The 57,015-nt window shown below is 74.7% G+C and carries 49 protein-coding genes, 2 tRNA genes, 1 other RNA gene and 2 pseudogenes (1 of these 54 only partly in view); 20 read left to right on the top strand and 34 right to left on the bottom strand.

Annotated elements, in window-relative coordinates:
* Together GV155_RS17800 and ffs are read right to left on the bottom strand one after the other, a co-directional pair.
* Positions 1-1,405, bottom strand: a 1,405-nt coding sequence (locus tag GV155_RS17800) for a DNA polymerase III subunit gamma and tau (protein WP_201300229.1), incomplete at its 3' end; no start/stop codon positions are given.
* A 69-nt stretch (positions 1,406-1,474) separates the two neighbouring features.
* Positions 1,475-1,567, bottom strand: an RNA gene (ffs, locus tag GV155_RS17805) — signal recognition particle sRNA small type.
* Positions 1,568-1,661: 94 nt separating this feature from the next.
* Between ffs and GV155_RS17810 the strand changes: the two genes are divergently transcribed.
* The 3 genes from GV155_RS17810 to GV155_RS17825 all read left to right on the top strand — a co-directional run bounded on the left by GV155_RS17810 (position 1,662) and on the right by GV155_RS17825 (position 3,497).
* Positions 1,662-1,746: transfer RNA gene (locus tag GV155_RS17810), tRNA-Ser, on the top strand.
* 956 nt (positions 1,747-2,702) lie between these two features.
* On the top strand, positions 2,703-2,999 hold the full coding sequence (locus GV155_RS17820) for a type II toxin-antitoxin system VapB family antitoxin (RefSeq protein WP_160010143.1): 297 nt from the start codon (positions 2,703-2,705) through the stop codon (positions 2,997-2,999).
* A gap of 3 nt (positions 3,000-3,002) precedes the next feature.
* On the top strand, positions 3,003-3,497 hold the full coding sequence (locus GV155_RS17825) for a LytR C-terminal domain-containing protein (protein ID WP_160010145.1): 495 nt from the start codon (positions 3,003-3,005) through the stop codon (positions 3,495-3,497).
* A 24-nt stretch (positions 3,498-3,521) separates the two neighbouring features.
* Here the strand turns inward: GV155_RS17825 and GV155_RS17830 are convergent, their stop codons facing one another.
* From GV155_RS17830 to GV155_RS17845, 4 genes are read right to left on the bottom strand one after another with little or no spacing between them, the layout of a single operon-like run.
* Positions 3,522-5,036: a potassium/proton antiporter gene (locus GV155_RS17830; RefSeq protein WP_160010147.1), complete on the bottom strand. Its 1,515-nt coding sequence runs from the start codon at positions 5,034-5,036 to the stop codon at positions 3,522-3,524.
* A gap of 50 nt (positions 5,037-5,086) precedes the next feature.
* Positions 5,087-6,481 carry a vWA domain-containing protein gene (locus GV155_RS17835; RefSeq protein WP_160010148.1) on the bottom strand — a complete coding sequence of 465 codons (1,395 nt, stop codon included), beginning with the start codon at positions 6,479-6,481 and terminating at the stop codon, positions 5,087-5,089.
* A gap of 4 nt (positions 6,482-6,485) precedes the next feature.
* Positions 6,486-7,382 carry an AAA family ATPase gene (locus GV155_RS17840; RefSeq protein ID WP_160010150.1) on the bottom strand — a complete coding sequence of 299 codons (897 nt, stop codon included), beginning with the start codon at positions 7,380-7,382 and terminating at the stop codon, positions 6,486-6,488.
* A gap of 23 nt (positions 7,383-7,405) precedes the next feature.
* On the bottom strand, positions 7,406-7,957 hold the full coding sequence (locus tag GV155_RS17845; protein WP_160010152.1) for a MarR family winged helix-turn-helix transcriptional regulator: 552 nt from the start codon (positions 7,955-7,957) through the stop codon (positions 7,406-7,408).
* A gap of 114 nt (positions 7,958-8,071) precedes the next feature.
* On the opposite strand from GV155_RS17845, the gene GV155_RS17850 reads away from it, so the two are divergent.
* On the top strand, positions 8,072-8,905 hold the full coding sequence (locus GV155_RS17850) for an alpha/beta fold hydrolase (protein WP_160010154.1): 834 nt from the start codon (positions 8,072-8,074) through the stop codon (positions 8,903-8,905).
* Positions 8,906-9,879: 974 nt separating this feature from the next.
* Here GV155_RS17850 and GV155_RS17855 read toward each other — a convergent pair.
* Together GV155_RS17855 and GV155_RS17860 are read right to left on the bottom strand one after the other, a co-directional pair.
* Positions 9,880-9,967: transfer RNA gene (locus GV155_RS17855), tRNA-Ser, on the bottom strand.
* Positions 9,968-10,005: 38 nt separating this feature from the next.
* Positions 10,006-11,067 (bottom strand): aldose epimerase family protein, encoded by a 1,062-nt coding sequence (locus GV155_RS17860; protein ID WP_160010156.1) that lies wholly within the window; start codon positions 11,065-11,067, stop codon positions 10,006-10,008.
* 124 nt (positions 11,068-11,191) lie between these two features.
* Here GV155_RS17860 and GV155_RS17865 point away from each other — a divergent pair, with 124 nt between their 5' ends.
* The 7 genes from GV155_RS17865 to GV155_RS17895 all read left to right on the top strand — a co-directional run bounded on the left by GV155_RS17865 (position 11,192) and on the right by GV155_RS17895 (position 18,077).
* Positions 11,192-12,094, top strand: a complete 903-nt coding sequence (locus tag GV155_RS17865; protein WP_160010158.1) for a hypothetical protein — start codon at positions 11,192-11,194, stop codon at positions 12,092-12,094.
* A 65-nt stretch (positions 12,095-12,159) separates the two neighbouring features.
* Positions 12,160-13,548, top strand: a complete 1,389-nt coding sequence (locus tag GV155_RS17870; RefSeq protein ID WP_160010160.1) for a sensor histidine kinase — start codon at positions 12,160-12,162, stop codon at positions 13,546-13,548.
* A complete protein-coding gene (locus GV155_RS17875; RefSeq protein ID WP_160010162.1) occupies positions 13,545-14,186 on the top strand; it encodes a response regulator in 642 nt (213 codons plus the stop codon). The genes GV155_RS17870 and GV155_RS17875 overlap by 4 nt, the downstream gene beginning before the upstream one ends.
* 81 nt (positions 14,187-14,267) lie before the next feature.
* On the top strand, positions 14,268-14,738 hold the full coding sequence (locus GV155_RS17880; RefSeq protein WP_160010164.1) for an RDD family protein: 471 nt from the start codon (positions 14,268-14,270) through the stop codon (positions 14,736-14,738).
* 61 nt (positions 14,739-14,799) lie between these two features.
* On the top strand, positions 14,800-15,324 hold the full coding sequence (locus tag GV155_RS17885) for a SigE family RNA polymerase sigma factor (protein ID WP_160010166.1): 525 nt from the start codon (positions 14,800-14,802) through the stop codon (positions 15,322-15,324).
* On the top strand, positions 15,318-16,652 hold the full coding sequence (locus tag GV155_RS17890) for a hypothetical protein (protein ID WP_160010168.1): 1,335 nt from the start codon (positions 15,318-15,320) through the stop codon (positions 16,650-16,652). Before GV155_RS17885 ends, GV155_RS17890 begins: the two co-directional genes overlap by 7 nt.
* 141 nt (positions 16,653-16,793) lie before the next feature.
* Complete coding sequence (locus GV155_RS17895; protein ID WP_201300230.1) at positions 16,794-18,077, top strand: D-arabinono-1,4-lactone oxidase; 1,284 nt, start codon at positions 16,794-16,796, stop codon at positions 18,075-18,077.
* Positions 18,078-18,175: 98 nt separating this feature from the next.
* On the opposite strand, the gene GV155_RS17900 is transcribed toward GV155_RS17895, so the two are convergent.
* From GV155_RS17900 to GV155_RS17925, 6 genes and pseudogenes are all read right to left on the bottom strand, one after another.
* Positions 18,176-19,396: an MFS transporter gene (locus GV155_RS17900; RefSeq protein ID WP_160010170.1), complete on the bottom strand. Its 1,221-nt coding sequence runs from the start codon at positions 19,394-19,396 to the stop codon at positions 18,176-18,178.
* A gap of 67 nt (positions 19,397-19,463) precedes the next feature.
* Positions 19,464-20,084, bottom strand: coding sequence for a LutC/YkgG family protein (locus GV155_RS17905; protein ID WP_160010172.1), 621 nt, complete (start codon positions 20,082-20,084; stop codon positions 19,464-19,466).
* A 27-nt stretch (positions 20,085-20,111) separates the two neighbouring features.
* Positions 20,112-21,605, bottom strand: coding sequence for a lactate utilization protein B (locus tag GV155_RS17910; protein WP_160011591.1), 1,494 nt, complete (start codon positions 21,603-21,605; stop codon positions 20,112-20,114).
* Positions 21,606-21,727: 122 nt separating this feature from the next.
* Positions 21,728-22,456: pseudogene (locus GV155_RS17915) on the bottom strand ((Fe-S)-binding protein); the annotation flags it as partial.
* Between the two features lie 128 nt (positions 22,457-22,584).
* Positions 22,585-23,019 carry a nucleoside deaminase gene (locus tag GV155_RS17920; RefSeq protein WP_160011593.1) on the bottom strand — a complete coding sequence of 145 codons (435 nt, stop codon included), beginning with the start codon at positions 23,017-23,019 and terminating at the stop codon, positions 22,585-22,587.
* Between the two features lie 42 nt (positions 23,020-23,061).
* The gene (locus GV155_RS17925; protein WP_160010176.1) at positions 23,062-23,565 is read right to left on the bottom strand and encodes a tRNA adenosine deaminase-associated protein; all 504 of its coding nucleotides are present in this window, start codon (positions 23,563-23,565) and stop codon (positions 23,062-23,064) included.
* A gap of 132 nt (positions 23,566-23,697) precedes the next feature.
* Here GV155_RS17925 and upp point away from each other — a divergent pair, with 132 nt between their 5' ends.
* A complete protein-coding gene (gene upp / locus GV155_RS17930) occupies positions 23,698-24,339 on the top strand; it encodes a uracil phosphoribosyltransferase (RefSeq protein WP_160010178.1) in 642 nt (213 codons plus the stop codon).
* Between the two features lie 53 nt (positions 24,340-24,392).
* On the opposite strand, the gene thpR is transcribed toward upp, so the two are convergent.
* A complete protein-coding gene (gene thpR / locus GV155_RS17935; RefSeq protein WP_160010180.1) occupies positions 24,393-24,968 on the bottom strand; it encodes an RNA 2',3'-cyclic phosphodiesterase in 576 nt (191 codons plus the stop codon).
* A complete protein-coding gene (locus tag GV155_RS17940; protein WP_160010182.1) occupies positions 24,965-25,684 on the bottom strand; it encodes a VIT1/CCC1 transporter family protein in 720 nt (239 codons plus the stop codon). The genes thpR and GV155_RS17940 overlap by 4 nt, the downstream gene beginning before the upstream one ends.
* Positions 25,685-25,827: 143 nt before the next feature.
* Here GV155_RS17940 and glgX point away from each other — a divergent pair, with 143 nt between their 5' ends.
* From glgX to GV155_RS17960, 4 genes are read left to right on the top strand one after another with little or no spacing between them, the layout of a single operon-like run.
* Positions 25,828-28,077, top strand: a complete 2,250-nt coding sequence (glgX, locus tag GV155_RS17945; RefSeq protein ID WP_160010184.1) for a glycogen debranching protein GlgX — start codon at positions 25,828-25,830, stop codon at positions 28,075-28,077.
* Between the two features lies 1 nt (position 28,078).
* Positions 28,079-30,547 (top strand): malto-oligosyltrehalose synthase, encoded by a 2,469-nt coding sequence (gene treY / locus GV155_RS17950; RefSeq protein WP_160010186.1) that lies wholly within the window; start codon positions 28,079-28,081, stop codon positions 30,545-30,547.
* Positions 30,547-32,364, top strand: a complete 1,818-nt coding sequence (treZ, locus tag GV155_RS17955) for a malto-oligosyltrehalose trehalohydrolase (RefSeq protein WP_160010188.1) — start codon at positions 30,547-30,549, stop codon at positions 32,362-32,364. Before treY ends, treZ begins: the two co-directional genes overlap by 1 nt.
* A 32-nt stretch (positions 32,365-32,396) precedes the next feature.
* Entirely contained in the window at positions 32,397-33,500 is a 1,104-nt protein-coding gene (locus GV155_RS17960; RefSeq protein ID WP_201300231.1) for a hypothetical protein, read from the top strand.
* 1 nt (position 33,501) lies between these two features.
* Here GV155_RS17960 and GV155_RS17965 read toward each other — a convergent pair whose 3' ends face one another.
* Together GV155_RS17965 and GV155_RS17970 are read right to left on the bottom strand one after the other, a co-directional pair.
* On the bottom strand, positions 33,502-34,188 hold the full coding sequence (locus tag GV155_RS17965; protein WP_236554409.1) for an NAD-dependent deacylase: 687 nt from the start codon (positions 34,186-34,188) through the stop codon (positions 33,502-33,504).
* A 36-nt stretch (positions 34,189-34,224) separates the two neighbouring features.
* Entirely contained in the window at positions 34,225-34,848 is a 624-nt protein-coding gene (locus tag GV155_RS17970; RefSeq protein ID WP_160010190.1) for a DUF4333 domain-containing protein, read from the bottom strand.
* A gap of 157 nt (positions 34,849-35,005) precedes the next feature.
* On the opposite strand from GV155_RS17970, the gene GV155_RS17975 reads away from it, so the two are divergent.
* On the top strand, positions 35,006-35,335 hold the full coding sequence (locus GV155_RS17975) for an antibiotic biosynthesis monooxygenase family protein (RefSeq protein WP_160010192.1): 330 nt from the start codon (positions 35,006-35,008) through the stop codon (positions 35,333-35,335).
* Between the two features lie 27 nt (positions 35,336-35,362).
* Here GV155_RS17975 and GV155_RS17980 read toward each other — a convergent pair whose 3' ends face one another.
* Positions 35,363-35,902, bottom strand: a complete 540-nt coding sequence (locus GV155_RS17980) for a hypothetical protein (protein WP_160010194.1) — start codon at positions 35,900-35,902, stop codon at positions 35,363-35,365.
* Between the two features lie 40 nt (positions 35,903-35,942).
* Positions 35,943-36,641 (bottom strand): NUDIX hydrolase, encoded by a 699-nt coding sequence (locus GV155_RS17985; protein ID WP_160010196.1) that lies wholly within the window; start codon positions 36,639-36,641, stop codon positions 35,943-35,945.
* 91 nt (positions 36,642-36,732) lie between these two features.
* On the opposite strand from GV155_RS17985, the gene GV155_RS17990 reads away from it, so the two are divergent.
* Together GV155_RS17990 and GV155_RS17995 are read left to right on the top strand one after the other, a co-directional pair.
* A complete protein-coding gene (locus GV155_RS17990) occupies positions 36,733-37,740 on the top strand; it encodes an SPFH domain-containing protein (protein ID WP_160010198.1) in 1,008 nt (335 codons plus the stop codon).
* Positions 37,737-38,615 (top strand): NAD(+)/NADH kinase, encoded by an 879-nt coding sequence (locus tag GV155_RS17995; RefSeq protein ID WP_160010200.1) that lies wholly within the window; start codon positions 37,737-37,739, stop codon positions 38,613-38,615. Before GV155_RS17990 ends, GV155_RS17995 begins: the two co-directional genes overlap by 4 nt.
* A gap of 20 nt (positions 38,616-38,635) precedes the next feature.
* On the opposite strand, the gene GV155_RS21055 is transcribed toward GV155_RS17995, so the two are convergent.
* The 6 genes and pseudogenes from GV155_RS21055 to GV155_RS18020 form a co-directional block, all read right to left on the bottom strand.
* Entirely contained in the window at positions 38,636-38,914 is a 279-nt protein-coding gene (locus GV155_RS21055) for an HPr family phosphocarrier protein (RefSeq protein WP_328820826.1), read from the bottom strand.
* Between the two features lie 57 nt (positions 38,915-38,971).
* Positions 38,972-39,364 (bottom strand): annotated as a pseudogene (gene dhaM / locus GV155_RS21060) (dihydroxyacetone kinase phosphoryl donor subunit DhaM); the annotation flags it as partial.
* A gap of 10 nt (positions 39,365-39,374) precedes the next feature.
* Positions 39,375-40,013 (bottom strand): dihydroxyacetone kinase subunit DhaL, encoded by a 639-nt coding sequence (gene dhaL / locus GV155_RS18005; RefSeq protein ID WP_160010202.1) that lies wholly within the window; start codon positions 40,011-40,013, stop codon positions 39,375-39,377.
* A 3-nt stretch (positions 40,014-40,016) separates the two neighbouring features.
* Positions 40,017-41,015, bottom strand: coding sequence for a dihydroxyacetone kinase subunit DhaK (gene dhaK, locus GV155_RS18010; protein ID WP_160011601.1), 999 nt, complete (start codon positions 41,013-41,015; stop codon positions 40,017-40,019).
* Positions 41,016-41,141: 126 nt separating this feature from the next.
* On the bottom strand, positions 41,142-42,515 hold the full coding sequence (locus tag GV155_RS18015) for an NAD(P)/FAD-dependent oxidoreductase (protein WP_201300233.1): 1,374 nt from the start codon (positions 42,513-42,515) through the stop codon (positions 41,142-41,144).
* Between the two features lie 4 nt (positions 42,516-42,519).
* The gene (locus tag GV155_RS18020) at positions 42,520-43,437 is read right to left on the bottom strand and encodes a 1,4-dihydroxy-2-naphthoyl-CoA synthase (RefSeq protein ID WP_160010204.1); all 918 of its coding nucleotides are present in this window, start codon (positions 43,435-43,437) and stop codon (positions 42,520-42,522) included.
* A gap of 60 nt (positions 43,438-43,497) precedes the next feature.
* On the opposite strand from GV155_RS18020, the gene GV155_RS18025 reads away from it, so the two are divergent.
* The gene (locus GV155_RS18025; RefSeq protein ID WP_160010206.1) at positions 43,498-43,941 is read left to right on the top strand and encodes a nitroreductase family deazaflavin-dependent oxidoreductase; all 444 of its coding nucleotides are present in this window, start codon (positions 43,498-43,500) and stop codon (positions 43,939-43,941) included.
* Between the two features lie 120 nt (positions 43,942-44,061).
* On the opposite strand, the gene GV155_RS18030 is transcribed toward GV155_RS18025, so the two are convergent.
* The 8 genes from GV155_RS18030 to GV155_RS18065 form a co-directional block, all read right to left on the bottom strand.
* Positions 44,062-44,670: an amino acid-binding protein gene (locus tag GV155_RS18030; protein ID WP_201300234.1), complete on the bottom strand. Its 609-nt coding sequence runs from the start codon at positions 44,668-44,670 to the stop codon at positions 44,062-44,064.
* Positions 44,671-44,725: 55 nt separating this feature from the next.
* On the bottom strand, positions 44,726-46,651 hold the full coding sequence (recD, locus tag GV155_RS18035) for an exodeoxyribonuclease V subunit alpha (protein WP_160010208.1): 1,926 nt from the start codon (positions 46,649-46,651) through the stop codon (positions 44,726-44,728).
* On the bottom strand, positions 46,648-50,070 hold the full coding sequence (locus tag GV155_RS18040; RefSeq protein WP_236554410.1) for a UvrD-helicase domain-containing protein: 3,423 nt from the start codon (positions 50,068-50,070) through the stop codon (positions 46,648-46,650). The genes recD and GV155_RS18040 overlap by 4 nt, the downstream gene beginning before the upstream one ends.
* Positions 50,067-53,534, bottom strand: a complete 3,468-nt coding sequence (gene recC / locus GV155_RS18045; protein WP_160010210.1) for an exodeoxyribonuclease V subunit gamma — start codon at positions 53,532-53,534, stop codon at positions 50,067-50,069. Before recC ends, GV155_RS18040 begins: the two co-directional genes overlap by 4 nt.
* A 168-nt stretch (positions 53,535-53,702) precedes the next feature.
* Positions 53,703-54,137 carry a hypothetical protein gene (locus tag GV155_RS18050; protein WP_160010212.1) on the bottom strand — a complete coding sequence of 145 codons (435 nt, stop codon included), beginning with the start codon at positions 54,135-54,137 and terminating at the stop codon, positions 53,703-53,705.
* Positions 54,137-55,348, bottom strand: a complete 1,212-nt coding sequence (locus tag GV155_RS18055) for a fatty acid desaturase family protein (protein ID WP_160010214.1) — start codon at positions 55,346-55,348, stop codon at positions 54,137-54,139. Before GV155_RS18055 ends, GV155_RS18050 begins: the two co-directional genes overlap by 1 nt.
* A gap of 52 nt (positions 55,349-55,400) precedes the next feature.
* Positions 55,401-56,483 (bottom strand): ferredoxin reductase, encoded by a 1,083-nt coding sequence (locus GV155_RS18060; protein ID WP_201300235.1) that lies wholly within the window; start codon positions 56,481-56,483, stop codon positions 55,401-55,403.
* 141 nt (positions 56,484-56,624) lie between these two features.
* Positions 56,625-57,015 carry the 3' portion of a PGPGW domain-containing protein gene (locus GV155_RS18065; protein ID WP_160010218.1) on the bottom strand. It continues 131 nt past the right edge of the window, so the window shows 391 of its 522 coding nt (coding positions 132-522); the start codon falls outside the window, past its right edge — the gene reads right to left on this strand; the stop codon is at positions 56,625-56,627.

The following is a 57,015-nucleotide window of genomic DNA, read 5'->3' on the forward strand; positions in this document are numbered from 1 at the left end:
GTCTCGGACGAGCCCACCGCGGGGCCGACGGGGGCTCGGAGGGTCGGACCGGGGCGGGGCTCTGCCCGACCCGAGGTGGTACCGGCGGCACCACCGTGGCAACCGGCTCCGCGGTCGAGCCCTGGTCGTGGGCACGGGCCGGAGCGGGCCGGTCCTGGGCGGGCAGGCGCAGCGGCGGGTCCGCGGTGATCCGGGCGGCGACGGCCCCGGTGGGCGCGGCCGCGCTGGGCGTGCCGCTGATGGCGTTGCGGCGCTCCAGCCGGTCGAGCCGCGCCAGCACGCCCTGGGTGGTGTGGTCGGCACCGGGGAGCAGGATCCGGGCGCAGATCAGCTCGAGCAGCAGCCGGGGCGCCGTGGCGCCGCGCATCTCGGTCAGCCCGGAGGCCACCAGGTCGGCGGCGCGGGTCAGGTCGGCGGTGCCGAAGCGGGCGGTCTGCGCGACCAGCCGCTCACCCTGGTCCTCGGAGACGTCGATCAGGCCGGTGGCCGGCGCGTCGGGCACCGCGGCCACGATCACCAGGTCGCGCAGCCGGCGCAGCAGGTCCTCGGTGAAGCGGCGCGGGTCCTGCCCGGTCTCGATGACCTTGTCGACCACGCCGAAGACCGCGCGGCCGTCGCCGGCGGCGAAGGCGTCGACGACCTCGTCGAGCAGCGTGTCGGGGGTGTAGCCCAGCAGGCCGGTGGCCAGCTCGTAGGTGATCCCGGCGGCACCGGACCCGCCGAGCAGCTGGTCGAGGACCGAGAGGGTGTCGCGGGCCGACCCGGCGCCGGCGCGCACCACCATCGGGACGGCGGCGGGCTCGATGGCCACGCCCTCCTTCGCGCAGAGCTCACCGAGGTAGGACGACAGCAGCCGCGGCGGGATCAGCCGGAACGGGTAGTGGTGGGTGCGGGAGCGGATGGTCGGGATGACCTTGTCGGGCTCGGTGGTGGCGAAGATGAACCGCAGGTGCGGCGGGGGCTCCTCGACCAGCTTCAGCAGCGCGTTGAAGCCCTGGGTGGTCACCATGTGGGCCTCGTCGATGACGTAGACCTTGTAGCGGCTGCGGACCGGCGCGAAGAACGCCTTCTCGCGCAGGTCCCGGGCGTCGTCGACGCCGCCGTGCGAGGCCGCGTCGATCTCGATGACGTCGATCGACCCGGGCCCGCCGCGGGCCAGGTCACGACAGCTCTGGCACTCCCCGCAGGGGTCGGCGACCGGGGCCAGCTCGCAGTTCAGCGCCCGGGCCAGGATCCGCGCCGAGGTGGTCTTGCCGCAGCCGCGTGGGCCGGAGAAGAGGTAGGCGTGGTTGACCCTGTTGCTGGCGAGCGCCGCGCGCAGGGGCTCGGTCACGTGGTCCTGCCCGATGACCTCGGCGAAGGTCTCGGGCCGGTAGCGCCGGTACAGCGCGAGGGGTGACTCCACGCCGCCGACACTAGCCACCGGCGCCGACAGCCCACCAGGCCGCCCGAGTCCGTACCGGCCCTGGAGACGAAGAGGCCCCCCGCGCACCCGGCAGAGCCCACTTGCCCTTGCTGCCTTCCGGCCCTGGGGGATTTGGGTGAGGTGCCGCCACGCGGGGGGTTGTCCGCAGTCTAGGCGAGCCCCCCGCGCAGGCGGCAACCCGGCCCGTACCGGCCCGAGTCGACCTCGCGCCGGGGCGACCGGTAGCCTCCTGCGCGGAGGATTCGCCTAGTGGCCTATGGCGCTCGCTTGGAAAGCGGGTTGGGTTAACGCCCTCAGGGGTTCGAATCCCCTATCCTCCGCCGCCGCGAGATGCGGACGCACCGGCCCCGACCCTCACCGGCGGGGCCGATGCTCGTCCGGGACCGCGCGCCCTCCGCCCCGCCGGGTCCGACGCGGGTGCGGGGCAGGCCGGCGCGGGGCCGCCGCCGAGGGGCCCGCCGACGAGGCGCCACTCCCCCACGGAGCGGCGCCCCGTCACGGGCTGCTGCCGCGCGGCACCTCCCCCCGGGTCCGCGCGACCGCTCCCCCGATCCCACCGCCGTCGGAGCGTCCACGCCAGCGCCGACAGGGTTCCCGGACGATCCCGGACACCCGGACGGCGTCGGCGGGGCGCACTACGATCCGGACCGTGACGATCCCGACCACCGGCCACGAGCGCGGCACCGGCGGCTGGGACGTCGTCGCCGAGCAGCTGGGGGCGCTGCGTCGCCGCGCGGGTGACCCGTCGTACGCCGAGATCGGGCGCCGCGTCGCCGAGCAGCGCGTCCGCGACGGAGCGGACCCCCACGCCGCGCGGGTCGCCCGGACGACCGTCTACGACGTCTTCCGCACCGGCCGCACCCGCCTCAACCTGCCCCTGGTGCGGGAGATCGCCCGGGCCCTCGGGGGCGGTGACGCCGAGGTCGACGAGTGGGTCGCCCGGTCCAGCGGGGACCTGCCCGCGCCCGTGCCGGCCCCGGGTCCGACGGCGACCACCCCGGCCCCCGATCCGCCGACCGTCCCCGAGCCCGCAGNAGCGTGAGGTCAGCTCGTGGTCGGGATAGGGCTTGCCGTCGCCCACCCGCTTGAAGATCACGCCGTGACTATAACCACGGCCGACCCCCGTGGAAGGGCCCTCCGCCAGGCCGCAACGAGACCGTGACCCGCCCGCAGACCCCCCACCGCTCCGGATGCGGGGTCTGCGGGCGGGTCACGGTCTCGTTGCGGCCTGGCGGAGGGCCCTTCCACGGGGGTCGGCCGTGGTTATAGTCACGGCGTGATCTTCAAGCGGGTGGGCGACGGCAAGCCCTATCCCGACCACGAGCTGACCTCACGCTCGTGGGCCTCGGTGCCTCCACGCCAGGTCCGGCTCGACGAGCTGGTGACGATCAAAGACACCCTGCAGCTGGCCACCCTGCTGGACGAGGACTCCACCTTCTACGGCGACCTCTTCGCCCACGTCGTCGCCTGGCGCGACGAGCTGTACCTCGAGGACGGCCTGCACCGCGCACTGCGCGCCGCGCTGCAGCAGCGACACGTGCTCCACGCCCGCGTCCACCACCTGGAGGCCTGAGAAGTGGGACCCCGCCTGCGCACCGCCCTGACCCTGCTCGTCCTGCTCGGGGTGGTGCTGGGCGCCGCGGCGTGGGGCTGGAGCCGCCTGACCTCGCCGGTCGGCGACGCCGCCGGCGGACCGTGCACCGAGACCGACCTCGAGCCCGGCGACCGGGTGACCACCGAGCAGGTGGTGGTCACCGTGCTGAACGCGGGGTCCCGCTCCGGCCTGGCCGGCCGGGTCACCGGGGACCTGGTCGACCAGGGCTTCGTCAAGGGCCAGTCGACGAACGCCCCGAGCGGCACCGAGGTCCCCCGGGTCCAGATCTGGACCGACTCCCCCCGCAGCCCCCAGGTACGCCTGGTGCGCGGCTACCTGGGCGAGGTCTCCGTCGTCCGCCGCGACCCGGTCGGCGAGGGCGTCACCGTCGTCGTGGGTGACGACTTCGAGGAGCTCACGGCCGGCCCGGCCAGGGTGACCGTGCGCGAGGACACCACCGCCTGCCTCGCGGGCTGACCTGCCCGGGCGCCCGGCACCGCCTCAGGGCCGCCGGTCGCGCTCGTCCTCCCCGAGCCACTGCGCCAGGCGCCCGCCCTGGCTGACCTGGCGCAGGCGTCGCTCGGTCTGCTCGCGCTGCCGGCGCGGGCAGACGACCAGCAGGTCGTCACCGTGGCGCAGGACCGTGCGCGGGTCGGGCACCAGCGTGTGGCCGTCGCGGACGACCATCGAGATCGACGCCTCCCGGGGCAGCCGCAGCTCGCCGACCTCGACGCCGTGCAGGCGCGACAACGGGCTGATCGTGATCTGCAGCAGGTCGGCCGCGACGCGCTCCAGCGGGGCGGCCTCGACGTCGAGGTCGCGCGGCTCGAGCGGCCGCGTGACCCCGAGCCAGCGGGCCACCAGCGGCAGCGTCGGGCCGGTGAGCAGGGTGTAGGCCACCACCAGGACGAAGACGACGTCGAAGAGGTCCTCGGCGCCCGCCACCCCCTCGGAGAGCGGGATCGTGGCGAGCACGATCGGCACCGCGCCGCGCAGACCCGCCCACGACATGAAGGACACCTCGCGCCACGGCATCGGCTGCACGACCGTCGAGACCAGGACCGAGACCGGCCGGGCGACCACGGTGAGCACCAGGCCCGCGACCAGGGCCATCACCACGGTCGAGGCGGTGATCCGACCCGGGGAGAGCAGCAGCCCGAGCATCACGAAGAGCCCGATCTGGGCGAGCCAGGCCACGCCCTCGGCGAAGGAGCGCGTGGTGCCGCGGTGGGGCAGCTCGGCGTTGCCGAGCACGAGCGCGGCGACGTAGACGGCCGCGAAGCCGCTGCCGTGCAGGGCGGCGGCCGCGCCGTACGCGAGCAGGGTGAAGGTGACGACCGCCAGCGGGTAGAGACCCGAGGACGGCAGCGCGGCACGGCGCAGCGACCAGGCGCCGGCGAAGCCGACCGCCAGGCCCACGACCAGGCCGAGCGCGAGCTCGCCGAGCACGATCGCCACGATCGCGGGGACGCCGTGGTCGGCCACCGCCCCCGTCGAGACCAGGGTGACCAGGACGACCGTCGGGGCGTCGTTCAGCCCCGACTCCGCCTCGAGGCTGCCGACCAGGCGGCGCGGCAGCGGCACGACGCGCAGCACCGAGAAGACCGCGGCGGCATCGGTCGGGGAGGTGACGGCGCCGAGCAGGATCGCCAGCTCCCAGGGCAGCCCGAGCAGGTAGTGGGCGGCCACGGCGACCACCAGGACCGAGACGGTGACGCCGATCGTGGCCAGGGACAGGCCCAGCCGCATCGAGGGCCGTACCTCGTCCCACTTCGTGGTCAGCCCGCCCTCGGCCAGGATCAGCGCGAGCGCGGCGAAGCCGAGCGCATGGGCGAGCTGGGCGTCGTCGAAGCCGATGCCCAGCCCGGACTCGCCCAGCGCGACCCCCATCAGCAGGTAGACCAGCAGGCTGGGCAGGCCGGCGCGCGAGGACAGGCGCACGGCCAGGATGGCCAGCAAAGTGACGGCCGAGCCGACCAGCAGGAAGCTGTCGAGCTGCTCGACGTCGAAGCTCATCTCACCTCGGCGGGGCTGGGGGGCGCGGACCCTGATCCTACCGCCGCTCGTCAGCGGGCGAGGTCGTGCACGAACTCCGTGAGCTGGGCCAGGTTGCGGCACTCCACCATCGGCACGATCGCGCCGTAGGCGGACGCGGCGCTGTCGCCGGTGTCCCAGTGCCGGCGGCGCTCGGGGTTGAGCCAGTGCGCGTGCCGGGCGGTGCCGGCGAGGTCGCGGACCACGTCCAGCGCGAGGTCGCCGTGGTTGGAGCGGGCGTCGCCGAGGACCAGCAGCGAGCTGCGGGAGGTGACGGCGTCGCCGTGCTCGGAGGCGAAGCGGCTCAGCGCCCGGCCGTAGTGCGTCCGGCCCCAGGTGGCGGCCTTGTCGGTGTCGGCGGCGAGCGCGGTCATCGTGTCGGCCAGGTCTCCGCCGGGCGTGAAGTGGTGGGTGACCTCGTGCACGGTGTCGACGAACGTGAACGCCCGGACGTTGGTGAACTGCTCGCGCAGCGCGAAGACCAGCATCAGCGTGAAGCGCGCGAAGGACGCGACCGACCCGCTGACGTCGCAGAGGACGACCAGCTCGGTGCGGTGCGGGCGGCGGGGCTTGTGGTGGGTCACGAGCGGGACGCCACCGGTCGACATCGAGGCGCGGACCGTACGCCGCACGTCGAGCGGCCCGCGCCGCCGGGCGTGCTGCTCCTGGGTCAGTCGCGAGGCCAGGCGGCGCGCGAGCGGGTAGATCTCGCGGCGGAGCTCGTCGAGGTCGGCGCGGCGGGCGGTGGTGAGGTCGAGCCGGTCGAGCGAGGGGCGCACGGCGACGTCCGCCACGTGCTCGGCGCCCTTCTCCTCGGCGATCCGGCGGCGGGCGTCGTCCTCCACGCGGCGGGTGAAGTCACCCACCCGGCCCCCGGCCCGGCGCTCCGCGGCCTCGCCGTCGAGGCCGCCGTCGACCAGGCCCTGCGCGACCCGGCCCACGAGGTCGGCCGGGGACACCCGCTGCAGGGCGGTGTAGGCCGACCACGACGACAGCCCGGGCCCGCGCCCGGGCATCGCGCCGAAACGGCCGAGCGCCTCGGCGGCCAGCGCGGCGAGAGCCTGCTCGTCACCCGAGGTCAGCGCGGCCGAGAGCCGCTCGCGCAGGTCGGCCAGGGCGGCGGCGTTGTCGCGGGAGGTCGGCTCGGAGGACGTCTCGTCCGCGGCGGCACGCCCCTGCTCGGCCACCCCGCCGCCGATCATCCGCGGGAACCACAGGTCGAAGAGCGTGTCGAACGTCGGTCGGTGGCCCAGCCGCTTGACCAGCGTCGCGGCGTACGTCTCCCGCACCGTCTCGCGGTCGTGCCAGCCGACCGCGCCGAGCGCGGCGACGGCGTCGAGGTCCTCGGCCAGCGAGACCGGCAGGCCGGCCCCGCGCAGCGCCTCCAGGAAGGAGAGGTGGCGCTGGAGCAGCCCGGAGCCGGTCACGGCCTCACGCCCGCAGGCGCAGCTCGCGCACGGCCCGGTCGGTGTCGGACGAGTGCTTCAGGACGACGCCGAGGGTGCGGTCGATCGCGGCGTCGTCGAGGTCGCCGATCTCCAGGGCCACCAGGGTCCGCGCCCAGTCGACGGACTCGGCGATGGAGGGCGCCTTCTTCAGCTCCAGCTCCCGCAACCGCCCGACGGCCGCGACCAGCTGTCCCGCGACCTTCTCCTCGAGCTCGGGCACCTGGCTCAGCACGATCTCGCGCTCGCGCTCGGCGTCGGGGTAGTCCAGGTGCAGGTAGAGGCAGCGCCGCTTGACCGCCTCCGACAGCTCGCGGCTGGCGTTCGACGTCAGCACGACGAACGGCCGCCGGGTGGCGGCGACCGTGCCGAGCTCGGGGATGGTGACCGCGAAGTCCGACAGCACCTCGAGCAGCAGCCCCTCCACCTCGACGTCGGTCTTGTCGACCTCGTCGATCAGCAGCACCGTCGGCTCCTCGCGCCGGATCGCGGTCAGCAACGGGCGCGTGAGGAGGAACTCCTCGGTGAAGATGTCGTCGTGGGTCTCCGACCAGGCCTGGTCGTCCTTGCTGGACTGGATGCGGAGCAGCTGCTTCTTGTAGTTCCACTCGTAGAGCGCACGTGCCTCGTCGAGGCCCTCGTAGCACTGCAGCCGCACCAGGTCGGCCCCGGCGGCACGGGCCACGGCCTTGGCCAGCTCGGTCTTGCCCACGCCCGCCGGGCCCTCCACGAGCAGCGGCTTCTCCAGCGCCCCGGCCAGGAAGCCGACGGTGCCGGTGGCGGTGTCGGCGAGGTAGCCGACCTCGCCCAGCCGGGCCACCGCGTCGTCGGGCGAGGCGAACCAGGTCGTCGTCGGGGCCTGGGTCGGCGTGGGGTCCGGCATGCCGACATCCTCGCCCACGGCGTCTAGGACCGCTCCATGGGCACCTCGGGGCTCCCCAGGTCCTGCGGACCGGCCCCCGCCGAGCCCCGCCCGGCCGAGGCCGCGCCGGCCTGGGGAGGAGCGGCCAACGACACCACGAGGGCCTGGAGCCGGACCACGAGGTCGTCCTGCGCGTCGCGCGTCAGGCCGGTCGCCGCGCAGACCTGCGGGATGACGTCGCGGGTCGAGTCCCGCAGCCGTACGCCCTCGTCCGTGGCGCCCACGAGCACCTTCCGCTCGTCGCCCGGCAGGCGCTGGCGTACGACCAGGCCGCGCATCTCAAGCCGCTTGAGCAGCGGGGACATCGTGCTGGACTCCAGGTGGAGACGACGCGCCAGCGCGCCGACCTGCTGCGGGCCGTCCTGCCACAGCACCGACATGACCAGGTACTGGGGGTAGGTCAGCTCCTGCTCCTCGAGCAACGGCCGGTAGACGGCGTCCATCGCACGGGCCGCCGCGTGCAGGGCCAGGCAGAGCCTGTCGTCGACGCCCGGATCCGCTCCCGCGGGATCCAGCCCGCCCGTGGTGGTCTCCATGGGCACCAGCCTAGCGAAGGCGCGGGAATGTTTCGGGTGCGATCATGTTGTGCTCGAAGTAAGAAGCGCCGGTCCTCCAGACCGTCGTACCCCGCCTTCCAAGGAGGAACGTCCATGCCGACCATCACCTCGAAGTCCGGACTGCTGTCCAAGACCGAGCTGCACTACGACGAGACCGGCCAGGGCCGACCCGTCGTCCTGATCCACGGCTGGCCGCTCAACGGCGACTCCTGGGCCAAGCAGGTGCCGGCGTTCGTCGAGGCCGGCTACCGCGTCATCACCTACGACCGTCGCGGGTTCGGCCAGTCCGAGAAGCCGGGCAAGGGCTACGACTACGACCACTTCGCCGACGACCTCGCCGCGCTGCTCGACGAGCTCGACCTCACCGACGTGACCCTCGTGGGCTTCTCGATGGGTGGCGGCGAGATCGCCCGCTACATCAGCCGTCACGGCCAGGAGCGGCTGCGCAGCGTGGTCTTCGCCGCCGCGGTGCCGCCGTACCTGCTCAAGACCGACGACAACGTCGACGGCGCGCTGGGCGACGCCGACGTGGACGGCATGCAGAAGGCCGCCTCGGACGACCGCACCGGCTTCCTCGACGGCTTCACCACGAGCTTCTTCTCCGTGGACGGCGAGATCAAGGTCTCCGAGCAGGACCGCCAGGACGCGCTCGCAATGGCGTCCCAGGCGGAGGACAAGGCGCTGGTCGACTGCATCGCCGCCTTCGCCCGCACCGACTTCCGCGAGGACCTGACCAAGGTGACCGTCCCGACCCTCGTCATCCACGGCGACGGCGACGGCACCGTCCCGTTCGAGGCCTCGGGTCGCCGCACCGCCGCCGCGATCGCGGGCAGCGAGCTGCACGTCGTCGCCGGCGCGCCGCACGGCTTCACCGCCAGCCACGCCGAGGAGTTCAACAGCACCGTGCTGACCTTCCTCGCACGCTGACGCACCGCTGACGACGAACGCCCCGTGGACGTGGTCCACGGGGCGTTCGTCTGTCTTTAGGAATCCCCGACGGAGCGACCGGGTGTGGAACGGGCTGGTCTCCCCCGACGTCGGAGTCGTCATGAACGTGAACCGTGGGCGCCTGTCCCTGGGTCCGCTCGCACTCGCGCTCGCTGTGGTCGGGCGTGGGGACAGATCCGGAGGCGACGCTCCGGCTCGTCCCGTGGACGCCTCCGCGTCGGAAGAGCCTCGATCGGGTCCGAGGGTGTCCGACCCTTCGACACTGACGGGGCCAGGTCGCTGCAGAGGGTGACATCCTGGAGATGACCGGCCGGTCAGGTCGCGGGGATCCAGTCGCAGGCCACCGTCACGGCTCGCGGGACCAGCACGACCGCACAGGACCAGGGGACGGCAGTGGAGAGTGGACCGAAGCAGGTCGGTCTGAACGGTGTCGTGGTGTCGATCCCGTACACGTGGGGTTCCGACGACGCTCGGTGCGACCCACCAGCTCGGGTCGCGAAGGCGGTCTCGGTGTTCTGGGACTGTGTCCCCGGTGATCCGTCACGGTCGTCGTCGGTGGCGTTGTTCGACGGTTCGTGGGCGGGCGCCGGGGCGCGGTCCGGTGACCTGCGGCCTGCTGGACGGGTGGGTGATCACGAGGTGCTGGCGAGCACCGGCGTGAGCGAGCTGAGTGCACCCGGTCGGTGTTCGCAGGGGTTCGGGGTCCCGGACCTGAACGCGTGGTTCCGGGTCTCCGTCTGGTCCGACCAGGGTGGCATGGAGGCGATCGCAAGGATCCGGGAGTCGCTCACCCTGAGTGGTGAGGGGTAGGGACTGCCGGCAACGGCGGCCCGGGCGGGGAAAGACCGGCCCCGGAAAGCCGGAACGCCGGTCCCGGGCTCCCGAGGGAGCCGGGAACCGGCGTTCTCCTGGCACTTCCGTGCCTGCGGCGTCATGCTTTCGCACTCAGCCCCTGGCGGTGGCGGTGGGATTTGAACCCACGGTGGGTTGCCCCACACATCATTTCGAGTGATGCACCTTCGGCCTCTCGGACACGCCACCGCCGGAGAACATACCGGAGCGGGCCCGGACCACCGAAATCAGATCCCCGAGAACTCCCAGGCGATCGAGGTCCGGTACGTCTCCCCCGGTCGCAGCACCGCGGACGGCCAGCCCGGCTCGCCCTCGTGGTTCGGGGTGTCCGGGTGCAGCTGGGGCTCGAGCGCGAGCCCGTCGCCCTGGCGCAGCAGCGCGCCGTCGCGGCCGACGACGCTGCCGTCCAGGAAGTTGCCGGTGTAGACCTGCAGCCCGGGCTGGTCGGCGAGCAGCCGCAACCGGGTCCGCGTACGCGTCGAGACGACCTCGGCGACGACCCGCTCGCCCTCGCCGTCGACGACCAGGTCGTGGTCGAGGCCCTGGCCGGCGGCGACCTGGGGGTGCGGGTCGCGGGCGACGTCGCCGACCCGACGCGGCTCGCGCAGGTCGAAGGGGGTGCCGTCCACGGGGGCGTGCTCGCCGAGCGGCACCCCGGTCGGGTCGACCGGGAGGAACGCCGACGCGGGCACCCGCAGCTCGTGGTCGTCGACGCTGCCCCCACCGTCGAGGTTGACGTAGGCGTGCGTGCTGAGGTTGACCACCGTCGCCCGGTCCGTGGTGGCGGTGAGGGTCAGCCGGACGGTGTCGCCGTCGACCTCCCATCGCGCCTCGACCTGCACCGTGCCGGGGAAGCCCTGGTCGCCGTCGGGGCTGTCGAGGCGGAGCACGGCGTACGTCGGCGCGTCCTCGTCCGGCCCGACCTCGACGAGGTCCCACAGCCGCTGGTCGAAGCCGTCGGGCCCGCCGTGCAGGCTGTTGCCCCGGTCGTGGGCGCCGACCACGTGCACCTCGCCGTCGAGCTCGAACCGGCCCCGGGCGATCCGGTTGGCGTACCGCCCGACGACCGCGCCGACGTAGTCACCGCCCGCGACGTAGGACGCGACGTCGGGGTAGCCGAGGACGACGTCGCGGCGCACGCCGTCACCGCCGGTGACGAGGAGGCGGTGGACGGTGGAGCCGAGGGTCAGCAGGTGCAGCTCCGCGCCGTCACCGGGGCCGCCCCCACCGCCCAGGACGACGCGGTGGACGGGGCGGCCGTCCGGGAGGGAGCCGAAGGTGTCGAGCACCCGAGGACGCTAACAGCGCGCTCGGTGCCGCAGGTACTAGGACCTTCGACCATCTGGGAACTGTGACCGGCGGTGTCGGAGCCTGGTGCCCCGCCCCACCCCCGTCGTTCACAGGAGCCCCTCGATGACCACCACCCCCGCCCCCCGCCGCACCCGGCGGACCGCCTCCGCGGCGGCCGCGATCGCGCTCACCACGCTGTCCCTGCTCGCCCCCGCGTCGCAGGCCGCCGCCCGGAACGGCGGCGGTGAGGGCGAGACCGAGGGCGGCGGCTCGAAGGTGGCGGCGGGCAACTACGCGGTCACCGTGAACGGCCGGACCTACGACCCCGCCCCGGGCAAGGACCTGCGGCTGGACAAGGTCGCGACGACCACCCCGATCACCGTGTCCGGGCGGAACACCTCCTTCACGATCGACCCGACCACGCTGGGCGTCTACGACTACACGCTCACGGGCGCCTCGGCGCCGGACCGGATGGTCACCCGCCCCACGGTCGTCTTCGCCTCCAAGGTGCCCGTCCTGACGGCCGCGCAGCGTCGCTCGCCCTCGCTGACGCGCCTGGAGGTCCGCGACGGCTCCCTGGTCGCCATCCTCGGCGTGGCCGGCGGCAAGCTCAAGGTCCAGGCCAAGGACGCGCCGCAGGGCGGCATCTTCCAGATGGAGCCGGAGTTCGGCTCGGACGTCGAGGTCGTGCACACCCTCGGCCCGGAGCTCTTCTACTTCGTCAACCCCTACACCTCGAAGATCAACTTCGGGGACGGCACCCCGGCGGTCACCACCGGAGACGGCGCGCACCAGATGCTGCTGGGCAAGGACAGCCCGCAGGTGGCCACCAAGCTCGCCCAGACCGCCACCACCACCCGGTGGTCGGTGGCCTCCGGCGGCCGGATGGGCGGGGTGCTGGGCGAGGACGCGGTCGAGCTCTCCCAGGGGGCGACGAGCTGCACGAGCCAGTGCCAGGCGCAGAACCGGATCCGTGGCTCCGTCCCGGTGCCGCCCGACCCGACCGACCCCACCCCCCTGCCCTGATCACAGGCAGCCACCCGCAGCGGGCGCCGGGCGGGCCGGCGGAGGACGAGACCGATACTGGGTCCATGGTCCCCTCCGCCGGTCCGCCCTGGCGGCGTCTCTCCGAGCGCCGCACGGCGCCCCGGACGCCCGACGGGGTCGTCCGCCCGGCGCGGGTCTACGCCGGGGTCGTCGTCGCCACCCTGACCGTGCTGGTCGCGGTCGCGGTGGTCGGCGCCTGGGCGGCCCAGCGCGAGGGCGAGGCCGAGGGCGTGGTCGGCACGGCGCGACGTACCGAGATCCTCGCCGACGCCGTCGTCGAGCCGGCGCTGACAGACGGTGTCCTCACCCAGGAGCCCCGCGCCCTGGAGCGGCTGGACCGCAGCGTGCGCGAGCACGTGATCAGCGACGACGTCGTCCGCGTGAAGCTGTGGTCGGCCGACGGCACCGTCCTGTACTCCGACGAGCCGGCGCTGGTCGGTCGCCGCTTCGGCCTCGACGAGGAGGAGCGCGAGGCCATCGCCGACGGGGCCGACGGTCAGGGCACCGGGGCCGAGGTGAGCGACCTCGACGCCGAGGAGAACGTCTACGAGCGGGGCCGCGGCAAGCTCCTCGAGGTCTACCACCCGGTCCGGACCCCGGGTGGCGAGGTGCTGCTGTTCGAGACCTACGCGCCCTACGCGCTGGTCACCGATCGCGGCGACGAGATCTGGCGCGGGTTCACCGCCATCGTGGTCGGGAGCCTGGTGGCCCTGATGCTGCTCCTGCTGCCGGTCGTCTGGCGGCTCCTCGACCACCTCCGCCGGGGTCGCGACGAGCGCGAGCTGCTGCTCCGCACCGCCCTGGACGCCTCGGACGCCGAGCGGCGCCGGATCGCGGCGACCCTCCACGACGGGCCGGTGCAGGAGCTCGCCGCGACGTCGTTCGTCGTCAGCAGCGCCGCCCGCCGGGCCGAGGCGTCGGGCGACCCCGACCTCGCCGACTCGCTCGCGGGCGCCGCGGACGCCGTCCGGGCCGGGATCGGGGGCCTGCGGTCGCTGCTGGTCGACATCTACCCCGCGAGCCTCACCGGGGTGGGCCTCGGCCCGGCGCTGGCCGACCTCACCGTCGGCCTCGAGGCCCACGGCGTCACGACCAGCCTCGACGTGGACCCGGCGGCCGCCGAGGCCCTCACCGCGGAGCAGTCCCGGCTGGTCTTCCAGGTCGCCCGGGAGACGCTGCGCAACACCACCCGGCACGCCCGCGCCCAGGCCGTGTCGGTCACCCTGGGCGCCGCCGACCCCGACGCCGCGGCAGAGCTGCTCGTGGTCGACGACGGCGTGGGCTTCGACGTGGACGAGACGCTGCACCGTCCGGCCCCCGGTCACTTCGGCGTCCGCACCCTGGTCGACGCCGCCGCGCACCAGGGGGCCGGCCTCGACGTCCAGACCGGGTCCTCCGGCACCACCTGGCGACTGACCGTGCCGTGGTCGTGAGCAGGGCGCACCGGGTCCTCGTCGTCGACGACCACCGCCTCGTCCGTGCGGGCCTGGCCGGGCTGGTCGACGACGACCCGGGGCTCGAGGTCTGCGGTCAGGCCGCGGACGGCGCCGAGGCGGTCGACCTGGTCACCGAGCTGCGGCCCGACGTGGTGCTGATGGACCTCTCGATGCCGGTGATGGACGGCGTCGAGGCCACCCTGGCCGTCCTGGCCCTCCGGCCCCAGACCCGGGTCCTCGTGCTGACCAGCTTCGCCGAGCACGACCGGGTGCGCGAGGCGCTGGCGGCCGGCGCCGTCGGCTACCTGCTCAAGGACTCCGAGCCCGGGGCCCTGCTCGCCGCCGTCCGCGCGGCGGCCGACGGTCAGGTCCCGCTCGACCCGCGCGTCGCCGCGGCGCTGCTGCCCGGTGCGCGCCCCAGGACCCCCGTGGACCACCTCGAGGGGCTCAGCCGCCGCGAGCGCGAGGTGCTGGCCCTGGTCGGCGAGGGCCTGGCCAACAAGCAGATCGCCCGACGCCTCGGGATCACCGAGCGGACGGTCAAGGCGCACGTCGGCAGCATCTTCCGCCGGATCGGCGTCGCCGACCGGACCAGCGCCGCGCTGTGGGCGCGGGACCACCTGCGGCCGGACTGAGCGTCGCGCGACCGCGCCGCCAGGGAGCCCCAGCGGGACGAACGCGCCCACGGGCGCTGCCGGTGCGGTAGAAGGACTCCCATGAGCCAGTACCCGAGCCCCGTCCCCCCGGCCGACTCGACGGGGCCGCGCGCGGACGCCTCGGCCGGGCTGCGCGTCGGGGCGCTCGCCCTGGACACCCTGCTGGTGATGGTGCCGCTCTTCGTGGTCTCGGCGCTGCTGTTCGGGGAGAGCCAGGCCGGGGACGGCGGGGCGAGCCTGTCGCTGAGCGGGCTGCCGTTCCTGCTGACCGTCCTCGTGGCGGCGGTCTACTTCTTCGCCTGCGAGCTCGCCTGGGGACAGACCCTGGGCAAGAGGCTGGTCGGCATCCGCGTGGTCTCCGAGAAGGGTCCGCAGCGCACCGCCGGGCAGGTGCTCGTACGGACGCTGCTGCGCGTGGTCGACGGGTTCGCGTTCTACCTGGTCGCGTTCGTCGCGGTGCTGGCCAGCCCGAAGAACCAGCGGCTCGGCGACATGGCGGCCTCGACGCGGGTGGTCCGGACGAGCCGGTAGGTCGCGCGAGGCAACCGGATGGGCCGCCCACCTCGTTCCTCACGCATGGAGCGAGCAGCAGATGCGTGACGAGGCGGCGTTCGTCGAGTTCGCCGAGGCGGTGCGCGGACGGCTGCGCCGCACGGCGTACCTGATGTGCGGCGACTGGGACCGTGCCTCGGACCACGTCCAGGAGGGCCTGATCCGGGTCTACGTCGCCTGGCCGCGGCTGACGAGGGCCGGGGGCGAGTACGCCTACGCCCGCAAGGCGGTGACCAGCGCGTTCCTCGACAGCGCCCGGCGACGCTCGAGCACCGAGGTGCTCACCGAGCACGACCGTGACGTGCCCTCGGGCCACGACCTCGCGGGGTCCGTGGCCGAGCGGGCGGCGTTGATGTCGGCCCTGGCCGACCTGCCGCCGCGGCAGCGGGCGTGCGTGGTGCTGCGGTTCTTCGAGGACCTGAGCGTCGCCGACACCGCCGCGCTCCTGAGATGCACCGAGGGGACGGTGAAGAGCCAGACGTCCCGTGCGCTGGCCTCGCTCCGGACCATGTTCGACGCCGCGCCGACCGGCGGGCTCACGACCGAAGGAGCGACATCGTGGTGAACGACCTGGCCGACCTGCTGCGCGAGAGCGCGGCGTCCGCGCCCGACGACCGTCTGGACACCGACACCCTCCTGGCCGGCGGCCGCCGCCGCGTCCGACGTCGCCGCCTCGGCGTCGTCGGCGGTACGGCGCTGGCCACCGCCGCGGTCGTGGCCGCGACCTCGCTGCTGGGCGCGGAGTCCCCGCCACCCGACCTGGTCGCTGCGGGCGTGCCCGCGCCGGACGCGCCGACGCTGCGGCTGGCCGACGCCGTCGCGGCGACCGAGGGCGAGGACTACCGGATCCTGGCGTCCCACACGAACGAGAACCTGAACCGGGACAACGGGCAGTACTTCGACGGCGTGACCGACGACGGCCGGCTCCTGTTCCGCGACGGGCCCCGGCTGGGCCAGCGCTTCCCCCGGTTCGCCCTCCAGGACCCCGCCACCGGCGAGAAGGACTGGCTGCCCGACCTCGAGGTGGAGGCCCAGACCAGCGCGGTCGAGCTCGGGACGGACCGGCTCGTGCTGCTCTCCGGTCGCGGCGGGATGGAGACGACGACCCTGGTCGCGCACTCCTTCGACCGCACCGCCCGGGAGTGGACCTCGACGACCTGGCCCGACCTGCCGCGGGTCGACGCCTGGTTCGGGGCGCAGGTCGGCCCCGACGGCCGGCTCTACGTGCCGGTGCCGGCCACCCAGGGCCAGCCCCCGGAGGGCGGCTGGCCGACGTCGCCGGACGGGGACGCCGAGGACGCCGACGCCGAGGGCGACACGTACCGGTTGTGGTCGGTCTCGCTCACCGACCCCGCCGACGTCCGGGACGAGGAGCTGACCGTGGGGTCCCTGGCCTTCACCGACGACACGATGGTGTGGACCGACTCCACGAACGGCGCCGCCGGGCAGGTGCACGTGCGGGACCTGGCGACCGGGAAGGAGTCGGCCTTCGACCCCCGCTCCGGGGAGCGCTGCAACCTGCTGAGCTTCGGCGCGGCCGGCGACAAGGTCGTGATGGGCCAGTACTGCGGCACCTACGACGGCGGCGTGCGCGACGACCGCGTCCAGGTGCTCGACACCGACGGCGACCAGGTGACCACGCTGCAGGGCAGCGGCGTCGAGGGGTCGCTGACCTCGGTGGGCGGCGAGGGCATCGTGACGATCACGTCGTACGAGCGGGGCGGCGCCGGGACCTATGTGTACGACCTCGGGACGAACGAGCTGCTGCGGATCTCCGACGAGGTCTCGTCGTGGGCCACCAGCGGTCCGACGCTGGACGGGCAGTTCCTGTGGAACACCCCCGAGAACGGCAACGCCGGGATGACCCAGCACCTCGGTCAGCTGGTGGACTGAGGCGGGCGCGTCGGCGGGCGCGTCGGCGGGCGGGGACTTGTCGGGCAGGTTCTGAACATGTCGGCCTTTGCAAAGGCCGACATGTTCGGAAGTCCCCGGTCGGCCGGGGACTTCTGCACCCCCCTGGACCACAATCAGGGGGTGACCACCACGACCGGAACGACGCCCGCGGCCGAGGCCGCGCCCCCGACCCACAACTGGGCCGGCAACCTGCGCTACGGCTTCACCCGGCACCTGCGCCCGCGCACCCTGACCGAGCTGCAGGAGCAGGTCGCGGCCGAGCCGCGGCTGCGCGTGATCGGCTCGCGGCACTCCTTCACCGCGATCACCGACGGGGACGTCGCGCTGAGCCTGGCCGGGCTCCCCGACGACGTCGAGGTCGACGTGGACGCGGGCACGGTGACCTGCTCGGGCGGCGCCACCTTCGGCGCGCTCGCGGCCTCCCTCGAGGCCCACGGGCTGGCCCTGGCGAACCTGGCCTCCCTGCCGCACATCTCGGTCGCCGGCGCGGTCGCGACCGGTACGCACGGCTCGGGCGCGGGGCTCGGCAACCTGGCCACGGCTGTTCGCGCGCTCACGTTCGTCACCGCCGACGGCGCGCTGCGTACCGTCACCCGCGGTGAGCCCGACTTCGCCGGTGCGGTCGTGCACCTCGGCGCGCTCGGGGTCGTCCACCGGGTCACCCTGGACGTGGAGCCGGCCTACGAGGTGGCTCAGACCGTGCACCCCGGCCTCGGCTGGGACGTCGCGGAGGAGCGGCTGCGCGAGGCGCTCGGCGCGGCGTACTCCGTCAGCCTCTTCACCGACTGGGGACCCGCCGGCGTCACCGCCTGGGTCAAGCGGCGGGTGGGGACTGACGCCCTGGCCGGCACGACCGGGGACTTCCTCGGCGTCCCGGCCGCCACCACGCCGCAGCACCCCGTGCCGGGCGAGGACCCCGTGGCCTGCACCGAGCAGCTCGGCGCGCCCGGTCCGTGGTCGGAGCGGCTGCCGCACTTCCGGATGGGGTTCACCCCGAGCAGCGGCGAGGAGATCCAGAGCGAGTGGCACGTGCCCGCCGAGCACGGGCCGGCCGCGGTCGCAGCCCTGCGCGGCGTCCACGCCGAGATCGCACCGCTGCTGATGATCAGCGAGATCCGGGCCGTCGCGGCCGACGACCTCTGGCTCAGCCCGATGCAGGGCCGCGACACGGTCTCGCTGCACTTCACCTGGGTCCGCGACCAGGCCGGCGTCGAGGCCGCCGCCCGGGTGGTCGAGCAGGCGCTGTCGGCCTACGACCCCCGCCCGCACTGGGGCAAGCTCTACTCCCACTCCCCCGCGGTGCTGGACTCCTACCCGCAGGCCGACGCGTTCCGCGCGCTGCGCGAGCGGTGGGACCCCGAGCACGTGTTCACCAACGCCTGGACCGCCCGGCTGCTCGACTGACGCCGACCGGGGCCGGGCAGGCCCGGGACGTCATCCGTCCGCACGCCCAGCAGCACCGCACAACGGATGACGTCCCGCGGCCCCGGCCGGACGAGCAGTCAGCCGCGGCGGGTCCGGGTGGCCACGCCCACCAGCAGCAGCGCCAGCGCCACGAGCACCCCCACCGAGGCGGCGGTCGCGTCCCAGCCACCGGCGTGCCAGGCCAGGCCGACCAGGGCGCCGAAGAGGCTCGAGCCGGCGTAGTACATCGCCACGTAGAGCGCCGAGGCGCGCGCGGGCGCGGCGCCGCCGAGCACGGGGGCCCAGCCGCTCGCGACGGCGTGGGCGGCGAAGAAGCCGGCGGTGAACACGATGAGCCCGGCCACGACCAGCACCAACCGGTCGGGCAGCGTCATCGCGAGCCCGGCGCCCATCACGACGACACCGAGGGCGAGCACCCGCGGGCGGCCGTACCGCTGGGCGGCGCGGCCGGCGACCGCCGAGGACACGGTGCCGGCGAGGTAGGCCAGGAAGACCAGCCCGACCACCGCGGCGGGCAGGTCGAACGGCGCGGCCGCCAGCCGGAACGACAGGTAGTTGTAGGTCGCCACGAAGCCGCCCATCAGCACGAACGGCAGCAGCAGCACCGCCACGACCGACGGCTCGCGGAGCAGGGCGCCGACCCCCGGGCGTACGGCGGCCCCGCCGTCGGCGCCCACCTCCGGCGCCGCGTCGGGGGCGGGCCCGGTGTCCTCGGTGAAGCGCCAGACCAGCGCGGTGACGACCGCGGCGACGACGCCCAGCACGGCCAGCGCGGCCCGCCAGCCGCCGAGGTCGGCGGCGGCGGAGGTGACCAGTCGCCCCGAGACACCGCCGAGGGTGTTGCCGGCGACGTAGAGGCCCATCGCACCGGCCAGGCCGCTGGGGTGGACCTCGGCGGCGACGTGCCCCATCGCGACCGCGACCACCCCGGCCAGGGCGGCCCCGGCCAGCCCCCGGGCGGCGACGAGGAGGCCGAACGTGGGCGCCGCGGCCGCGACCATGGTCAGCGCGACGGCCGCCAGGAGCCCCCAGCGGATGGTCCGGACGCGGCCGATCCGCAGCCCGATCGCGGTGGCCGGGATGACCAGCAGCGCCAGCGCGCCGGTCGCGGCGGAGACGGTCAGGCTCGCGCGCGGGGCGTCCACGCCGTACTCGTCCCCGAGCTGCGGGAGGATCGGCTGGGTGGCGTAGAGGATGCCGAAGGCGGCCAGCCCGACCAGCACCATCGCGGCGTTCAGCCGGCGGTACGCAGGCGTCCCGGGCAGGTGCCCGGTCCGGGTGTCGGTCGTGGTCGCCACCGACCCACCTTCGCACCGCGCGCTCCGCCCGCCCCACGCCCGGAGGCGTGAGATGGGTCTCGGCGGCTCAGCCCACCAGCACCACGTGCAGCGTCCGGGGCCCGTGGACGCCCTCGACCCGGTCGAGCTCGATGTCGCTGGTGGCCGAGGGGCCGCTGATCCAGGTCATCGCCCGGGTGGGGTCGAGCCCGGCGACGGCGTCGGGCACGTCGGCGACGACCTGGTCGGTGCGCACGATGCAGACGTGGAGGTCCGGCACCAGGCTGATCGCGCGGCGGCCCTGGTCCGGGCCGTGGTCCAGGACGATGGTGCCGGTCTCGGCGATCCCGACCCGGGCCGCGGTGACCACGGCCTCGATGCCGTCGAGGTCGTAGGACGTCAGCGCGTCGTCGCTCACGGCGCCGGGCACCGCGAGGTCGAGGCCGGAGGGCACCACCGCCCGCGCACCCTCGCCCAGGGGGGCGAGCGCCTCGGCGACGGTGGCGGCGAGGTCCTCGGGCGCGCACCGACGGACGGTCGCCTTGTAGTCCTCGACCCGCTCGACGAACCGCTCCAGCAGGGCGTCACCCTCGAGGTGGGCGCCCGGGGGCGGTGTCGGCGCCGGCGTCGCCCGGTCCTCGGGCGAGACGTCGGCCAGGGCCGCACGGACGCGGCCGAGGATCTCCTCACGTGCCGGGCCTCGTGACACTCGCTGCGCTCGTTCCTCGACCACCGCTCACTCACCGCCCTTCTGCTCGGACTGCTCGGGGCCCTCGGCGCGGCCGCCGTCGGTACGGCGCCACCACGCCCGGAACGACTCGCGCGGCGGGGCCGGCAGGTCGCGTGCCCCCGTCCACGCGGCGCCGGGGCCCGGCAGTCGACCAGCGGTCGCGCGGCCACCGGGCAGCCGCGCCTTGCCCACCCGGGTCAGCACCCGGCCGGCCAGGCCGGAGAGCCGCTCGCCGGCCGCGAGCCGGCGGGCGTCGGTGAAGGCCCAGGCGGTGCCCTTCATGGCCACGGCCTCGGCCTTGGGCACGCGGTCCTCGCGGTGGGCGTCGACGACCTTCGAGCGCAGGTGCACCAGCACCTCGGGGATGTCGATGCGCACCGGGCAGACCTCGAAGCAGGCACCGCAGAGCGACGAGGCGTACGGCAGCGAGTCCACCTGGGGATCACCCTGGCCGCGCATCAGCGGGTTGAGGATCGCACCGATCGGGCCGGGGTAGACCGAGCCGTACGCGTGGCCGCCGGTGCGTTCGTAGACGGGGCAGACGTTGAGGCAGGCCGAGCAGCGGATGCAGCGCAGCGCCTGGCGGCCGACCTCGTCGGCGAGCGCGCGGGTGCGCCCGTTGTCGACGAGCACGACGTGCACCTCCTGCGGACCGTCACCGGGCGTGACGCCGGTCCACATCGAGGTGTACGGGTTCATCCGCTCGCCGGTCGAGGAGCGCGGCAGCAGGCGCAGCAGCGGGTCGAGCTCGGCGAAGGTCGGCACGACCTTCTCGATGCCGACCACGCTGATCAGCACCTCGGGCAGGGTCAGGCACATCCGACCGTTGCCCTCGGACTCGACGACGACCAGCGTCCCGGTCTCGGCGACGGCGAAGTTCGCCCCGGAGACCGCGACCTTGGCGCGCAGGAACTTCTCGCGCAGGTGCTGGCGGGCGGCGCCGGCGAGCACCGCCGGCTCGTCGGTGAGGTCGTCGGGGGCCGGCTTGCCCGCGGCGGACATCTTCGACCGGAAGATCTCGCGGATCTCCGCCCGGTTGCGGTGGATCGCGGGCACGAGGATGTGGCTGGGCAGGTCGTCCCCGAGCTGGACGATCAGCTCGGCGAGGTCGGTCTCCCAGGCGGCGATGCCCTGGGCCTGCAGCGCCTCGTTGAGCTCGATCTCCTGGGTGGCCATCGACTTGACCTTCACGACCTCGTCGACGTCGTGGCTGCGAGCCACCCGGGCGACGACCTCGCAGGCCTCGGCGGCGTCACGCGCCCAGTGCACGGTCGCGCCCTGCGCGGTCAGCGACTCCTCGAGGCGGACCAGGTTCGTCTCGAGGTCGGCCAGCGCGCGGGCCTTGACCGCGGCGCCGGCCAGGCGCAGGTCCTCCCAGTGCTCGACCTCGCCGACGACCTTGGCGCGCTTGGCGCGGATCGTGCCGGTGGCGTGGGCCAGGTTGTGGCGCAGCTGGGTGTCGGCCAGGGCCTGGCGGGCCGCGGTCGGGAACGGCGGCATGCCGACGAAGGTGGCGCTCACGAGGTGGCTCCCTGCTCGAGTCCGTGCTGGATGGCGTCCGTACGCCCCGCCGACTGCTGCGCGGCCAGGTCGGCCGGCTGCTCGGTGGGGACCTGCTCGGCGTCGTCCTCGGTCGCGGCGAGGACCTCGGCGAGGTGCATCACCCGCACCCCGGCCTGCTGGCGCGAGAGCAGGCCGCCGATGTGCATGAGGCAGGAGTTGTCGCCCGCGACCAGCACCTCGGCGCCGGTCTCGCGCACATGGCGGGCCTTGTCGGAACCCATCGCGACCGACGTCTCGGCGTTCTTGACCGCGAAGGTGCCGCCGAAGCCGCAGCACTCGGCCGCCCCGGGCAGCTCGGCCAGCCGGAGGCCGCGCACGTTCTCCAGCAGCTGCCGGGGGCGGTCGCCGACCCCGAGCATCCGCAGGGAGTGGCAGGTCGGGTGGTAGGTCACGCGGTGCGGGAAGTAGGCGCCGACGTCCGTCACGCCGAGCACGTCGACCAGGAACTCGGTGAGCTCGTAGGTCGGGGGCGCGGCGGCCACCGCCCGCTCCATCGCGGGATCACCGGAGCGGCGCGCGACCAGGCCGTGCTGGTGCCGCGCGGAGCCGGCGCAGGACCCCGACGGGGTGACCACCGCGTCGTACCCGGCGAACGCGTCGACGTAGTTGCGCACCACCGGCACGGCCTCGTCGAGGTAGCCGGTGTTGACCATCGGCTGCGCGCAGCAGGTCTGCCCGTCAGGGAACTCGACGTCCACCCCCAGCCGCCGCAGCAGGCGGACCACCGCCTTGCCGGTGTCGGGGAACATCGCGTCGTTCACGCACGTGACCATCAGGGCGACCTTCATGGTGACCACACTCTCATTCGGCGCCAGCGGACGGCGGCACACCGGCGGACGCGGCCCGGCCGCGGGACGTCATCCGTTCCGGGAAGACGTCTCCCCCGTCCGCATGACGTCCCGGCGCACCGACGCCCTCAGCCCCGGCGCCCGCCGAAGAACTCCGCCAGCAGCGCCGACGACTCGGCCGCCAGCACCCCGGCGACCACCTCCGGGCGGTGGTTGAGGCGGCGGTCGCGGACGACGTCCCACAGCGAGCCCACGGCGCCGGCCTTCTCGTCCCAGGCCCCGAGCACCACCCGCTCCACCCGGGCGAGCACCGCGGCGCCGGCGCACATCGTGCACGGCTCGAGCGTCACCACCAGGGTGCAGCCGTCGAGGCGCCACTCGCCGCGGGCCCGGGCGGCGGCGCGCAGGGCGACGACCTCGGCGTGCCCGGTCGGGTCGGCGTCGGCCTCCCGGACGTTGCGTCCGACGCCGACGACCTCGCCGGCGGGGTCGAGGACGACCGCCCCGACCGGCACGTCACCGGAGGCCAGCGCGGCCCGCGCCTCGTCGAGCGCGGCCCGCATCGCGGCGTCCCACACCCGCTCCGCCGGACCGCCCACCGGCGGTCAGGCGAGGTCGGCCGGGGCCAGCCCGACGACGTCGTCGAAGTCGTCGCCGAACCCGATCTCCTCGGCCACCTCGGAGAGGATCTCCTCCGGGTAGAGGTCGAGGTCGGCGATCAGCGCGCCCAGGTCCTCGGCGTCCATGCCGAGGTCGGTCAGCAGGCCCAGGTCGCCCGCGGGCACCTGGTCGTCCTCGTCCTCGGGCTCGGGCAGGCCGAGGAGGTCCAGGACGGAGGCTGCCAGGTCCCAGTCCTCGGCCGCGGTGGCGTCGGAGAGCAGCAGGCGTACCCGCCCCTCGACGACGCGGGCCACCAGGAACCAGTCCTCGTCCACCGCGACGAGCGCGACCGAGTCCTCCCCGGGCAGCCGGCGCATCGCCGCGACCAGGGTGGGCGCGTCCACGAGGTGGTCGAGCGTGAGCTCGTCGACGTCCCACGCGCCGTCGACGTGGAAGGCGATCACCGCGAAGTCGACGGCGTCGAGCTGCTCGAGGGGTTCCTCGACCATGGCAGGCCTCCGTCTGGGTGGGGGACGGCGACCGACGGGGGCGCCGTGACCAGCGTCGCAGGTCGGGACCCGAGGGCCAAGAGGGGCGTACGTCCGCCGCCCCGCAGCGCGGGCGACCACTAGGCTCCGCGCATGCGCACCCAGGTCGTGGACCACCCGCTCGTCGCCCACAAGCTCACCGTGCTGCGCGACGCCGACACCGACTCGCCCACCTTCCGCCGCCTCGCCGACGAGCTGGTGACCCTGCTGGCCTACGAGGCCACCCGGTCGGTGCGCGTCGAGCCGCACGACATCGTCACCCCGGTCTCGCCGACCACCGGCGTACGCCTGGCCACGCCCAAGCCGATCGTGGTGCCGATCCTGCGCGCCGGGCTGGGCATGCTCGACGGGATGATGCGGCTGCTGCCGACCGCCGAGGTCGGCTTCCTCGGGATGGTCCGCAACGAGGAGACCCTCGAGGCCTCGACCTACGCCGAGCGGCTGCCCGACGACCTCTCCGGGCGCCAGTGCTACGTCCTCGACCCGATGCTGGCCACCGGCGGCACCCTCATCGCGGCGATCGAGTTCCTCACCAGCCGCGGCGCCGACGACATCACGGTGATCTGCCTCCTCGCCGCCCCCGAGGGCTGCGCGAAGCTCGAGGCCGCCCTGGGCGACCACCCGGTCCCGGTCACGATCGTCACCGCCGCGATGGACGAGCGGCTCAACGAGCTCGGCTACATCGTCCCCGGCCTCGGCGACGCCGGCGACCGCCTCTACGGCGTCGCGGGGTAGTCCCTGACGAGATCGTCGCCGACGAGCCCGATCCACGACGATCTCGTCAGGGACTATCCACCCAGCGGCAGCTCGGCCAGCACCTCGTGCCGCGGCCGGCCGCGCGGACCCTCACCGAGGTGTGAGGCCACCAGCGTGAGGTGCTCGTACGCCCCGACCGGGCCGCGGTAGCCGTCGAGCAGGCGGACCCAGTCGTCCACCCGGCCGGGCCGGTTGCGGCGGGCCAGGGTGAGGTGCGGGCGGAACCGCGCACCGTCCACCTCCGCGCCCGCCGTCGCGAGCGCCGTCCGGGCCCCGACCGCGAGCCGCTCCAGCGCCTCCGGCCCCTCTCCCTCCAGCGCCGGCCCGGACCACAGCACCTTCGCGCGCACCGGGTCCGGGAAGGCGCCGCCGCCGGTGACCCGGCCCACCATCGGCGCCGACCTCGACGCCGCGGCCGCCAGCCGCTCCTCGACCTCCTCGAGGCGCCAGTCGTCGACGTCGGCGGCGAAGGCCAGCGTCACGTGCCACTGCTCCGGGTCGCTCCAGCGCAGCCCGTCGGCGCGGCCTGCCTCCCACCGCGGGGCGAGGAAGTCGGCGAGGTCCTCGCGCGCCGCGACCGGCGGCACCAGCGCCGCGAAGACCCTCACAGCCGGGTGCCCACGAGCGCGCCGACCAGGTAGGTCACGAGCATCGCCAGGACGCCGCCGGCGACGTTGCGGGCCACCGCCCGCCCGCGCGGGCTGGTGGCGAGCACCGCGCTGACCCAGCCGGTCAGCGCCAGCGCCACGGCCACCGCGCCGACCGTCAGCGGCACGCGCACCGAGGCCGGGGCGAGCAGGATCGTCAGCAGCGGGAGCAGCGCCCCGACGGTGAAGCTCACCATCGACGACACCGCAGCCGCCCCGGGGCTGGTCAGCCCGTCGGGGTCCAGGCCCAGCTCGACCTCGGCGTGCGCGGCCAGCGCGCCGTGCTCGGTGAGCTGCACCGCGACCTCCTGCGCCAGGTCCGGGTCGAGACCACGGGCGACGTAGAGACCGGCCAGCTCGGCCAGCTCCTCCTCGGGCTCCTCGGCCAGCTCGCGACGCTCCTTCTCCAGCAGCGCCCGCTCGGAGTCGCGCTGGGTGGACACCGAGACGTACTCCCCCGCCGCCATGCTCGCCGCCCCGGCCACCAGGCCCGCCACGCCGGCGACCAGCAGGCTGGAGCGCGAGGTGGTCGCCCCGGCCACGCCCACCACCAGGCCCGCGGTCGACACGATCCCGTCGTTGGCGCCCAGCACGCCGGCCCGCACCCAGCTCAACCGCTGCGCCAGGCCCGCCACGTGCGGCTCGCCGGGGTGCGCGGGGAGGTCCGGGGAGGCCATGGGCCGAGGCTAGTGAACCGGCCGCGCAGGACCGGGCACGCGCGCCCAGGAAGCCACCCAGGGGTGGGAGTGGGCCCTCCAGCACTGTGGTTTGATCGATCCAACCGCGGGTCCTCGCGGGTCGCACAGCTGAAGGACGTCACATGGAGACCTGGCCCGGACACGCCTACCCCCTCGGGGCCACCTTCGACGGGAGCGGCACCAACTTCGCCCTGTTCAGCGAGGTCGCGGACCGGGTCGAGCTGTGCCTGTTCACCGACGGCGACGGCGGCGACGGCGACGGCGCCCTGGTCGAGACCCGCGTCGAGCTGACCGAGGTCGACGCCCACGTGTGGCACGCCTACCTGCCCACGATCCAGCCCGGCCAGCGCTACGGCTACCGCGTCCACGGTCCCTGGGACCCCGCGCAGGGGCTGCGCTGCAACCCGAACAAGCTGCTGCTCGACCCGTACGCCAAGGCGACCCACGGCGAGATCGACTGGGACCAGAGCCTGTTCTCCTACACCTTCGGCGACGAGGACTCCCGCAACGACGAGGACTCCGCCGCCCACATGACCCTCGGCGTCGTGATCAACCCGTTCTTCGACTGGGAGGGCGACCGCGCCCCGGGCATCGCCTACAACGACACCGTCGTCTACGAGGGCCACGTCAAGGGCCTCACCCAGCTGCACCCCGAGATCCCCGAGGAGCTCCGCGGGACCTACGCCGGGCTCGCGCACCCCGCGGTCACCGAGCACCTCACCAAGCTCGGCATCACCGCGCTCGAGCTGATGCCGGTGCACCAGTTCGTCCAGGACAGCACCCTGCTCGACCAGGGCCTGCGCAACTACTGGGGCTACAACACCCTGGCCTTCCTGGCCCCGCACGCCGACTACTCGTCCTCGGCGCGCGACGAGCTCGGCCGCGGCCAGCAGGTGCAGGAGTTCAAGGCCATGGTCAAGGCCATGCACGCCGCCGGCATCGAGGTCATCCTCGACGTGGTCTACAACCACACCGCCGAGGGCAACCACATGGGCCCGACGCTGAGCTTCCGCGGCATCGACAACCAGGCCTACTACCGCCTCGTCGAGGACGACGAGAAGTTCTACATGGACTACACCGGGACCGGCAACAGCCTCAACGTGCGCCACCCGCACTCCCTGCAGCTGCTGATGGACTCGCTGCGCTACTGGGTCACCGAGATGCACGTCGACGGCTTCCGCTTCGACCTCGCCTCCACCCTGGCCCGCGAGTTCTACGAGGTCGACCGCCTCGCCACCTTCTTCGAGCTCGTCCAGCAGGACCCGGTCGTGTCCCAGGTCAAGCTGATCGCCGAGCCCTGGGACGTCGGCCCCGGCGGCTACCAGGTCGGCGGGTTCCCCCCGCAGTGGTCGGAGTGGAACGGCGCCTACCGCGACACCGTGCGCGACTTCTGGCGCGGCGAGCCCAGCCTCGGCGAGTTCGCCAGCCGGCTCTCCGGCTCCTCGGACCTCTACGAGCAGTCCGGGCGACGCCCGTTCGCCTCGATCAACTTCGTCACCGCCCACGACGGCTTCACGCTGCGCGACCTCGTGTCCTACAACGAGAAGCACAACGACGCCAACGGCGAGGACAACAACGACGGCGAGAGCCACAACCGTTCGTGGAACCACGGCGTCGAGGGCCCCACCGACGACGAGGACGTGCTGCGCCTGCGGGCCCGCGCCCAGCGCAACTTCATCACCACGCTGATGCTCAGCCAGGGCGTGCCGATGCTGCTGCACGGCGACGAGGCCGGGCGCAGCCAGGGCGGCAACAACAACACCTACGCCCAGGACTCCGAGATCGCCTGGATGCACTGGGACCGTCTCGACAAGCCGCTGGTCGAGTTCACCGCCGCCGTCGCCCGCCTGCGCGCCGAGCACCCGACCTTCCGCCGCAAGCGCTTCTTCACCGGCACGACCGTGCGCACCGACCCGGACGACCCGACCGGCGAGCGCCTCAACGACATCGTCTGGCTCGGCCCCGACGGCGAGCCGATGCCCGACGACGCCTGGGACGGCGACGGCCGCACGCTCGGGATGTACCTCAACGGCCACGGCATCCGCGGCCGCGACGCCCGCGGCCAGGTCATCGAGGACGACCACTTCCTGCTCTACTTCAACGCCCACCACGAGGACGTCGAGCTCACGCTCCCGCCCGAGGAGTACGCGACCCGCTGGCACGCCGTGATCGACACCAACGGCACCGCCGCCGAGCGCGAGCCCCTCGCCGCCGGCGACACCGTCACGGTCTGCTCGCGCAGCGTGCTGGTGCTCCAGGAGTGGGAGCAGCCCGAGGCCGCCCCCGACGACACCGTGGACGCCTCGATCGCGGCGTACGCCTCGACGCAGGCGCCCGAGGCCGCCCAGGACCAGCAGGGACAGGACGCCTGACATGACCACCCGCGTGCCCGCGTCGACCTACCGCGTCCAGGTCAGTGCCGACCAGGACCTGCTCGAGGTCGCCGACCTGCTCGGCTACCTGCACGACCTCGGCGCCGACTGGGTCTACCTGTCCCCGGTCCTGGCCGCCGAGCCCGGCAGCGACCACGGCTACGACGTGGTCGCCCACGACCACGTCGACCCCGCGCGCGGCGGCACCGCCGGCCTGGCCGCGGTCTCCGCCCGGGCGCGCGAGCTGGGCATGGGCGTGCTGGTCGACGTGGTGCCCAACCACGTCGGCGTGGCGACGCCGGTGCAGAACGGCTGGTGGTGGGACCTGCTCACCCACGGGCGCGAGTCGGCGTACGCCCCGGCGTTCGACGTCGACTGGGACGCCGGCGACGGCCGGATCCGGGTCCCGGTCGTCGGCGACGACGACCAGGCCTTCGACGCGGCGCACCCCGCCGACGCACCCGCCCCCGGCACGCCCGGGGCCCGCGTGGGCAACCTCGCCCTGGTCGCCGGCGACCTCGGCCAGCTGACCCTGCGCTACCACGACCACGTGCTCCCGGTCGGGCCCGGCACCGCCCAGCCCGGCGACGACCCCGACGAGGTGCACGCCCGGCAGGCCTACCAGCTGGTGAACTGGCGGGTGGCCGACGCCGGCCTGAACTACCGCCGCTTCTTCGCCGTGAACACCCTCGCCGGGATCCGGGTCGAGCTGCCGGCGGTGCGCGACGAGAGCCACCAGGAGATCCGACGCTGGTTCGACGAGGGCCTCGTCGACGGTCTGCGCGTCGACCACCCCGACGGCCTGCGCGACCCGCGCGGCTACCTCGACGACCTGGCCGGCATCACCGGCGGCGCCTACGTCCTGGTCGAGAAGATCCTCGAGCCCGGCGAGGAGCTGCCCACCGACTGGGCCACCGCCGGCACCACCGGGTACGACGCGATGGCCCACGTCGACCGCGTCCTGGTTGACCCGGCCGGCGAGGTCCCCCTGACCGCGCTCGACGCGCGGCTGCGCGGCCGCGACTCCGCCGGCGACGACGGCGCGGCCACCTGGCACGCGCTGGTGCACGGCACCAAGCGCACCGTGGCCGACACGATCCTGCACAGCGAGGTCCGCCGGATCGTGCGCGACCTGCGCCGCGAGCGGCCCGAGGTGCTCGACACCGTCGGCGACGACGCCGCGGTCGACGCGGTGGCCGAGGTGCTCGCCTGCTTCGGGGTCTACCGCTCCTACCTGCGCCCCGAGGACCCCGACGCCGGCCGCGAGCACCTCGACGCGGCCCTGGGCGACGCCCGCGAGCACCGCCCCGACCTGGCGGCCACCCTCGACGTGCTCGCCGGACCGCTCGGCGACCCGGCCCTGGACGCCACCCGCCGGCTGCAGCAGACCAGCGGCATGGTGATGGCCAAGGGCGTCGAGGACTGCGCGTTCTACCGCTGGTCCCCGCTGACCTCGCTGACCGAGGTCGGCGGCGACCCCAGCGTCTTCGCCCTCGACGTCGCCGGCTTCCACGACCACATGGCGCGCCGGCAGGCCGAGCGTCCCGACGCGATGACCGCGGGCTCGACCCACGACACCAAGCGCGGCGAGGACACCCGGGCCCGGATCTCCGTGCTCGCCGAGGTGCCCGAGGAGTGGGAGGCCGCCCTGGCCCGCCTGCTCGACCTGGTCCCGCTGCCCGACCCCGGCTTCGCCAACCTGCTCTGGCAGGCCGTCGTCGGCGCCTGGCCGGCCGCCGCCCCCGACCGGTCCCTGCCCGGCGACCTGCGTGAGCGCCTGCACGGCTACGCCGAGAAGGCAATGCGCGAGGCCGGCGACCGCACCACCTGGACCGCGCCGGACCAGGCGTACGAGGACGCGGTGCACGCCGCCGTCGACGCCGTGCTCGACCGTCCCGAGGTGCGCGAGGTCGTCACCGACCTCGTCGAGCGCCTCGCGGGCCCCGGCTGGAGCAACGCCCTGTCGGCCAAGCTGCTCACCCTGACCGTGCCCGGCGTGCCCGACGTCTACCAGGGCAGCGAGCTGTGGGAGCAGAGCCTGGTCGACCCCGACAACCGGCGCCCGGTCGACTTCGCGATGCGGACCCGGGCCCTGGCCGCGCTGCCCGAGGACTCCGCCCTCGTCGGCTCGCCCGACGACGACGGGATGGCCAAGCTGCGCCTGGTCGCGGCCACGCTGCGCCTGCGCCGCGACCGCCCGGAGCTGTTCACCACCTACGCCCCGGTCGCCGCCACCGGCCCGGCGGCCGACCACGTGGTCGCCCTGGACCGCGGCGGCGTCGTCGCCGTGGCCACCCGGCTCCCGGTCGGCCTGGCCGCCCGCGGCGGCTGGGACGGCACCCGGCTCGACCTGCCCGGGGCCGGTGACGGCGCCCGCTGGCGTGACGTGCTGACCGACCGCGAGGTCGGCGACGACCTGGGCGAGATCCTCGCGACCTACCCGGTCGCCCTGCTGGTCCGGGAGGGCTGATGACGAGCACCACCCCCGCGCACGGCCCGTACGACGTCTGGGCCCCGACCGCGTCGCGGCTGCGGCTCCGGCTCGGTGCCGACGCCGGGGCCCGCACGCTCGACATGGCCCGTGGCGACGACGACTGGTGGTCCCCGGTGGAGGACGTCCCCGCGGACGCGGCGGACGTCGACTACGGCTTCCTGGTCGACGACTCCGACGAGCCCCGGCCGGACCCGCGCTCGCGCCGGCAGCCCGACGGCGTGCACGCGCTGTCCCGCTCCTACGACCCCTCGACCTTCCCTTGGACCGACCAGGCCTGGACCGGGCGGCAGCTCGCCGGCGCGGTCGTCTACGAGCTGCACGTCGGCACCTTCACGCCCGAGGGCACCCTCGACGCGGCCCTGGGCCGCCTGGACCACCTGCGCTCGATCGGCGTCGACCTCGTCGAGCTGCTCCCGGTCAATGCCTTCGACGGCACCCACAACTGGGGCTACGACGGCGTCGGCTGGTTCGCGGTGGACGAGACCTACGGGGGTCCGGAGGCCTACCAGCGCTTCGTCGACGGCTGCCACGCCGCCGGCCTCGGCGTGGTGCAGGACGTCGTCTACAACCACCTCGGCCCCGGCGGCAACTACCTGCCGGTGTTCGGGCCCTACCTCGGCACCGGCGCCAACACCTGGGGCGACACCGTCAACCTCGACGGCGCCGGGTCCGAGGAGGTGCGCCGCTACATCCTGGACAACGTCCGGATGTGGTTCGTCGACCACCACGTCGACGCCCTGCGCCTCGACGCCGTGCACGCCCTGGCGGACTCCTCCGCGGTGCACCTGCTGGAGGAGATGGCCACCGAGGTCGCGGCCCTCTCGGCCCACCTCGGGCGGCCGCTGACGCTGATCGCGGAGTCCGACCTCAACGACACCCGGATGGTCACCCCCCGCGAGGGCGGCGGGCACGGCCTCGACGCCCAGTGGAGCGACGACTACCACCACGCCGTGCACGTCGCGCTGACCGGCGAGACGAGCGGCTACTACGCCGACTTCGCGCCGCTCACGGCGCTGGCGAAGGTCTGCGAGAAGGGCTTCTTCCACGACGGCACGTTCTCCTCCTTCCGCAAGGCCGACCACGGCCGTCCGGTCGACACCGACCACATGCCGACCTGGCGTCTCGTGGTCTGCAGCAGCAACCACGACCAGGTCGGCAACCGCGCCGCGGGCGACCGGATCTCGGAGCGGCTCGACGACGACCAGCTGGTCTGCGCGGCGCTGCTGACCCTGGCCGGACCGTTCACGCCGATGCTGTTCCAGGGCGAGGAGTGGGCGGCGAGCGCGCCGTTCCAGTTCTTCACCAGCCACACCGACCCCGCGCTGGGCAGGGCGACGGCCGAGGGCCGCACCCGGGAGTTCGCCGAGATGGGCTGGGACCCCGCCCTGGTGCCGGACCCGCAGGACCCGGAGACGTTCCGACGCTCGACGCTCGACTGGGACGAGCTCGGGTCCGGGCGGCACGCGGTGGTGCTGGAGGCGTACCGCGCCCTGGCCCGGCTGCGCCGCGAGCGCCCCGAGCTCACCGACCCGTCCTTCGCCTCCGTCGAGGCGACCGCCGACGAGGCCACCGGCGTCTTCACGCTGCGCCGCACCCCGACCGGCGGCCGGGCCGCGCTCGGGAACCCGGCCGGGTCGCTGCTGGTGGTCAACACCAGCGACGCCGAGGCGCTCGTCGAGGTGGGCGCGGTCGGCGCCGGCGGCGTACTCTTCGAAGGCCCTGCCGGTGTCGAGCTGACCGGGACCACGCTGCGGGTGCCCCCGCACGTGGGGGCACTGGTGGACCTGGCCTAGCGGCCGGGAGGGAAACGCGCCGGGAGGCTGACGTGGCGACGATGCTGGTCTTCGGCGCGGTGGTGGCGGGGCGCTTCTTCCTGCCGCTGCTGATCCCGCGCTACCCGCTGCCGGCCATCGTGGCCTGCCTGGTGCTGGACGGCGTCGACCAGACGATCTTCCAGGCCTTCGGCCACGACCCGCCGGGCTACCAGTCCTACGACAAGGCGATGGACGTCTTCTACCTGACCATCGCCTACCTGGCGATGATGCGGAACTGGTCGAACCTCGGCGCCTTCCGCGTCGGGCAGGCGCTGTTCTTCTACCGCCTGGTCGGGGTGGTCGCCTTCGAGCTGACCGGCGCGCGGGTGCTGCTGCTGCTCTTCCCGAACACCTTCGAGTACTTCTTCATCGCCTACGAGGCGCTGCGCTCGCGCTGGTCGCCGATGGCCTTCGTGCTGTCGACCTGGATCGCCGTCGCCGCCGCGATCTGGGTCGTGGTCAAGCTGCCGCAGGAGTACTGGATCCACGTCGCGCAGCTCGACCTGACCGACCTGCTCACCGAGCAGGCCTGGGCGCCGCCGCTGCTGCTGGCCGTCCTGCTCGCCGTCGCCGGCCTCGTCCGGTACGCCCTGCTGCCCCGGCTCGGTCCCCCGACCCGGGAGGGCTGGACGCTGCGTGCCGAGCCGCTGCCGACGGCGATCGACGACCCCGAGGAGCAGGCCGCCTGGCGGGCCACCAGGGGCGCGCTGCGCAGCTGGGTGACGGTGGAGAAGGTGGTGATGATCGGGCTGCTGACCGTGATCTTCGGCCAGATGCTGCCGGGCGTCAGCACCTCCAGCGTCAACGTATTCCTCGGCATCGGCGCCGTGGTCGTGGTCAACACCGCGCTCACCCTGGCCTCCTCGCGCGCCCGCCGCACGATCAGCTCGATGGGCTGGGAGTTCGCGGCCCGGATGGCGACCAACATCGTGCTGGTGGTCGTGGCCGAGTGGCTGCTGCGCATCGACGGCGGTGGGATCGACGGGTCCTCGATGCTGTTCTTCCTGGTCATGGTCAGCCTGCTGAGCATGCTCCACGACCGCTGGCAGCCCGTGCAGGGCTGGCGCCAGGAGCAGGAGGAGCGGCGTACGCCCTCCCCCGCCCCGGCCGGCTGAGCTAGCCGAGCAGGGAGTCGACCCACGCCGGGACGAGCAGTCCGGCGGGGCCCTGGCGGGACTCGTGGAACCACCGGCTGCCCTCGCTCGGCTGCAGGTTCAGCTCGAGGGTGCGCGCGCCGTACGCCCGGGCCTGCTGGACGAACCCGGCCGCCGGGTAGACCGCGCCGGAGGTGCCGACCGAGACGAAGAGGTCGGCGTCGACGAGCGCGTCGACGATCCGGTCCATCTCGTAGGGGACCTCGCCGAACCAGACGACGTCGGGCCGCAGCGCCGGGGCGCCGCAGCCCGGGCAGGGCGGCTGGTCGCCGAGGGTGCCGGCCCAGCGGACGCGGTGCCCGCAGGCGGTGCACCAGGCGGCCAGCAGCTCGCCGTGCATGTGCAGGACCGTGGGCGAGCCGGCGCGCTCGTGCAGGTCGTCGATGTTCTGGGTGACCAGCAGCAGCTCGTCGCCGAGGACCTCCCCGAGCCGGGCCAGGGCGTCGTGCGCCGGGTTGGGGTCGACGGTGGTGAGCGCGGCGCGGCGGGCGTCGTAGAACGCCTGGACCACCGACGGAGCGGCGTCGAAGGCCTCGGGCGTGGCGACGTCCTCGACGCGGTGGCCCTCCCAGAGCCCGTCGGCGTCGCGGAACGTCGGCACCCCGCTCTCGGCGGAGATGCCGGCACCGGTCAGCACGACGACCTTCACGATCGACGATCCTAGGCCGTGCCGGCCCGGGGGGACTCAGGCCTCGGCGTACTCGAACCCGATCCGCAGCCCGTTCACCTCGGTGACCGTGATCGTCAGCGGGGTCTCGGTGCCGTCCCGGGCGACCAGGGTGCACTCGCCGGTGGCGTCCGGCTCGCCCGGGAGCTCGCCGCACTCGACCGACCCGAAGCGGATCGCCTGCGCGCGCAGCTGCCGGCCGATCGTGTCGGCGACGGACGGGCCGTCGATGAAGATCACCGAGTCGTAGTCGACGGCCTCTCCCTCGACCGCGGTGACCGTCGGGCGGATGCCGGTGCGGCTGCCGTCGCCGGTGAAGACGGCCGCGCAGTCCTGGGTCGCGCCGACCTCGGCGACCAGCGGTCCCTCGCAGGTCACCTCGACCTGCTCGGCGCCCTCCCCGCTGATGCTGCCCAGCACGTCCTCCTCCAGCGCCGCCTGGTCGATCTCGGGGGTCGACGAGCCCACCGAGACGCTGCCCGAGCACGCGGCGACGGGGAGCAGGAGGGCCAGCCCGGCCAGCCGGGCCAACCGGGCCGGACGGACGAGGCGGGCCGGACGGACGAGGCGGGCCGGACGGACGAGGCGGGCCGGACGGACGAGGCGGGCGGTCGTCGCGGCGGCGCGCGGGGACGTGGTCACGAGACGCAGAATCGCACGCGGCGGACCCCCGCCCCCCCGAAACGCCGAGATGACGCTCGCGGACAGCCGAGATGACGCTCGCGGCGCCTCGAGATGACGCTTGCGGACAGGTCGGGACGCCGTACGCCGGCTCCCGCGGTCCTGGCAGGCTGGGGTCATGTCCGTCATCAAGATCAACGCCATCACCGTGCCCGCCGGCTCCGGCGACGAGCTCGCTCACCGCTTCGCGGCCCGCGCCGGGGCCGTCGACGGCGCCGACGGGTTCGAGGGCTTCGAGCTGCTCAAGCCCACCGACGACCGCGACCAGTGGCTGGTCCTCACCCGCTGGCGCGACCAGGAGGCGTTCGACGCCTGGGTGGGCTCGCAGAGCTTCGCCGACGGCCACCGCTCGGCCGTCGAGCGCGCGGGCGGCGAGGCCCCCAAGCCCGTCTCGACCCACAGCGAGGTCTGGTCGTACGAGACCGCGGGCGGCTCGACCCCGCGCTGACCGCGCGTCGCGGGCCCTGCGCCCGGCTCAGAGCAGGAGCAGCAGGGCCATCACCACGCCCACGACGACCAGGGCCACCAGGGCGAGCACCGCGCCGGCGATCCCGACCCGCTCGGCCGTGCCCCGCCGCTGGGTGAGCGGCAGCCCGGCGGCGACCTCCTCGACCAGTTTCCGCCCGGCGGCGAGGTCGACGCGGTGCCCTCCGGTGCGCCGGAAGCGGCCGTCGCGCCAGACGTACGTCGCGCTCACCGACGTCCCCGTCTGCCGCCCGCGGCGACTGCTGCGGCTCACGCGGCCGGGACCGCGCCGGGTCTGCTGGTCCACGTCGGTCACGGAGTAGACGTCGTCGGGCGCGAACCGGACCTCGTGGCGCAGCGACCGGTCGGAGGTGCGTCCGGCGCCCCGACCGGACCCCCGCACCTCGGTCGCCCGGGTGAGCGCGGTGAGGTCGCGGTCCAGGTCGAAGCCGTCCTCGCACCGGGCCAGGGTGTAGCCGGCCGCGGGGGCGCGCTCCTCCACCTGCCGGCAGAGCTCGTGCTGGGCGGAGGTCCAGGGCGCGGTGGTCACGGCGTCATCCTCCCCGGCACCGGGTCCCCGCGGGACGGGTTCAGCCGCGCAGCAGCGGCGGGTGCAGCGAGGTCGCCGGGCCCGTCCGGTAGAGCCGCGCCGGACGACCCCCGTCGCGCGCGGTCGTCCGGTCGGTCGCCTCCAGGAACCCCGCCGTCCCGGTGACCTTGCGGTGGAAGTTGCGCGGGTCCAGCGGCCGGTCCCAGACCACCTCGTAGACGCGGCGCAGGTCGCCGACGGTGAACTCACGGCCGCAGAACGCGGCCGCGAGCGGGGTGTACTCGAGCTTGGCCCGGGCCCGCTCGACCCCGTCGCGCAGGACCTGGTGGTGGTCGAAGGCCAGCGCGCCCCGGCCCCCCGCGGTCCGGCCGACGAGGTCGGCGACCGGCTGCCACCGGGCGTCGGCGGCGTCCGTCCCGGCGACCGGGACCGGCAGGTCCGCGGCCAGCGCGATGTAGGCCACCGTGACGGTCCGCATCCGCGGGTCGCGGTCGGGCGCGCCGTACGAACCCAGCTGCTCGAGGTGCACCTGCCCGGAGGTCACGCCGGTCTCCTCCTCCAGCTCGCGCCCGGCGGCGGCCGGCAGGTCCTCGTCGGGGCGCAGGAAGCCACCCGGCAGCGCCCAGCGACCGCGGTACGGCTCCTCGCCGCGGCGGACCGTCAGCACCTGCAACCGGTCCTCGCGCACCGTCAGCACGACCAGGTCGACGGTGACCGCCACGGTCGGGTACTCGCTCATGAGCTGACCCTACCTCCTTCGTGTCATCTTGACGATTAGCGGTCGACCGGCTTATCGTCATCATGACATCAACCGATCGAGAGGAAGACCGATGGCCGACATCGCCCGCTACCCGCTGGTCCGTCACCTGCGGGGGTCCAGCACCAGCCACGTCGAGCAGGTACGCAACGGCCGGACCGTCCGCGCCGGCGTGGGCGCCTCGTTCTGGTTCCGCCCGCTGGGCGCCGTGCTCAACGAGGTCCCGGTCGACGACCGGGAGCTGCCGCTGCTCTTCCACGCCCGCACCAGCGACTTCCAGGACGTCACCGTCCAGGCGACGGTGACCTACCGCGTCACCGACCCGACCACGGCCGCCGGCCGCATCGACTTCTCGATCGGGCCCGACACCGGGCAGTGGCGCAGCACCCCGTTGGACCAGGTCGCGGGGATGCTGACCGAGTCGGCCCAGCAGTACGCGATCGACCTGCTGGCCACCGCCGACCTGCCGACCGCCCTGGCCTGGGGCGTCGGCCCGCTGCGCGCGGCGGTCGCCGAGGGACTGGCCGGCGACGAGCGCCTCGTCCAGACCGGGATCAGCGTCGTCGGCGTCCGCGTCGTCGCGGTGCGACCCGAGCCCGAGGTCGAGAAGGCGCTGCGGACCCCCACCCGCGAGCAGGTCCAGCAGCAGGCCGACCGGGCCACCTTCGAGCGCCGGGCGGTCGCCGTCGAGCGCGAGCGGGCGATCGGGGAGAACGAGCTCCAGACGCAGATCGAGCTGGCCCGCCGCGAGGAGCAGCTGGTCACCCAGCGCGGGAACAACGCCCGCCGCGAGGCCGAGGAGGCCGCGGCGGCCGGCTCGGTCGCCGCCGAGGCCGCGGCCCGCCGTACCGTCCTGACGGCCGAGGCCGGCGCGGCCAGCACCCGGCTCGCCGGCGCCGCCCAGGGCGAGGCGGAGGCCGCAAGAGTCGCGGCGTACGACGGGGTCGGCGACGCGGTGCTGCTCAGCCTCGCCGTCCGCGAGCTCGCGGCCAACCTGCCCCGGATCGAGACCCTGGTGCTGAGCCCCGACCTCGTCAGCACCGCGCTGGCCCAGCTGGGCGCGGGGAGGACGACGGCATGAGCCTGCAGCCGCGTGTCGTCGTCGTGCACCGGCGCACGGAGCTCGACGAGCTGGTCGCCACCCACGGCACCCGCGGCCAGGCCGCGTTCTTCCTGGGCTCGCGGGGCCGTGACCTCGCCGAGCTCGAGGACCGGCACCGGCTGACCCAGGAGGCGGTGGCCGCCGCGGTCGCGGCGGTCCCCGTCGAGTGGCGGCGCGGGAGCGTCGAGCGGGAGGACGTCTCGCGCTTCCTCTTCGCACCCGAGGACGTCGTCGTGGTCGTCGGGCAGGACGGGCTGGTCGCCAACGTCGCGAAGTACCTCGACGGCCAGCCGGTGATCGGGATCGACCCCGAGCCTGGCCGCAACGCCGGCGTCCTGGTCACCCACGCGGCCCGCGACCTCGGCGAGCTGCTGCACGGCACCGGGCACGTCACGGAGCGCACGATGGTGCAGGCCTCGCTGGACGACGGGCAGCGGCTGCTCGCCCTGAACGAGGTCTTCGTCGGGCACCCCACGCACCAGACCGCGCGGTACGAGCTCCGCCCGCCCGCCGCGGGTGTGGAGGCACAGGCGTCGTCCGGGGTCATCGTCGCCACCGGGACCGGGGCGACGGGGTGGTGCGCGTCGGTGGCGCGGGAGCGGGGCAGCCGGCTGCCGATGCCGGCCCCGGGCGAGCCCCGGCTGGTGTGGTTCGTCCGCGAGGCCTGGCCGTCGCCGGCGACCGGGACGTCGCTGACCGAGGGCGAGCTGGCCGGCACGGAGCTGGCGCTCACCGTCACCTCGGACCGCCTGGTCGCCTTCGGCGACGGGGTCGAGGCCGACGCGCTGACGCTGGGCTGGGGGCAGACGGTACGGGTCGGGAGGGCGGCGACGGCGCTGCGGCTGGTGTCCTGAGCGGGCCCGGACGGGAGCGGTCAGCCCGTCCCGGCGTCGAGCTCCCCGAACCCCTCCTCGACCAGCACCCGGGCGGCGTCAACCGCCCGCTGTGCGTCGGGACCGGTGGCCGAGACCGTGATCCCGGTCCCCTGCCCGGTGCCGAGCGTGAGCAGCTCCAGCGAGCTGGCGCCGTCGGCCTCCCTGCCGTTCGCGGCGACCACGACCTCCGCGTCGAGCCGGCCGAGCACGGTGGCCAGGCGGGCCGCCGGACGGGCGTGCAGCCCGGAGGGGTTGACCAGGGTGAGCGTGACCGACACCTCCGGGGGTCCGGGACCGTCCTCGCCGGGCGGTCCCGCTGCTGCCGCGGGCTCGCCGAGGGCGCTCTGCTTCGGCGTCAGCGCGGCCTCCGCCTCCCGCGCCACCGTGGCGAGGTCGGCACCACCCGCGGCACGGACGACGGCCGCGACCAGGCCCTCGACCAGGGGCGCCGGGCTCAGCCGCACCTCGGTCCCGCCGAGGTCGGCGAGCTCGATCGCCAGCTCGGCGCTCATCACCGCCGAGCCGAGGTCCATCAGCACGAGCACGCCGTCGGGGCTCGCCGCCTCCACCAGCGCCTCCGCCACCGCCGTGGCGTCGGTGCCGAGGCCGCCGTCGGCCCCGGCGGCGACCGCGACCGTGGGGCCGTCGTCGGCGGTCATCTGGGTCGCCAGCTCGACCACCGCGTCGGCCAGGGCGCGGCTGTGGGAGACGACCACGATGCCGATCACGGCGACCCCGTCACGCGACGGCGTCCGCGAGGGCCTCGACCAGCATCGTGGCGGAGGCGGCGCCGGGGTCGGTGTGGCCCGTGCTGCGCTCCCCCAGGTAGCTCGCCCGCCCCTTGCGGGCCTCCAGCGGCGTGGTGGCCTCGCGCCCCTCCGCCGCCGCGACGGCGGCCGCGCGGAGGCCGGCCGGCAGGCCGTCGCCCCGACCCACCGCGTCGGCGAGCGCCTGGACCGCCGGGGCCAGGGCGTCGACCATGGTCTTGTCGCCCACGCTGGCCTTGCCCCGGGACGCGAGGCCCTCGACTCCCGCCCGGAGCATCCCGAGGACGGCCTCGGCGTCGAGGGTCTCGGCGTCCCCGGCCGCGGCGGCGGCACGGAGGAAGAAGGTGCCGTAGAGCGGGCCGCTCGCACCGCCCACGGTGCTGACCAGCTTCATCCCCACGGCCTTGAGCAGGCTCGCTGCGGTGTCCGGGACGTCGTCGGAGTCCACGAGCGCCATCACCGCGTCCATCCCCCGGGTCAGGTTCGTGCCGTGGTCGGCGTCACCGATGGCGGCGTCCAGCTCGGTGAGGTGGGCGCGGTGCTCGTGCACCGCGTCGCGGAAGGCGCCCAACCAGGCCACGAGCTGCGCCTGCGTCAGCGACTGCGTCATCTCTCAGGCCCCCCACCGCAGGCCCGGGGTGCTCACCGGGGCGTCCCAGAGGCGCACCATCTCCTCGTCGGCGGCCAGCAGGGTGAGCGAGGCGCCCGCCATGTCGAGGGAGGTGATGTAGTTGCCCACCAGGCACCGGGCGACCTCGACGCCGGCGCTCGCGAGCAGCCGGGTCACCTCGCCGTACATCAGGTAGAGCTCGATGAGGGGCGTGCCGCCCATGCCGTTGAGCAGGGCGATGGTGGGGCCGGTGGTGAAGTCGTGGTCCGCGAGCACCGGGTCGACCAGCTGCCGGGCGATCTCGGAGGCACCCGTCAGCGCCTCGCGGTGGCGTCCGGGCTCCCCGTGGATCCCGACACCGACCTCGATCTCGTCCTCCGGGAGGTCGAAGGTGGGCCTGCCTGCGGACGGCACCGTGCAGCTGGTCAGCGCGATCCCCATGGACCGGCCCCCGTCGCTCACCCGCTGCGCCAGGCTCTCGACGGCGTCGAGGTCCTGGCCCTCCTCGGCGGCTGCTCCCACGATCTTCTCCAGCAGCACGGTGACACCGACGCCGCGGCGACCGGCGGTGTAGGTGGAGTCCTCCACCGCGACGTCGTCGCGGGTGACGACCGTACGGACGTCGACGCCGCCGTCGGCCGCGGCCATCTCGCCGGCCATCTCGAAGTTCATGACGTCGCCGGTGTAGTTCTTCACGATGTGCAGCACGCCTGCGCCGCGGTCCACGACCGTGGTCGCCTCGACCATCTGGTCGGGCGTGGGCGAGGTGAAGACCTCGCCCGCGCACGCGGCGTCGAGCATGCCCGGTCCGACGAACCCGCCGTGCAGCGGCTCGTGCCCCGAGCCGCCACCGGAGATCAGCGCGACCTTCCCGTCGGACTTCGCCCGGGCCCGGTAGACGATCCGGTGCTCGTGGTCCACCCGCAGCTCCGGATGCGCCGCCTCGACCCCGCGCAGGGACTCGGCCAGGACGTCGGCGGGATCGTTGATGAGCTTCTTCACGACGGGCTCCCTCAGCATGGTGGGGCACGGTGCGGCGGCGCCGGCACCAGGTGATCCACTGTTGGCCGCCGGCGCTCGGCACGTCAAGAGGCGACAGGCCCCTCGACGGCCTCGTGCCCCCCGGGCCTACTCGAGGCCGGCCATGCGGGAGCCGGCCCGGGCGAGGAGCGAGGTACGGCGCGAGCCGCGGGCCTCCTCCCACCGGTCGGCGGCCGCGAACAGGCGGTACGCCCCGTGGATGCCGAGCCACCGCAGCGGCTCGGGCTCCCAGCGCCCGGAGTCGTGGTCGTTCCAGGGCAGCGCGGTCAGGGCCGTGCGCCGGCCGTGCAGCCGATCCAGCAGGGTGCGCGCGGCGAGGTTGGTGGCGGTGACGCCGTGGCCGGCGAACCCCCGCGCGACGCCGGTGCGGGTCGCGGGGTCGTGCAGGACGCCGGCGCACCAGTCGCGGGTGACGCCGATGACCCCGCGCCAGGCGTGGGCGAGCGGCAGGTCGTGCCCGGGGAAGAAGGAGTGCAACCTCCTCTCGAGGGCCGCCAGCGTGCGGGCGTCGACCTCGCCGTCGCCGGGCAGCCCCGACCCGAAGGCGTACGGCGTGCCGCGGCCACCGACCAGGATCCGGTCGTCGGCGGTGCGCTGGCAGTAGACGAAGGTGTGCGCCGCGTCGCCCAGGCACTCCCGCGCCTCCCAGCCGATCTGCTGCCAGGTGGCCTGGGGCAGCGGCTCGGTGACCACGATGGCCGAGCTCACGGGCACCACGTCACGCCCGCCGAGGAGCGCGGGGGTGTAGGCCTCGGCGCAGACCGCCGTGTGGTTCGTGCGTACCGACCCCCTGCTGGAGACGACCGTGCCGGAGGAGAGCGAGGTCACGCGGGCCTGCTCGCAGATGGTCACGCCGCGCTCGCGCAGCACCCGGGCCAGTCCCCGGACCAGCGCGGCGGGGTCGATCCGGGTGGTCACCGGCAGGAGCAGACCACCCCGCGCGCCGTCGACCGCGAGGCGCGCGCGGACCGCGGGCCCGTCGAGCAGCCGCACCTCCTCCTCGCGGAACCCGTACCGCAGGTGCCCCTCCCGCACGTCACGCAGGCGCGCGACCCCGGCCTCGGTGCGGGCCACCGAGAGCTGACCCCCACGCACCTGGTCGGCCTCGATGCCCTCGCGCTCCATGACGGCGAGGCACTCCTCGACGGTGTCCGTCATCGCCCGCTGGAAGGCGACGACGGCCGGGGCGCCGGCGCGGCGGGCGTACACCGCGCGGTTGCCGGGCAGGAGCGGCGACATCCAGCCGCCGTTGCGTCCCGAGGCGCCGTACCCGACCTGCTCGGCCTCCAGCACGACCACGCGCGTGCCGGGGTCGCGACGCACGGCGTAGTAGGCGGTCCAGAGCCCCGTGAGGCCGCCCCCGACCACCACGAGGTCAGCCGTGGCCGGCACCTCGGCCAGCGGCACGTCCCCCGGGTGCCGCCGCATCCAGTGCGACACCTCGCCGTTGCGCAGCGGCACCGGATCAGTAGTACCAGGGGTAGTCCGACCAGTCCGGCTCGCGCTTCTCCAGGAACTGGTCGCGACCCTCCTGCGCCTCGTCGGTCATGTAGGCCAGGCGGGTGGTCTCGCCGGCGAAGAGCTGCTGGCCGACCAGGCCGTCGTCGATCAGGTTGAAGGAGTACTTCAGCATCCGCTGGGCGGTGGGCGACTTGCCGTTGACCAGCCGGCCCCACTCCAGGGCGGTGGCCTCGAGCTCGGCGTGCGGGACCGCCTTGTTGACGGTGCCCATCTCGACGCCCTCGGCGGCGGTGTAGGTCTGGCCGAGGAAGAAGATCTCGCGCGCCCGCTTCTGCCCGACCTGCCGGGCGAGGTAGGCCGAGCCGAACCCGCCGTCGAAGGACCCGACGTCGGCGTCGGTCTGCTTGAACCGCGCCTCCTCGGCGCTGGCCAGGGTCAGGTCGCAGACGACGTGCAGGCTGTGCCCGCCGCCGGCGGCCCAGCCGGGGACGACGGCGATGACGACCTTGGGCATGAAGCGGATCAGCCGCTGGCACTCGAGGATGTGGAGCCGCCCGAGGCGGGCCTTGTCGACGGTCTCGGCGGTCTCGCCCTCGGCGTACTGGTAGCCGGCGCGGCCGCGGATGCGCTGGTCGCCGCCGGTGCAGAAGGACCACTTGCCGTTCTTCTCGCTGGGACCGTTGCCGGTCAGCAGCACGCACCCCACGTCGCTGGCCGTCCGCGCGTGCTCGAGCACGCGCAGCAGCTCGTCGACGGTGTGCGGCCGAAAGGCGTTGAGGATGTCGGGACGGTCGAAGGCGATCCGTACGGTGCCGTGCGCGCGGGCCCGGTGGTAGGTCAGGTCGGTGAGGTCCTCGAACCCGGGGACCTCCTGCCAGGCCTCGGGGTCGAAGATCCCGGACACTCCCTCGATCGCGCTCATGGCGGCACGCTAGTCGGTGACGTACGGAACACCGGGGCCGGTCGGGACGTTGGAGGGGGCATGACACTCGAGGGCGAGTACGAGCCGAGTCCGGAGAAGTGGGTGCGCGACCAGGTCGCCACCTACGAGGCCACCGGCGGCCGGGAGGCGAACACGCTGCCCGACCACCCCGACTGGCCGATCGTGGTGATCACCTCGCGCGGCGCGAGGTCCGGCCGGCTGCGCAAGAACCCGGTGATGCGGGTCGAGCACGAGGGGGCGTACGCCGCCGTGGCCTCGAAGGGCGGCGCGCCGGAGCACCCGACGTGGTTCCACAACTTCGTGGCCCACCCGGAGGTCGACCTGCAGGACGGCCCCGAGCCCCACACGTACCGCGCCCGGATCGTCGAGGGCGAGGAGCGCGCGGCCTGGTGGGAGCGCGCCGCGGCGGTCTACCCGCCGTACCTGGAGTACCAGGAGAAGACCGACCGGGAGATCCCGGTGTTCGTGCTCGAGCGCGTCTGACGCGCACCCCTGCTGCCCCAGCAGCCCCAGTCGACGGGCGAGTTTCGAGCTTGTCGGGCTTTGCAAAGGCCGACAAGTTCGGAAGTCCCCGGCCGACCGGGGACTTCCGGGCCCGCCGGGTCAGGCGGTGCTGATCGTCACCGCGAGGCCGGCGAGGTGGCCGAGGCGGGCGACCTCGGAGTCCAGGAACTCGGGGCCGCCGCGGCGGGCGATGACCACGATCTCGTTGCCGTCGAGGCGGGCGGCGGCGTAGAGGGTGTCCTCGTCGCCGGGGATCTCGAGCCGGCCGGACCGCTCGAGCTCGACGAAGCCGAAGTGGTCGGGGGCCGCGCCGGTGCGGTGCTGGACGCCACGGGAGCGGTGCAGGCGCATCGCCCAGTCGGCGCGGAAGGTGCCGGGCAGGACGTCGATCAGCGCGTCGCGGGCCCGCGGGGGGTCCTCGCTGAGCTGCTCGACGGCCTCGAGGTCGAGGAACAGGTTGCCGCCGGGGGCGTAGTGGCTGATCCAGATCACCTCGACGCCCTCGAGGTCGCTGCAGACCGAGACCACCGAGTCGGGCATCGAACCGGGCGCCATCTCGAGCAGCACGTCGTCGACCGCGCGGCCGTCGTGGCGCTTCTCGACGATCTCGATGGCCCCGATGTCCCCGCCGGCCTCACCGATCGCGGTCGCCAGGCGACCCAACGACCCTGGGACGTCGGGCAGCTCGACACGCATCAGGTAGGGCACGCGCGGCACCCTAACGGGCCCGCGTTGCGCGCCCGTTTCGGCGACCAGGGGCCGGTCAGCCGGCCGGCGGACCAGCAGGCGGTACGCCGGGTCCCGCGCCGCCGAGGCGCTGCCGCAGCCCCGTGGCCCGCACGGCCCGCCGACCGATCGCCGCCCGCACCTCGGCCTCGGCGCCGACCACGACGACGTGCCCCCGGGCGCGGGTGACCGCGGTGTAGAACAGCTCGCGGGTCAGCAGCCGGGAGCGCGCCGGGGGCAGCACCACCAGCACCTCGTCGGCCTGGCTGCCCTGGCTCTTGTGGATGGTCAGCGCGTGCATCGTCTCGACCTGCCCGAGCCGGCTGGGCGCGAGGTCGAGGGCGTGCGGGACGGCGGCGACCCGGGCGCGCAACCCGCGGACGGGGTCGCGGACCACGACGCCGGCGTCGCCGTTGTGCACGCCGAGGCCGTAGTCGTTGGCGGTCACCAGGACGGGCCGCCCGGCGTACCAGGTCGCCCAGACGGGCTCCCCGGTCTCCTCGGCCACCCACCGCTCGACCAGGCGGTTCCAGTGGCGTACGCCGGCCGAGCCCTCGCGGTGCGCGCAGAGCAGCCGCTGCTGGTCGAGCAGCCGCAGCGCCGCCTCCGCCTCACCGGCCGCGGCGGCCCGCACCAGCTCCAGGGCTCGCGGCAGCACCAGCTCGCGCACCGCGGGGACCGGGTCGGGGTCCTCGACCAGGCGGAGGTGCTCGTCGCCGGACCGCAGGAGGTCCAGGGCGCGGTCGGCGTCGCCGTCGCGGACCGCGGTCGCCAGGTCGCCGATGGCGTCGCCGTAGCGGTGCGAGGTGCGCAGGGCCGCCACCGCGAGGTGCTCGTGGCCGGCCAGCCCGGCGACGAGGTCGGCGAGCACCGCCCCGGCCTCCACCGACGTCAGCTGGTCCGGGTCGCCGACCAGGATCAGCCGCGTGGTGGGACGTACGGCCTCGAGCAGCCGGGCGGTGAGCGTCAGCGACACCATCGAGGTCTCGTCGACGACCACGACGTCGTGCGGGAGCCGGTCGCCGCGGTGGTGACGGAACCGGGTCGAGCTGCGGGGGTTGCTGCCCAGCAACCGGTGCAGGGTGACCGCCTGCGGGCGTCCGACCCGCTCCTGGTCGGCTGCGGGCAGCCCGGCCAGCTCCTCCTCCACCGCCTGCTGCAGGCGCGCTGCGGCCTTCCCGGTCGGAGCGGCCAGGGCGACCCGCGGGCGGGGCCGCCCGGCGACCTCGGCCTGCTCGGCCAGCAGCGCCAGCAGCGCCGCCACGGTCGTGGTCTTGCCGGTGCCGGGTCCGCCGGTCAGCACGGTGGTGCGCTGGGTCAGCGCGGTCCGTGCGGCGGCGCGCTGCTCGTCGTACCCGTCGAGGGGGAAGACCCGGTCGAGCCCGGTCTCCAGGGCGGCGCGCTCGACGTCCGTCGCCTCGTCCAGCGGGGGCCGGGCCAGCAGGTCGTCGCAGACCTGCTGCTCCTCGCGCCAGTAGCGGTCGAGGTAGAGCAGCCGGTCCTCCAGCAGCCGCAGCACCGTGGCGCCACCCTCGGACGGTCGGGTCAGGGCACTGGCGCGGACCGCGGCGTACCAGGTGGTGGGCTCGGGCCAGGGCAGCGACGCCGCCGGGTCCTCCCCCGCCGCCGGGTCCGGGTCCGCGGTCGCCGGGTCGTCGGGCACCTCGGTCCAGAGCACCACCTCGTCGGCGACGGTGTGGAGGTCGACGCAGACCGAGCCCCCGCGCACGGCGCGGACCGCGAGCGCGAGGGCCAGCGCGGCCCGCTCGTCGCTCTCGCCGAGCGAGGCGCACAGCCGCTGGGCGACGTGGACGTCGACGGCCTCGAGCACCCCGGCCTCGTTGAAGGTGCGCAGCAGCCCGGTCGCGCCGCGGGCGCGCCGGTGGTCCCAGGCCTCCTCGCCCGTGAGGTCGGGGTCGGCCACCGGGGTGGCGCCGGTCGGTGCGGTGGGTGCGGCGGTCATGTCGGTCCCCGTCCGTCGAGCAGCTCGGAGAGCGCCAGCACCAGGGCGGTGGGCGGTCGCCAGGAGAAGACCCCGGCGGGGTGACCGTCGGTCACCGGGGTGTCCGCCCCCGCCATCCCGCGCAGGTACAGGTACAGGAGCCCGCCGAGGTGCCGGTCGGGGTCGTACCCGGGCTGGCGCCAGCGCAGGAAGCGGTGCAGCACCGCGGTGTAGAGCAGCGCCTGGAGCGGGTAGTCGGAGTGCAGCATCGCCGCCGTGACCCGGTCCGGGGCGTAGTCGGCGGTCGTGAGCGGCTGCTCGGGGTCGCCGAGGCGGTTGGTCTTGTAGTCGACGACGACGTAGCGCGGCTCGACCTCCCCGTCGGTGCGCACGCGCAGCACGACGTCGATCGAGCCGGACAGGTAACCCCGCAGCGGCTGGTCGCCGAGCCCGGGGGCGAGCAGCCGGTCGGCGTACGGAGCGACCGGGTCGTCGGCGGCGAGGTGGGTGCGCAGGAGCCGGCCGACGTCGGCCAGCACGGCCTCCGCCCCCGCACCGCCGCTCGCCACCAGGTCGCCACCGCCCAGCGGCAGCTCGAAGTCCAGCTCGCAGAGCCGGTCGGCCAGCGCGATCGAGCGCAGCGTCCGCCCGGGGACCAGCGGCCCGAGCGGGGTGTCGTGCAGGGGGACGAGCGCCGCGGCCAGCTCGGCCGGCGCGACCTCGACCGGCCACCAGGCGGCGTGCTCGCGCACCCGCGCCTCGAGCTCGGCAGCCAGGTCCGGCGCATCGGGGTCGGCGTCCTCCAGCACCGCGTGGACCAGCGACCCGAACGCGGCCCCCGAGGGAAGGTCCGCCATCGGGGAGGCAGCCGCGGCCGGAGCACCCGCGTCGGGCACGTCGGAGCGCAAGTCGTCCGAGGCCGCGAGCAGGTCGTCGGCCTCGTCGTCGAGCACCCCGACCTCGGGCTCGCTGGTCGCGCCGCGGGCCTCCTCGGCCGCGCGGACGAGCCCGGAGTACGACGTGCGCCGCCACCCGCCGTCGATCGGGCGCGTGAAGCGGCGGACCCCCAGCCGCCCGGCGTCGGCGGGCAGCGGCACGGTCGGCGGCGCGGCGACCAGGGACTGCTCGACGCTCGGGCCCCCGACGCCCTGCCACGCCCGGAGCTGGGCCAGCACGTCGGTGTCAGCGGGCTTCTCGGACAGCCGCTCGGGGACCTCGGCCTGACCTGGTCGGCGGTCGCGGAGCAGGCGGGACAGCCCGCCGTTCGGCTCGTCCCACGACGGCGCCCACCAGGCCACGACCTGCGACTGGGCCCGGGTCAGCGCGACGTAGGTCAGCCGGGTGGCGTCGCCGGCCTCCTCGGAACGGCCGCGCGCCTCGACCTCGCGGGAGCCGGCCCGCGACCCACCGACGTCGAGGCAGCGCTGGTCGCCCTCGTGGTGCAGCACGCTCTCGCGCTGCTGGACGTTGCGGTTGAACGCGAAGGGCAGGTGGACGACCGGGAACTGCAGGCCCTTGGCCACCCAGACCGTCATCACCTGCACCGCGGCGGCGTCGCTGTCGAGCCGGCGGTTGCGCACGGCGTCGCCGCCCTCGTCGCGACGCTGCGCGCGCAGCCACTCGAGCAGGGCGGGGAGACCGAGCCGGTCGCGGTGGGCGGTCTCGTGCAGCACCTGCCCGACGTGCGTGAGGTCGGTGAGGTCGCGCTCACCGCCGCGGTGAGCCAGCACCCGTGCGGCCATCCCGTCGGCGACGGCCGCCTCGAGCACGGCCGCGACCCCGCGCCGGCGGGCGTTGTCGGCCCACCGCCGCAGCGTCTCGGCCACCTCGTCGGTCAGGTCGTCGCCGCGCTGCCCCAGCTCCGCGGGGGTCCGTCCGAGGAACGGCGTGACCGCGGCGGCACGGACCAGGCCCGCGCGGTGCGGCTGCTCGAAGGCCTCCAGCAGGGCCAGCCAGTGCCCGGCGGCGGCGGAGTCGAGGACGTCGGTGTCACCGGTGTAGACCGCCGGCACCCCGGCCGCGGCCAGCGCGTCCCGGCAGGTCCGGGCGTCCCCGTGCCGCTCCACGATCACCGCGACGTCACGGGCCTCGATCGGGCGGCCGTCCCAGGTGGCGCCGGAGGCCAGCAGCCCGGCCACGTCGGCAGCCAGGTCGGCGGCGACGTGCGCGCGGACCCGGTCCATCGGCACGGTCCGGGTCGTGCGGATGTCGAACTTCTCCCGGGTCACCACGCGCAGCCGGAACGGGTCGTCGCAGGGTGCGCCGCGCAGGCGCCCGGTCTGCTGGTGGGCGCCGACGTCGCGCACCACGATGTCGGGGTGGCCCAGCGCGGCGCCGCGCAGGACCGCCAGCAGGCTGTCGACCAGCGGGCCGTCGCTGCGGTAGTTGGTGGCCAGGGTGCAGCGCTGCTCGGCGCTGCGCGCGGCCTGCAGGTAGGTCACCACGTCGCCGCCGCGGAAGGCGTAGATCGCCTGCTTGGGGTCGCCGATCAGCACCACCGTGGCGTGCCCGGCGAAGGCCCGCTCGATGACCTGCCACTGGACCGGGTCGGTGTCCTGGAACTCGTCGACCATGACCACCCGCCAGCGGGCGCGCATCCGCTGCCGCGCGGGGGCGTCGGGGTCGGCCAGGGCGTCGGCGAGCCGGCCCAGGAGGTCGTCGTAGCCCAGCACGCCCATCCGCCGCTTGCGGCGCTCGAGCTCGGTCAGCACGTCCCGGGCGAAGCCCACCCGCACCGCCGCCGTGGTGCCGGGCTCGGGATCGCGCGGCGTCAGCACGGCGCCCGGGTTGGCCACCGCCGTGGTGGCCAGGGCGAAGGCGGCGGCCCGGGTGAGCTCGGGGTCCTCGAGCGCCTGGCCGAACCGCGCGAGGTAGAGGTCGTCGACGATCTCCCCGACCAGGTCGGAGAGGTCCTCCACCAGCGTCACGCCCGAGTCGCTGTCGCCGGCCACGCCCAGCGAGCGGAGCACGAGCTGGCAGAACTGGTGCGTGGTGGCGATCGTGGCCGCATCGAAGTCCGCGAGCGCGTCGCGCAGGCGCCGCTCACGGGCCTGGAGCTCCTCGGGGTCGGCGTCGAGGAGGTGGTCCAGCAGGGGCGTGGTGGCGCCGTCGTACGCCGGGTCGCCCGACGCCTCGACCCGTGCGGCCCGGCTCCCGCGCAGCGCGTCGTGCGCCTCGTCCAGCTGGTCGCGGACCCGCTCGCGCAGCTCCTGGCTGGCGGCGCGGCCGAAGGTGATCAGCAGCATCTCGTCGAGCCGGGCGCGGCCCTCGGCGACGTACCGGGTGACCAGGCCGGCCAGCGTGTAGGTCTTGCCGGTGCCGGCGCTGGCCTCGAGCACGGTCGTGGTGGGGCCCTCGGGCAGGGCTCCGAGCAGGTCGAAGGGCACCAGGTCGTCACCGGTGGCCGCCTCAGGGCTCGCGGGCGTCGCGGGGGTCGTCACAGCCGCACCTCCGCCCGCAGCAGGGGCAGCCAGAGGCGGGCCGAGAGGGCCCCCAGCCGGGTGCTCTCGCCCTCGACCTGCTCGTCGGCGCGGGGCTCGCCGAGCAGCACCGACAGCGGCGCGCGGGGCCCCCACACGCGGACGTGGGCCGGGTCGGCGTCCTCCGCGGGGTAGCGGTTGCTGGTCCACTCCCGGCCGGCGGCGTGCACCGGGTCGTCCTGGCTGTGCCGGGCGGTGGCCCAGGCGTACGACGTCTTCACCGGCAGCGGCAGCGGCTCGCGCCGGCCGGCGTCGTAGAGACGGACGAGGTCCTCCAGGACCGACTGCGGCTCCTCGTCGGGCGGGCCGAGCAGGACCTCGCGGACGCCGGTGCCCCGGCCGCCGGCGCGGCCCACGACGACCGAGGTCCAGTGCTTGTCGGGGTCGTGGCTGGCCAGGGCGAGCATGCGTACCCAGGCCTCCACGAGGTGCTTGCCGGAGAGCTTGGAGTAGGTCCGCGCGACCAGGCGGCCCTCGTGGACCGGGGCGACGGTGCCGGTGACCCGGCGGCCGCTGCGCAGCGTCACGTCGACGTCGTGGGCGCGCGGCTCGCCCCGGCGGTGGACGTGGACGGCCCGGGCGATGACCTCGGCCTGGGCGGCGGCGTCCTTGGCCTTGCGCCAGCCCAGGCGACCCGGGGGCAGCTGCCCGCGGCGCCACTCGGCGGCCAGGGCGGCCTCCGGGCGCGTGCCGCGCAGCATGTCCTCGAGCATCCGGTTGCCCACGCCCCAGGTCTCGAAGCCGTCGATCTCGACCGGCATCGCGTCGCTGACGCCGTCGGCCTCCCAGGGCAGGGTGACGTCGAGGGCCCGGAAGAAGCCGCGCACGGGGTCGCGCAGGAAGGCCACCAGCGACGCGAGGGCGACGTCGTCGACCTCGCCGCCCGACCCGGCCGGCGCCGGCAGGGGCCCGTCCAGGAACGGCGGCGCCTCGGGCCGGGGGCGGCTCATCACCCAGGCCGCGGCGAGCACGGCCGGGTCGAAGGTGAACGGCCCGGGTGTGCCGAGCAGGCCGTCGGCGGCGGCCCGCGGGTCGAAGGGCTGCAGCGGGTGCTGGACCAGGACGTGCTCGCGCACGGGCGCCTGCGTGGTGCGGTCCAGGGCGTCGAGCAGCTCGCCGAGCGGGACCGCGGGCGGGCGGCGGCGCCCGGTGTGCTCGTCGGCGCCGGTGCAGGTGACCACGAGCGTCCCGGTGGTCGCCGCGATCGCGTCCAGGAGCAGCTGCCGGTCCTCGGAGCGGGCGTCGCGCTCCCCGGTCAGCGGGGTGCGGGCCAGGACGTCGTCGCCGTCGACCGCGCCCTGCCGCGGGAAGACGCCGTCGTCGAGGCCGACCAGGCAGACCACGCGGTGCGGCACCGACCGCATCGGCACCATGGTGGCCACGGTCAGGCTGCCGCTGCGGAAGTTGGCCCGGGTCGGCCGGCCGGCCAGGTGGCCCTCGAGCAGGGCGCGGACGTCCCGCAGCCGCAGCTCCACCGTGGCCCGGTCGCCGGCGTCGGCCAGCACCGTCGCGAGCTCGCGGTGCACCTGTCCGGTCTGCCAGGCCTCCCCCCGCTCGGGACGGGTCAGCGAGGCCACCGCCCGCCCCAGCGCGTCCAGCCAGGTCGCGAGCGACTGGGGCCCGGTCAGCTCCTCGAGCGCGACGGCGAGCCGGTCGACGTACTCGGCCAGGCGCCCGGCCAGGTCGATCCGGTTGCTGCCGACGTCGTCGAGCGGCAGCGTGGTGCCGACCCAGGCGCGCGAGTCGTCGGAGAACGCCACCCCGGCCAGCACCCGGTCGAGGCCGAAGCGCCAGGTGTTCTGCACGAACCCGGCCAGGCCGTACGGCGCCCGCTGCTCGGAGTCCAGGCCCCAGCGCACCCCCGACTCGCGCACCCAGTCGGTCACGGCCTCGAGGTCGTCGTCGTCGAGGGAGAACCGCCGGCGCACCGGCGGCTGCTGCAGCAGGTCGAGCACCAGGCTGGCCGTGACGCGGCCGCCGGCGAGGTCGAGCAGCGAGGCCGCCACCGCCAGCAGCGGGTTGGTCCGCACCAGCGCGCGGTCGGCCAGCCGGACCCGCAGCCGGTGCCCCGGGTGCCGTCCGGGCGCCGAGCCCTCGGTCTCTCCGACGGGCTCGGCCGGGGCCTGGTCGGCCTCCACGCCCAGCCCGAACGCCGCCGTCACCAGCGGGGCGTAGGTCTCGATGTCGGGGCACATCACGAGGATGTCGCGGGGCTCGAGGGTCGGGTCGTCGGCCAGGAGCCCCAGCAGCACCTCGCGCAGCACGTCGACCTGGCGGGCGGGGCCGTGGCAGGCGTGCACCTGCACGCTCCGGTCGGCCGGGTCGTGGTGCCGCCCGGCCGGGCGGACCCGGTTGGCACGGAGGTCGGCCTGGAGCCGCGCCAGCAGCGACCCGCCGGCCCCCGCCTCGTCCGGCGCCCCGTCCTGAGCCCCGTCCTGAGCCCCGTCGAGCGGCTCGTGCACGTGCTCCACGAGGTCGGCGGGCGCGCAGCTGCGCAGGCTGCGCTGCAGCTCGCGGACGTCGCGGCCCAGCGTGGCCAGCAGCGGGTGCTCGGCGTCGTTGTGCGCGGGGTCGTCGCGGCGCGGGACCGGGCCGCGCGGCGCGTGGGGCGCGCCCAGCCGGGCGTCGAGGCGGCGCCACAGGTCGTCGCTGGGGTGCGGCCAGAACAGGTGCAGGTCGTGGTGGTCGGCGAGCGCCACGAGCAGCTCGAGCTCGGTGCGCGGCATCCGGGTGTGGCCCAGCAGGCTCACCCGCACCGGCAGGTGGGCCGCCGGGCCCGACCGCAGCCGCTCCAGGGTCGCGGCGTGCCGCTCCGCCGGGGTCGGCGCGTCCACCCGCTGCGTCAGCGCGCGCCACAGCGGCGGCTGCCAGGCGAGGTCGTCGGGCAGGGCACGCTCGGGCTCCCCCTCGCGGACGACACCGTCCACGTCGTCGCCGCGCGACCAGGCGGCGAGCAGGTCGGGGCGCTGCGCGGCGTACGAGGCGAGCAGGCCCGCGAGCCGGCGGGCCACGGCGTAGCGCCGGCTGCGCCGCAGCTCGGCCTCCTCACCGTCGAGGTCGCGGCCGAGGTGCACCGCGAGCGGCCGGGCCCAGGCCTCGTCGAGGCTGGCGTCGAGGACCTCCAGGAGCGGCCAGGCCAGCACCTCCGGCGCCCACGGGTCGTCGTCGACGGTGTCGGTCAGCTCGGCCACCAGCGAGCGGGGCGAGCGGAAGTCGACCGCGGCGCACACGCCGTCACCGGTCGCGCTGCCCGGCCCCGACCCGAGCCGGTGCGAGAGCCGCTGGCTGAGCCACCGCTCGGTCCCCTTCGCCGGGACCAGCACCAGGTCCCGGGCGAACGGGTCGGCCGGCGCGACCGCGAGCAGGTCGCCGAGCGCGGCGGCCAGGGCATCGGTGCGCGCGGCTCGGTGGAGGTGGAGTGCCATGGTCCGCCCGAGGCTAGACGAGGCCGCCGACACCGGCGGACGGTCGTCCCCAGCCGGCGACCGCACGCCCCGTTCCCGGCGCCGCAACCGTCATCTCGACGCGCCGCGAGCGCCACCTCGGCTGTCCGCAAGCGTCATCTCGGCTGTCCGCGAGCGCCACCTCGGCGGTCAGACCTCGCGGGTGGAGAGCAGCTTGTTCGGGCGGAAGCGGGGACGCCGGTCGGGGTCGAAGCGCTGCGGGCGCTCGTGCTCGAACCCGCCGGTGCTCACCAGCACCCACCGCTCGACCGGGCCGTCCTGGCCGAGCACCCCGAAGGGCGCGCCGACGACCGCGGCCGACACGGCCTCGCCGCAGGCCTCGTGCACCGGCGGCACGTGGAACTCCATCCGGTCCAGCTCCTCGCGCGTGCCCAGCAGCACCAGCGGGTGGTCCAGGGTCTCGCCGCAGACCGCGCAGATCCGCGACAGGGCGCACTGGATCACGCGCTTCTTGCTGAGCACCCGCAGGGAGCCGCGCCCGTCGTCGTCCTCGCAGACGTACGGCACCGGTCCCCCCAGCTCGGGGTCCCGGGGCCGCTCGTCCAGGCCGGTGGTGCCGATCATCAGGAGGCGGCCGCGGCGTACTTGCCGGTCTCCGGGCGGCGCGAGCCCAGCTCCTCGGCGCTCTTGCGGCCCCGCGCGACCTCCATCTGGCCCTCCATGACGTCCTCGCGGTCGCCGGAGGTGAAGCGGTTGGGCAGCGAGAGCTTGATGATCGTGCGCAGCGCCTGGCCGTACTGCTGGTGCAGCGGACCGGTCGTGTAGGGCAGCTTGTACTTCTCGCACAGCTGACGCACGCGCACCGAGATCTCGCCGTAGCGGTTGCTCGGCAGGTCGGGGAACAGGTGGTGCTCGACCTGGTAGCCCAGGTTGCCCGAGAGGACGTGCAGCATCTCGCTGCCCTCGAAGTTGGCGGAGCCGAGCATCTGGCGCAGGTACCACTCGGGACGGGTCTCGTCCTCGATCTGCTCCTCGGTGAAGTGCATCGCCCCGTCGGGGAAGTGCCCGCAGAAGATGATCACGTAGGACCACAGGTTGCGGGTCACGTTCGCCGCGGCGTTGGCGTAGACCGTGGTCATGAAGTGCGGGCCCGACAGCGCCGGGTAGACGACATAGTCCTTGACGGCCTGACGCCGTCCCTTCTGCCAGATCTGCTTGAGCTGCTTCTTCATGACCTTGGGGTCCTTCTCGCCCTTGCGGATGGCCTCCAGGTCGAGGTCGTGCAGCGCGACGCCCCACTGGAAGAGCGTGGCCAGGGCCGCGTTGTAGAGCGGCTGGCCCAGGTTGACCGGGTGCCACTTCTGCTCGCGGGCCATCCGCAGGATGCCGTACCCGATGTCGTTGTCGTAGCCGAGCACGTTGGTGAACTGGTGGTGCACGTAGTTGTGCGAGTGCTTCCACTGCTCGGCCGGCTGGGCGGTGTCCCACTCCCAGTTCGAGGAGTGCACCTCCGGGTCGTTCATCCAGTCCCACTGGCCGTGCATGACGTTGTGGCCGATCTCCATGTTCTCCAGGATCTTCGCCACGCCGAGCATCGCGCCGCCGACGACGGCGCCGGGCAGCCGCGTGCGGCGGTGGTACGCCGAGACGCCCAGCGTGATCCGCGCCGCGGTGGCGAGACCGCGCTGCAGGCGGATCATCTTGTAGATGTAGTCCGCGTCCTTGCTGTTGCGGCTCTCCTCGATCTCGGTGCGCAGGGCGTCGAGCTCGGCACCGAGCTGCTCCACCTCCTCGGCGGTGAGGTGGGTGTACTCCTTGACGTCGGCGATGGCCATCGCGTCGTCCCTTCGGGTCGTCGTGTGTCGCGGTCTGGTGGAGCGGTGCTGGTCAGAGGTCGAAGGTGCAGTCGCCCACGGGGGCGGTCACGCAGGTCTGCACGCTGCCGTTGGGCTCGGCGAACTCCTCGCCGTTGCGCAGGTCGCGGACCTTGCCCTCGATCATGGTCACGCTGCAGGTGTGGCAGATGCCGGCGCGGCAGCCGTACGGCATCCCGACCCCGGCCTGCTCGCCACCCTCGAGGACCGTGGTGGCGCCGTCGATCTCGACGGTCTTGCCCGAGCTGCGGAAGGTCAGCGTGCCACCTTCGCCGCCCTCGCCGGTGAAGTTCACCGAGAACCGCTCGAGGTGGAGCTGGTCCTCGAGGCCGGCCTCGTCCCAGAACTCGCTGGCGGCGTCCAGCATCGGACCGGGCCCGCAGGCCCAGACCTGACGCTCGCGCCAGTCGGGGCACAGCTCGTCGAGGTGGTCCTCGAGCACGAGCATGCCGTCGTCGTCGGTGTAGCGCTCCCGCACCGTCAGGGAGTCGTGACGCTCGTTGAGCTCGGCGAGCTCGCTGCGGAAGATCATCCGGTCCTGCGTGGTGGAGGAGTAGCTCATCACCACGTCGGGCATCGTGCCGCGACGGTCGAGCGTGCGCAGCATCGACATCACCGGGGTCACGCCGCTGCCGCCGACCAGGAACAGGATCTTGGGCGGGGGCGGGTTCGGCAGCACGAAGTCGCCCGACGGCAGGGCCAGCCGGATGACGGTGCCCGGCTCCACGCCGTTGACCAGGTGCTGGGAGAGGAAGCCCTCGGGCATCGCCCGGACCGTGATGGCCAGGGTGCGTCCCCGGCGCTTCGGCGGGGTGGAGACCGAGTACGACCGCCAGTGGAACCGGCCGCCGACCTGGAGGCCGATCCCGATGTACTGGCCGGGCTGGTGGCTGTAGCGCCAGCCCCAGCCGGGCCGGATGACCACGGTGGCGGTGTCGTCGGTCTCGGGCACGACCTTCTCGATCACCCCGCGCAGCTCGCGCGTGGTCCACAGCGGATTGATCAGGGTGAGGTAGTCGTCCGGGAGCAGCGGGGTGGTCAGCTGGGCGCCGGCACGACGCACGCCGTCCCAGGAGAGGCGATCTTTGACGGACACGCAGGACACCCTTTCGGCGGTGGACCCGAGTCAGTCAACACTCGTTCACCGAATGTGACAACCCCCATGGGTCCCCAGGTGAGAGCGTTCTCCCACCCTGGGCGCGCCCGCGGCCTCACCCCCTCGGGGCCGGACCAGACCTCAGCGCGAGGCGGCGCGGCGCCCGGCGCGCTGCTCGGCGCGCTGGGCGGACGCACGGTCCTCCTCGTCCAGCGCCGCCAGCGCCTCGGGCTTGCCGTGGAACCGGCGGAAGCTGTAGATCATCAGGCCGAGCGCGATGGCCGCGGAGCCGAACTGGGTGACGGCGGTCCAGATGCCGCCGGGCAGCCACCACGAGTCCGGGAGGCTCCACCAGGACGGCGCCGGCGGGTCCATCGTCCACAGCACGCCGCAGGCGACCAGGGCGACGATGCCGAACAGCGTCACCGCCATCGGCAGCGGGCCGGATACCCCGCGGGCGGCCTCGCGCAGCGCGCGTCGCTTGACGGGGTCGAGCCGACGCTCGGCCCACTCGTACTGCTGGGAGAGCACG

This window comes from Nocardioides sp. AX2bis, assembly GCF_902506435.1.
In the GTDB taxonomy this organism is placed as follows: Bacteria; Actinomycetota; Actinomycetes; order Propionibacteriales; family Nocardioidaceae; genus Nocardioides.

Bases quoted from the DNA above. Each gene is read 5' to 3' on its own strand.
- GV155_RS17985 (WP_160010196.1), bottom strand. From the start codon at position 36,641: ATGAGCGAGTACCCGACCGTGGCGGTCACCGTCGACCTGGTCGTGCTG.
- upp (WP_160010178.1), top strand. From the start codon at position 23,698: ATGCGCACCCAGGTCGTGGACCACCCGCTCGTCGCCCACAAGCTCACC.
- GV155_RS17920 (WP_160011593.1), bottom strand. From the start codon at position 23,019: ATGCGGGCCGCGCTCGACGAGGCGCGGGCCGCGCTGGCCTCCGGTGAC.
- GV155_RS17975 (WP_160010192.1), top strand. From the start codon at position 35,006: ATGTCCGTCATCAAGATCAACGCCATCACCGTGCCCGCCGGCTCCGGC.
- treZ (WP_160010188.1), top strand. From the start codon at position 30,547: ATGACGAGCACCACCCCCGCGCACGGCCCGTACGACGTCTGGGCCCCG.
- GV155_RS18055 (WP_160010214.1), bottom strand. From the start codon at position 55,348: ATGGCCATCGCCGACGTCAAGGAGTACACCCACCTCACCGCCGAGGAG.
- GV155_RS17870 (WP_160010160.1), top strand. From the start codon at position 12,160: ATGGTCCCCTCCGCCGGTCCGCCCTGGCGGCGTCTCTCCGAGCGCCGC.
- recC (WP_160010210.1), bottom strand. From the start codon at position 53,534: ATGGCACTCCACCTCCACCGAGCCGCGCGCACCGATGCCCTGGCCGCC.
- GV155_RS18025 (WP_160010206.1), top strand. From the start codon at position 43,498: ATGACACTCGAGGGCGAGTACGAGCCGAGTCCGGAGAAGTGGGTGCGC.
- GV155_RS17885 (WP_160010166.1), top strand. From the start codon at position 14,800: ATGCGTGACGAGGCGGCGTTCGTCGAGTTCGCCGAGGCGGTGCGCGGA.
- GV155_RS17840 (WP_160010150.1), bottom strand. From the start codon at position 7,382: ATGCCGGACCCCACGCCGACCCAGGCCCCGACGACGACCTGGTTCGCC.
- GV155_RS17830 (WP_160010147.1), bottom strand. From the start codon at position 5,036: ATGAGCTTCGACGTCGAGCAGCTCGACAGCTTCCTGCTGGTCGGCTCG.
- glgX (WP_160010184.1), top strand. From the start codon at position 25,828: ATGGAGACCTGGCCCGGACACGCCTACCCCCTCGGGGCCACCTTCGAC.
- GV155_RS17865 (WP_160010158.1), top strand. From the start codon at position 11,192: ATGACCACCACCCCCGCCCCCCGCCGCACCCGGCGGACCGCCTCCGCG.
- GV155_RS17995 (WP_160010200.1), top strand. From the start codon at position 37,737: ATGAGCCTGCAGCCGCGTGTCGTCGTCGTGCACCGGCGCACGGAGCTC.
- GV155_RS17910 (WP_160011591.1), bottom strand. From the start codon at position 21,605: ATGCCGCCGTTCCCGACCGCGGCCCGCCAGGCCCTGGCCGACACCCAG.
- treY (WP_160010186.1), top strand. From the start codon at position 28,079: ATGACCACCCGCGTGCCCGCGTCGACCTACCGCGTCCAGGTCAGTGCC.
- GV155_RS18050 (WP_160010212.1), bottom strand. From the start codon at position 54,137: ATGATCGGCACCACCGGCCTGGACGAGCGGCCCCGGGACCCCGAGCTG.
- recD (WP_160010208.1), bottom strand. From the start codon at position 46,651: ATGACCGCCGCACCCACCGCACCGACCGGCGCCACCCCGGTGGCCGAC.
- dhaL (WP_160010202.1), bottom strand. From the start codon at position 40,013: ATGACGCAGTCGCTGACGCAGGCGCAGCTCGTGGCCTGGTTGGGCGCC.
- GV155_RS18020 (WP_160010204.1), bottom strand. From the start codon at position 43,437: ATGAGCGCGATCGAGGGAGTGTCCGGGATCTTCGACCCCGAGGCCTGG.
- GV155_RS17925 (WP_160010176.1), bottom strand. From the start codon at position 23,565: ATGGTCGAGGAACCCCTCGAGCAGCTCGACGCCGTCGACTTCGCGGTG.
- GV155_RS17845 (WP_160010152.1), bottom strand. From the start codon at position 7,957: ATGGAGACCACCACGGGCGGGCTGGATCCCGCGGGAGCGGATCCGGGC.
- GV155_RS17940 (WP_160010182.1), bottom strand. From the start codon at position 25,684: ATGGCCTCCCCGGACCTCCCCGCGCACCCCGGCGAGCCGCACGTGGCG.
- GV155_RS17880 (WP_160010164.1), top strand. From the start codon at position 14,268: ATGAGCCAGTACCCGAGCCCCGTCCCCCCGGCCGACTCGACGGGGCCG.
- GV155_RS17850 (WP_160010154.1), top strand. From the start codon at position 8,072: ATGCCGACCATCACCTCGAAGTCCGGACTGCTGTCCAAGACCGAGCTG.
- GV155_RS17990 (WP_160010198.1), top strand. From the start codon at position 36,733: ATGGCCGACATCGCCCGCTACCCGCTGGTCCGTCACCTGCGGGGGTCC.